This is a genomic window from Cetobacterium sp., from assembly GCF_051658645.1.
Classification (GTDB): domain Bacteria; phylum Fusobacteriota; class Fusobacteriia; order Fusobacteriales; family Fusobacteriaceae; genus Cetobacterium_A.
In genome coordinates, this window is sequence record NZ_JBOFMZ010000066.1 from 1 (window position 1) to 48,771 (window position 48,771).

49 protein-coding genes are annotated in these 48,771 nt (G+C 27.6%); 35 read left to right on the forward strand and 14 right to left on the reverse strand.

Going from position 1 to position 48,771, the window contains the following annotated elements; translation table 11 throughout:
* Positions 1-223: 223 nt before the first annotated feature.
* From ACRCZX_RS08255 to ACRCZX_RS08305, 11 genes are all read left to right on the forward strand, one after another.
* A complete protein-coding gene (locus ACRCZX_RS08255) occupies positions 224-460 on the forward strand; it encodes a hypothetical protein (RefSeq protein ID WP_438582452.1) in 237 nt (78 codons plus the stop codon).
* 68 nt (positions 461-528) lie between these two features.
* On the forward strand, positions 529-1,056 hold the full coding sequence (locus ACRCZX_RS08260; RefSeq protein ID WP_438582453.1) for a pyridoxamine 5'-phosphate oxidase family protein: 528 nt from the start codon (positions 529-531) through the stop codon (positions 1,054-1,056).
* Between the two features lie 123 nt (positions 1,057-1,179).
* On the forward strand, positions 1,180-1,758 hold the full coding sequence (gene rbr, locus ACRCZX_RS08265) for a rubrerythrin (RefSeq protein ID WP_438582454.1): 579 nt from the start codon (positions 1,180-1,182) through the stop codon (positions 1,756-1,758).
* A gap of 70 nt (positions 1,759-1,828) precedes the next feature.
* A complete protein-coding gene (locus ACRCZX_RS08270) occupies positions 1,829-2,548 on the forward strand; it encodes a DMT family transporter (RefSeq protein WP_438582455.1) in 720 nt (239 codons plus the stop codon).
* A gap of 12 nt (positions 2,549-2,560) precedes the next feature.
* The gene (locus tag ACRCZX_RS08275; protein WP_438582456.1) at positions 2,561-2,698 is read left to right on the forward strand and encodes a hypothetical protein; all 138 of its coding nucleotides are present in this window, start codon (positions 2,561-2,563) and stop codon (positions 2,696-2,698) included.
* 138 nt (positions 2,699-2,836) lie between these two features.
* Complete coding sequence (locus tag ACRCZX_RS08280; protein WP_438582457.1) at positions 2,837-3,091, forward strand: MBL fold metallo-hydrolase; 255 nt, start codon at positions 2,837-2,839, stop codon at positions 3,089-3,091.
* A gap of 668 nt (positions 3,092-3,759) precedes the next feature.
* Positions 3,760-4,329 (forward strand): hypothetical protein, encoded by a 570-nt coding sequence (locus ACRCZX_RS08285; RefSeq protein WP_438582458.1) that lies wholly within the window; start codon positions 3,760-3,762, stop codon positions 4,327-4,329.
* A gap of 151 nt (positions 4,330-4,480) precedes the next feature.
* On the forward strand, positions 4,481-5,815 hold the full coding sequence (gene nox, locus ACRCZX_RS08290; protein WP_438582459.1) for a H2O-forming NADH oxidase: 1,335 nt from the start codon (positions 4,481-4,483) through the stop codon (positions 5,813-5,815).
* 92 nt (positions 5,816-5,907) lie between these two features.
* Positions 5,908-6,531: an OmpA family protein gene (locus ACRCZX_RS08295; protein ID WP_438582460.1), complete on the forward strand. Its 624-nt coding sequence runs from the start codon at positions 5,908-5,910 to the stop codon at positions 6,529-6,531.
* 40 nt (positions 6,532-6,571) lie between these two features.
* On the forward strand, positions 6,572-7,306 hold the full coding sequence (locus ACRCZX_RS08300; RefSeq protein ID WP_438582461.1) for an EI24 domain-containing protein: 735 nt from the start codon (positions 6,572-6,574) through the stop codon (positions 7,304-7,306).
* A gap of 126 nt (positions 7,307-7,432) precedes the next feature.
* Positions 7,433-8,809, forward strand: coding sequence for a carbon starvation CstA family protein (locus ACRCZX_RS08305; protein ID WP_438582462.1), 1,377 nt, complete (start codon positions 7,433-7,435; stop codon positions 8,807-8,809).
* Positions 8,810-8,833: 24 nt separating this feature from the next.
* Here the strand turns inward: ACRCZX_RS08305 and ACRCZX_RS08310 are convergent, their stop codons facing one another.
* On the reverse strand, positions 8,834-9,559 hold the full coding sequence (locus ACRCZX_RS08310; RefSeq protein WP_438582463.1) for a LytR/AlgR family response regulator transcription factor: 726 nt from the start codon (positions 9,557-9,559) through the stop codon (positions 8,834-8,836).
* Between the two features lie 9 nt (positions 9,560-9,568).
* Positions 9,569-11,224 carry a LytS/YhcK type 5TM receptor domain-containing protein gene (locus ACRCZX_RS08315; protein WP_438582464.1) on the reverse strand — a complete coding sequence of 552 codons (1,656 nt, stop codon included), beginning with the start codon at positions 11,222-11,224 and terminating at the stop codon, positions 9,569-9,571.
* A 125-nt stretch (positions 11,225-11,349) separates the two neighbouring features.
* Here ACRCZX_RS08315 and ACRCZX_RS08320 point away from each other — a divergent pair, with 125 nt between their 5' ends.
* The 3 genes from ACRCZX_RS08320 (at position 11,350) to ACRCZX_RS08330 (ending at position 13,429) form a co-directional block, all read left to right on the forward strand.
* Positions 11,350-12,675, forward strand: a complete 1,326-nt coding sequence (locus tag ACRCZX_RS08320) for a deoxyribodipyrimidine photo-lyase (protein WP_438582465.1) — start codon at positions 11,350-11,352, stop codon at positions 12,673-12,675.
* Between the two features lie 71 nt (positions 12,676-12,746).
* Positions 12,747-13,046: a hypothetical protein gene (locus tag ACRCZX_RS08325; RefSeq protein ID WP_438582466.1), complete on the forward strand. Its 300-nt coding sequence runs from the start codon at positions 12,747-12,749 to the stop codon at positions 13,044-13,046.
* 137 nt (positions 13,047-13,183) lie between these two features.
* Entirely contained in the window at positions 13,184-13,429 is a 246-nt protein-coding gene (locus ACRCZX_RS08330) for a hypothetical protein (protein ID WP_438582467.1), read from the forward strand.
* A 47-nt stretch (positions 13,430-13,476) separates the two neighbouring features.
* Here ACRCZX_RS08330 and ACRCZX_RS08335 read toward each other — a convergent pair whose 3' ends face one another.
* Complete coding sequence (locus ACRCZX_RS08335) at positions 13,477-13,815, reverse strand: hypothetical protein (RefSeq protein ID WP_438582468.1); 339 nt, start codon at positions 13,813-13,815, stop codon at positions 13,477-13,479.
* 120 nt (positions 13,816-13,935) lie between these two features.
* Here ACRCZX_RS08335 and ACRCZX_RS08340 point away from each other — a divergent pair, with 120 nt between their 5' ends.
* The 6 genes from ACRCZX_RS08340 to ACRCZX_RS08365 all read left to right on the forward strand — a co-directional run bounded on the left by ACRCZX_RS08340 (position 13,936) and on the right by ACRCZX_RS08365 (position 18,705).
* Entirely contained in the window at positions 13,936-14,748 is an 813-nt protein-coding gene (locus ACRCZX_RS08340; protein WP_438582469.1) for a tRNA lysidine(34) synthetase, read from the forward strand.
* Positions 14,748-15,692 (forward strand): tRNA 2-thiocytidine biosynthesis TtcA family protein, encoded by a 945-nt coding sequence (locus ACRCZX_RS08345; RefSeq protein ID WP_438582470.1) that lies wholly within the window; start codon positions 14,748-14,750, stop codon positions 15,690-15,692. The genes ACRCZX_RS08340 and ACRCZX_RS08345 overlap by 1 nt, the downstream gene beginning before the upstream one ends.
* A gap of 98 nt (positions 15,693-15,790) precedes the next feature.
* Positions 15,791-16,012 (forward strand): FeoA family protein, encoded by a 222-nt coding sequence (locus tag ACRCZX_RS08350; RefSeq protein WP_438582471.1) that lies wholly within the window; start codon positions 15,791-15,793, stop codon positions 16,010-16,012.
* 92 nt (positions 16,013-16,104) lie between these two features.
* Entirely contained in the window at positions 16,105-16,332 is a 228-nt protein-coding gene (locus tag ACRCZX_RS08355; RefSeq protein WP_438582472.1) for a FeoA family protein, read from the forward strand.
* 9 nt (positions 16,333-16,341) lie between these two features.
* Positions 16,342-18,534 (forward strand): ferrous iron transport protein B, encoded by a 2,193-nt coding sequence (gene feoB / locus ACRCZX_RS08360; protein WP_438582473.1) that lies wholly within the window; start codon positions 16,342-16,344, stop codon positions 18,532-18,534.
* A 21-nt stretch (positions 18,535-18,555) separates the two neighbouring features.
* Entirely contained in the window at positions 18,556-18,705 is a 150-nt protein-coding gene (locus tag ACRCZX_RS08365) for a FeoB-associated Cys-rich membrane protein (protein WP_438582474.1), read from the forward strand.
* 47 nt (positions 18,706-18,752) lie between these two features.
* Here the strand turns inward: ACRCZX_RS08365 and ACRCZX_RS08370 are convergent, their stop codons facing one another.
* Positions 18,753-19,136, reverse strand: a complete 384-nt coding sequence (locus tag ACRCZX_RS08370) for a PG0541 family transporter-associated protein (RefSeq protein ID WP_438582475.1) — start codon at positions 19,134-19,136, stop codon at positions 18,753-18,755.
* 207 nt (positions 19,137-19,343) lie between these two features.
* Between ACRCZX_RS08370 and ACRCZX_RS08375 the strand changes: the two genes are divergently transcribed.
* The 7 genes from ACRCZX_RS08375 to ACRCZX_RS08405 all read left to right on the forward strand — a co-directional run bounded on the left by ACRCZX_RS08375 (position 19,344) and on the right by ACRCZX_RS08405 (position 28,725).
* On the forward strand, positions 19,344-20,930 hold the full coding sequence (locus tag ACRCZX_RS08375; protein ID WP_438582476.1) for a DEAD/DEAH box helicase: 1,587 nt from the start codon (positions 19,344-19,346) through the stop codon (positions 20,928-20,930).
* Positions 20,931-21,004: 74 nt separating this feature from the next.
* Positions 21,005-21,958, forward strand: a complete 954-nt coding sequence (mltG, locus tag ACRCZX_RS08380; RefSeq protein WP_438582477.1) for an endolytic transglycosylase MltG — start codon at positions 21,005-21,007, stop codon at positions 21,956-21,958.
* Between the two features lie 15 nt (positions 21,959-21,973).
* Positions 21,974-23,629: a B12-binding domain-containing radical SAM protein gene (locus ACRCZX_RS08385; RefSeq protein WP_438582478.1), complete on the forward strand. Its 1,656-nt coding sequence runs from the start codon at positions 21,974-21,976 to the stop codon at positions 23,627-23,629.
* 80 nt (positions 23,630-23,709) lie between these two features.
* Positions 23,710-25,050, forward strand: a complete 1,341-nt coding sequence (gene tilS, locus ACRCZX_RS08390) for a tRNA lysidine(34) synthetase TilS (RefSeq protein ID WP_438582479.1) — start codon at positions 23,710-23,712, stop codon at positions 25,048-25,050.
* Entirely contained in the window at positions 25,040-27,169 is a 2,130-nt protein-coding gene (gene ftsH, locus ACRCZX_RS08395; RefSeq protein ID WP_438582480.1) for an ATP-dependent zinc metalloprotease FtsH, read from the forward strand. Before tilS ends, ftsH begins: the two co-directional genes overlap by 11 nt.
* A 122-nt stretch (positions 27,170-27,291) precedes the next feature.
* Positions 27,292-27,552 carry a 30S ribosomal protein S15 gene (rpsO, locus tag ACRCZX_RS08400; protein WP_438582481.1) on the forward strand — a complete coding sequence of 87 codons (261 nt, stop codon included), beginning with the start codon at positions 27,292-27,294 and terminating at the stop codon, positions 27,550-27,552.
* A gap of 63 nt (positions 27,553-27,615) precedes the next feature.
* Positions 27,616-28,725 (forward strand): YibE/F family protein, encoded by a 1,110-nt coding sequence (locus ACRCZX_RS08405; protein ID WP_438582482.1) that lies wholly within the window; start codon positions 27,616-27,618, stop codon positions 28,723-28,725.
* A 15-nt stretch (positions 28,726-28,740) separates the two neighbouring features.
* Here ACRCZX_RS08405 and ACRCZX_RS08410 read toward each other — a convergent pair whose 3' ends face one another.
* Both ACRCZX_RS08410 and rpsT read right to left on the reverse strand, forming a co-directional pair.
* The gene (locus ACRCZX_RS08410; protein ID WP_438582483.1) at positions 28,741-29,247 is read right to left on the reverse strand and encodes a KdsC family phosphatase; all 507 of its coding nucleotides are present in this window, start codon (positions 29,245-29,247) and stop codon (positions 28,741-28,743) included.
* A 66-nt stretch (positions 29,248-29,313) separates the two neighbouring features.
* Positions 29,314-29,574: a 30S ribosomal protein S20 gene (gene rpsT / locus ACRCZX_RS08415; protein WP_438582484.1), complete on the reverse strand. Its 261-nt coding sequence runs from the start codon at positions 29,572-29,574 to the stop codon at positions 29,314-29,316.
* 266 nt (positions 29,575-29,840) lie between these two features.
* On the opposite strand from rpsT, the gene ACRCZX_RS08420 reads away from it, so the two are divergent.
* Genes ACRCZX_RS08420 through ACRCZX_RS08440 form a run of 5 tightly spaced genes read left to right on the forward strand, consistent with a single transcriptional unit; the run spans position 29,841 to position 37,129 of the window.
* Entirely contained in the window at positions 29,841-32,303 is a 2,463-nt protein-coding gene (locus ACRCZX_RS08420) for an ATP-dependent DNA helicase (protein ID WP_438582485.1), read from the forward strand.
* Between the two features lie 14 nt (positions 32,304-32,317).
* Positions 32,318-34,387, forward strand: coding sequence for an HD family phosphohydrolase (locus ACRCZX_RS08425; protein ID WP_438582486.1), 2,070 nt, complete (start codon positions 32,318-32,320; stop codon positions 34,385-34,387).
* Between the two features lie 17 nt (positions 34,388-34,404).
* The gene (gene ybeY, locus ACRCZX_RS08430) at positions 34,405-34,869 is read left to right on the forward strand and encodes an rRNA maturation RNase YbeY (protein ID WP_438582487.1); all 465 of its coding nucleotides are present in this window, start codon (positions 34,405-34,407) and stop codon (positions 34,867-34,869) included.
* A 9-nt stretch (positions 34,870-34,878) separates the two neighbouring features.
* Positions 34,879-35,589: a diacylglycerol kinase gene (locus tag ACRCZX_RS08435; RefSeq protein WP_438582488.1), complete on the forward strand. Its 711-nt coding sequence runs from the start codon at positions 34,879-34,881 to the stop codon at positions 35,587-35,589.
* 19 nt (positions 35,590-35,608) lie between these two features.
* A complete protein-coding gene (locus ACRCZX_RS08440; RefSeq protein ID WP_438582489.1) occupies positions 35,609-37,129 on the forward strand; it encodes a hypothetical protein in 1,521 nt (506 codons plus the stop codon).
* Positions 37,130-37,161: 32 nt separating this feature from the next.
* On the opposite strand, the gene ACRCZX_RS08445 is transcribed toward ACRCZX_RS08440, so the two are convergent.
* Complete coding sequence (locus ACRCZX_RS08445; protein ID WP_438582490.1) at positions 37,162-37,761, reverse strand: lysine exporter LysO family protein; 600 nt, start codon at positions 37,759-37,761, stop codon at positions 37,162-37,164.
* Positions 37,761-38,039 (reverse strand): LysO family transporter, encoded by a 279-nt coding sequence (locus ACRCZX_RS08450; RefSeq protein ID WP_438582491.1) that lies wholly within the window; start codon positions 38,037-38,039, stop codon positions 37,761-37,763. Before ACRCZX_RS08450 ends, ACRCZX_RS08445 begins: the two co-directional genes overlap by 1 nt.
* A 238-nt stretch (positions 38,040-38,277) precedes the next feature.
* Here ACRCZX_RS08450 and ACRCZX_RS08455 point away from each other — a divergent pair, with 238 nt between their 5' ends.
* From ACRCZX_RS08455 to ACRCZX_RS08465, 3 genes are all read left to right on the forward strand, one after another.
* A complete protein-coding gene (locus ACRCZX_RS08455) occupies positions 38,278-39,123 on the forward strand; it encodes a CvfB family protein (protein WP_438582492.1) in 846 nt (281 codons plus the stop codon).
* 10 nt (positions 39,124-39,133) lie between these two features.
* Positions 39,134-39,901: an IclR family transcriptional regulator gene (locus ACRCZX_RS08460; protein WP_438582493.1), complete on the forward strand. Its 768-nt coding sequence runs from the start codon at positions 39,134-39,136 to the stop codon at positions 39,899-39,901.
* A gap of 115 nt (positions 39,902-40,016) precedes the next feature.
* Entirely contained in the window at positions 40,017-42,128 is a 2,112-nt protein-coding gene (locus tag ACRCZX_RS08465; RefSeq protein ID WP_438582494.1) for a glutamine synthetase III family protein, read from the forward strand.
* Between the two features lie 52 nt (positions 42,129-42,180).
* Here the strand turns inward: ACRCZX_RS08465 and ACRCZX_RS08470 are convergent, their stop codons facing one another.
* From ACRCZX_RS08470 to ACRCZX_RS08495, 6 genes are all read right to left on the reverse strand, one after another.
* Positions 42,181-43,125, reverse strand: coding sequence for an NAD(P)/FAD-dependent oxidoreductase (locus ACRCZX_RS08470; RefSeq protein ID WP_438582495.1), 945 nt, complete (start codon positions 43,123-43,125; stop codon positions 42,181-42,183).
* 9 nt (positions 43,126-43,134) lie between these two features.
* The gene (locus ACRCZX_RS08475) at positions 43,135-43,761 is read right to left on the reverse strand and encodes an MBL fold metallo-hydrolase (protein WP_438582496.1); all 627 of its coding nucleotides are present in this window, start codon (positions 43,759-43,761) and stop codon (positions 43,135-43,137) included.
* Positions 43,762-43,785: 24 nt separating this feature from the next.
* On the reverse strand, positions 43,786-44,418 hold the full coding sequence (locus tag ACRCZX_RS08480; protein ID WP_438582497.1) for an O-methyltransferase: 633 nt from the start codon (positions 44,416-44,418) through the stop codon (positions 43,786-43,788).
* Positions 44,418-45,719 (reverse strand): 16S rRNA (cytosine(967)-C(5))-methyltransferase RsmB, encoded by a 1,302-nt coding sequence (gene rsmB / locus ACRCZX_RS08485; protein WP_438582498.1) that lies wholly within the window; start codon positions 45,717-45,719, stop codon positions 44,418-44,420. The genes ACRCZX_RS08480 and rsmB overlap by 1 nt, the downstream gene beginning before the upstream one ends.
* Before the next feature lie 11 nt (positions 45,720-45,730).
* Positions 45,731-46,717, reverse strand: a complete 987-nt coding sequence (locus tag ACRCZX_RS08490) for an AIR synthase family protein (protein ID WP_438582499.1) — start codon at positions 46,715-46,717, stop codon at positions 45,731-45,733.
* A gap of 102 nt (positions 46,718-46,819) precedes the next feature.
* Positions 46,820-48,484: a formate--tetrahydrofolate ligase gene (locus ACRCZX_RS08495; protein WP_438582500.1), complete on the reverse strand. Its 1,665-nt coding sequence runs from the start codon at positions 48,482-48,484 to the stop codon at positions 46,820-46,822.
* Positions 48,485-48,771: the final 287 nt, after the last annotated feature.

A 48,771-nucleotide genomic window follows, 5' to 3' on the forward strand; every position in this document is an offset into this window, starting at 1 on the left:
TAGAAACAGAATAGGGAAACCTTCTGACAAAAAGTATAAAAAGTATAAGCTCCGCTATAAAGGGTACAACTTTAAAGTATGGAACGTAGCAAGCACTACAGTTTTCACGCTACAAGCTATAAAGTTTAAAATACCTAAACTATTTTAGGCGAAAAAGAAAGTTATGGATGTAGAAAAATAAATTGAGATAAACGAAATTGAAGACCCTCAAATAAGAGCAATCTTGAGAGTCAAAAGAAACTCAACTTGTGAAGTAACAGGCGAATATATAAAGGGAAATGACAACTTCTATGTTCGTAGGCTAGTCCCAAAAGAACATGGAGGAAGTGATGACCTTGAAAATTTAATGTTACTAGATTCGTCATTCAAGACCTTACTGAAAAGTAGCAATAGAGAGGATTGCTATAAAGACAATGAGAATTATGCAAAAATATTAAAAACACTTTCTAAATATAAATAAAATTTAAAATTATGATGGAACGCCGTGTGCGGTGAAAGTTGCATGCACGGTGTGGAGCAGGGGAAAAGGTGGAGATAACTTCAAATCCTTACCTATTGCTATATAAAGAAGAAATAAAGAAAGAGATAGATAAGTTTGAAAGTGAATTTAAATCAGTTATATTAGGAACAATTTCAAAGGATGGAGAAGTAGATGTTACTTATGCACCGTACTTAAAGTATGAAGGAGAAGGATATATTTATATTAGTGAAATAGGAGACCATTTCAATAATTTAACAGAAAATACTCAAAAATTTGAAATTATGTTTTTAGAAGATGAAAAAGAAGCATCTTCTATATTAGCAAGAAAAAGATTGAGATACAATGTAACTGCGAATTTTCAAAAAAGAGATGAAAGATTTCAAAGTATTTTAGATGTCTTCGAAGAGAAAATAGGAAATGCAATAAAAATTGTTCGTAAAATGGAAGATTTCCATTTGATAAAATTAAATGTAATTGATGGAAGGTTTGTAAAAGGTTTTGGTCAAGCATTTAATATAAAGGGCAATGAAATTATTCAAATGACAGGAGATAAAAAAACTCATAGAATAAGTTAATTTAAAATGGAAGGTTTATATATCTTAAAAAGATAATATAAATCTTCCATTTTTTTATGAAAAAAAAAGGAAAAAAATAAAAAATATGAATAAACAAACAGAGTTAAATTTAGGAGGGATAAAATGACAAAATCGATTAAAGGAACTAAAACTGAGCAAAACTTATTAAAAGCTTTTGCAGGAGAATCTCAAGCGAGACAAAGATATACAATGTTTGCATCGAAAGCTAAAAAAGAAGGTTATGAGCAGATAGCAAGTTTGTTTGAAGAAACTGCTTTAAATGAACAATATCATGCTAGAAGATTCTTTTCGTTTTTAGAAGGAGGTCCTGTAGAAATAACAGCAACTTATCCAGCAGGAATAGTAGGTGCAACGATGGAAAATTTACAAGAAGCAGCAGAAGGTGAATATGAAGAGTGGGCAGAGTTGTATCCAGGGTTTGCTGAAGTAGCTTTGGAAGAAGGATTCCCACAAGTAGCGGCAGCATTCAAAGCAATTGTAGAAGTTGAAAAGTTACATGAAAAAAGATATCGTAAATTATTGGAGAATTTAAATACAGAGCATGTATTTAAAAAAGATGTAGATGTAAGATGGAAATGTAGAAAATGTGGATATGTTCACGAATCAAAAGAAGCCCCAAAAGTTTGTCCTTCTTGCTTAGAAAAGCAAAAAGATTTTGAAATGGAATGTATAAATTATTAAAGAATATTTTAGAGAGAGTAAAATGCTCTCTTTTTTTGTTTTTTTTGATATTGTTGAAAGGGGAGAAATAATGTTAGGAGAAATTTTATCGTTGGTTGCAGCATTTGGATGGGTTGGAAGCTCTATTTTTTTAGAAAAAGCAAGTAAAGAAGTTGGGACATTAGCAGTAAATCTTATAAGGTTGCTTTTAGCAATGGTATTTTTAGGGATAATAACAAATATGAGACGAGGAATGATATTGCCGTTCGATGCAAATAGAGAATCTTTAAAATTTTTATCAATATCAGGTTTATTTGGACTATTTTTAGGAGATTTTTTTCTTTTTAAAGCCTATATAAATATAGGCTCAAGAATAACATTATTGGTAATGACATTTAGTCCAATAGCTGTTTCTATTTTGAGCTTTTTTCTTTTAGGAGAAAAAATAGAATTAGTAAAAATTTTAGGTATGCTATTAACTATACTTGGAATAATAATTGTAATCTTAAAAAAGAAAAGTGATAAAAAATTTTCTAAGATAGGTTTACTATATTCAGGATTAGCTATGTTTGGAGAAAGTTTAGGAGTTGTTTTTACTAGAATAGGTTCAGTTCACTATGATTCCTTTGCGACAATACAAGTAAGAACCATTCCAGCTATATTAGCTTTTATACTTTATATTTCTTTTAAAAGTGAATGGAGAAATATAAAAGTTGGAATAAGTAATAAAAAAGGTATGTTATATATTACTTTAGGAACCATTATAGCTACTATAGGAGTCACATCGATAGTAGAAGCTATGAAATACTAGCCAATAGGAATTGTGAGCACTTTGGCAGCAACAAGCCCGATTTTAATAATACCAATATCAATATTCTTTTTAAAAGAGAAAGTTTCTAATTTTGAAGGTTTAGGAGCATTAATATCTTTTTTTGGAATATTAATATTTTTTATATTATAAACTTGATTTTTATTATTAAAAACAATATAATTATTTTTAACAAATACGAATTAAGGAAGGGATGTTAAGATAGAAATACAGGTCTTAGTTGAAAATAGAAGTTTAGATAAAGAGTTGTCAAAGGAACATGGTCTCTCATTGTACATTGAAACGAATGGGTTAAAAATATTGTTTGATGTTGGGGAAAGTAATAAGTTTTGGAAAAATGCAGAAAAATTAGGAATCGATTTAAAAGATGTAGATTATCTTGTGTTATCTCACGGTCATAAAGATCATGGAGGTGGACTTCCATATTTTTTAAATAAAAATAAAAAAGCTAAAATATTTTGTAGTGAATACTATTTTGAAAAACATTATAAGAAAATATTTGGGTGCGACACGTTCTATAGTTAAAAGCTATAGCGTATTGAAGGTTGCGTAAGTGCAAATTTGATAGAGAACTGTATTTTCGAGAAGTAGAATGAAGGAGTAACGTCCTGAAATGCTTCCTCTGATACTCCGATATGCGATTAGGTTCTAACTAAATCTAACGATGTAAAGCTCGGTGAAGTCGATTGAGAGTTATCCCTAACAGGTAAGCTGAGGAAATGCGAACCAGAGGTGGTCGAGATAATGATAGATCGGGAGTCAAATCTATATGGTAAGAATGCACGCATGTGCTGACAAAGTTTCGAATGTACGGCTCTAAATTTTTATATAGCAGAAATGTTGTAACCACAAAATTGTGGGGTAAGTGGCGATTAGTAAAAATCTAAATTATGAAACTCGCTATACTGTTAAAGGCGGTATTCAGCTTACAGGGCTAAAGAAACTGCCTAAGTAGATTTAATGATAGAAAATATGGAACGTGGAAAGCAAGACACAATAAGAACCTAGTTAGAGGGTTGGTGAATATAAGTTGAAGTTGGACGAAATTTCTTCAGTCTTGTGAGAGTAGGGGCACAGTACGAATGAAGCCATGATAATAAGTGGTGGACGGATAGCCCCAAGTCAATAATTTTAAGATTGTTTTAATTTAAAATTATGATGGAACGCCGTGTGCGGTGAAAGTCGCATGCACGGTGTGGAGCAGGGGAAAAGGTGGAGATAACTTCAAAGCTTTACCTATTGCTATTACTTATATAGATATTGGAATATCTTATGAATATTTAGATGTAGAAAGATTCAACTTTATAGATGGTAGCTTAGAGTTTGAAAATTTAATACTGTTTCATTGTTTAAAAGATAAAAATATTAATCCTTTAAACGATACTCTTTATACAAGAAATAAAGATGGAGAATATGAAAAAGATACATTTAAACACGAGCTACATATGATTGTAAAAGAAAAAAATCAAAATTCACTTATAGTAGGATGTGCTCATATTGGAGTTGAAAATATTTTAGAAGAATCAAAATTCAAAGTGAAAAATATTGATTTATTGATAGGTGGCTTACATCTTTCGAGTAGAACAAGTTTGAATAAAAATGATGAATATGTAAGTAATACAATTGAGAGTTTAAATAGATTTAAAATAAAAAGTGTGTATGCATGTCATTGTACAGGAGAATATGCATTAAAAAAATTAGATGAAAAAGGTAAATTTTTAGTTGAAGAAATACAAACAGGTAGCAGAATTTTTATAGACTAGATTTGAAGTAATACAAATCATTCATAGAATGTGTTTTTTGAGTGAAAAATTATGAATAACGGGTCATAAATTGATCTTAAAATTCGTTGACTTTAAAATACTAAAAGAGTATACTTTTCTTAATGAATAAAATGAATTTTAGGAGGCAATTATGAGTAAAATAGTAGTAGTAGGAGCAAATCACGCTGGAACAGCGGCAGTTAATACAATTTTATCAAATTATTCAAATGAAGAGGTAGTAGTATTCGATAAAAACTCAAATATTAGCTTTTTAGGTTGTGGAATGGCTTTATGGATAGGAAAACAAATTTCAGGTCCTGAAGGATTATTTTATTCTTCAAAAGAAAAGTTAGAGTGTAATGGTGCTAAAGTTCATATGGAAACAGAAGTAAAAAGAATAGATTATGATAATAAATTAGTTTATGGAATGAATAAAAACGGTGAAGAAATAGTTGAATCTTATGATAAATTAATTATATCAGCAGGATCATTACCAATAGATTTGCCTATACCAGGGAATGATTTAAAAAATGTTCAATTTGTGAAATTATATCAGCATGCTAAGGATGTAATAGAAAAACTAGAAAATAGGGATTTAAAAAACATAGTAGTTGTAGGAGCAGGTTATATCGGTGTTGAATTAGCTGAAGCTTTCCAGAGATGTGGAAAAAATGTGGAGTTAGTTGATTTTAGTGATAGCTGTTTATCTGGATATTATGATGCAGAATTTAGAGAAATGATGAAGCAGAGATTAATGAAAAATGGTGTAAATATAAACTTTGGAGAAAAAGTATTAGAAATCAAAGGAACAGATAAAGTAGAAGAAGTTGTAACAGATAAGAAAAGTTATAAAGCTGACATGGTTATATTAGCTGTTGGTTTTGTACCAAATAATATATTAGGAAAAGACAATCTAGAGTTATTTAGAAATGGAGCTTATAAAGTTGATTTAACTCAAAAAACTAGCCTAGATGATGTATATGCAATAGGAGATTGTGCAACAGTTTATGATAATTCAATAGAAGATACGAATTATATTGCATTAGCAACAAATGCAGTACGTTCTGGAATTATAGCAGCTCATAATGTTTGTGGAACTAAATTAGATAGCATTGGAGTTCAAGGTTCAAATGGAATTTCAATATATGGATTAAATATGGTTTCAACAGGTTTAACTTTAGAAAAAGCAACAGCTTTAGGATTCGAAGCTTTAGCTACAGAGTTTACTGATTTACAAAAACCAGGTTTTATTGAAGACGATAATGATCAAGTATCTTTAAAGATTGTTTATGACAAAAATACAAGAAGAGTTTTAGGAGCTCAGATAGCTTCAACACAAGATATATCAATGGGAATTCATATGTTTTCATTGGCGATTCAAGAAAAAGTAACAATAGATAAATTGAAATTATTAGATATTTTCTTTTTGCCACACTTTAATCAGCCATATAATTACATCACAATGGCAGCTTTAGGAGCAAAGTAATAAAACAAAGTGAGAAAAATATCATACTTTCTTGACATGTTCCTTTATATATTAGATAATATAATAAAGTATCGAAATAGGAGGAATAAAATATGAAAAATAAAAAGATAGTTGCAATGTTATTAATGACTGCATCATTATTGGGAGCATGTAGTTCTGCAAATAAAAAAACTAGTGGAACAGTAAAAGGAGCAGCAGCAGGAGCTTTAATAGGTCAACTAGTAGGAAAAGATACAAAAGGAACATTGATTGGTGCAGGAATAGGTGCTTTAGCTGGTCTTGGATGGGGAGCTTATAAAGATGCTCAATATAAAGAGTTCATGAATGCTTTAAATAGTACAAATATAACAGTAACTAATAATAAAGATAATATAAATTTAAGATTGCCAGGAGAATCTTCATTTAAAAGTGGAAGCTCTATTTTAAATGGAGGATTCTATACACCTTTAAATTCGATTGCTTATATTATGAATAAGTATCCAGAAACAAAAATCCAGGTTTCAGGATACACAGATAATACAGGTAATCCAAATTCAAATTTAAATTTATCTTTACAAAGAGCTCAGAGTGTAGCTAATTATTTATCAGCTCAAGGAGTTTCACCAAATAGAATTTCAAGTGTAGGATATGGAGATAGAAATCCAGTAGGCTCTAATTCTACAAAAGAAGGAAAAGCATTGAATAGAAGAGTAGAAATAAATATATATCAACAATAAAGAAAGACCTTTCGGTCTTTTTTTGTTTAAAAGGAGAGGGATGGAAAAAGTAAGGATAATGTTAGAAAGCTATTTATCTGCACCTAAATTAATAAGAGAAACAAAATTAAGGTGGGGATATTTAGTAGGAGCGGTTATTGGTGTTTTAATAGTAGTATTATTTTTTTTATTTTCAAATTATATAGGGAAATTAATTTTTGATAAAATTAATATAATTTTTAGTTTTAAAAATAATATAAGTTTATTAAAAATAGGAATAGTTATTGTAATTAGATTTTTTATGATATCAATACAATATTTTTTCTTTAAAACAATTTTATTGATATTGTTGGCTCCATTTTTTAGTTATGTTTCAGAAAAAATAGAAAGTCTTGAAAATAAAGTTAAATATAATTTTACTTTGAAAGAGAATATAATTTTTTTAGTAAGAGGTATAAACATAGCAAGTAAAAGTTTTTTTAAAGAGATATTCTATACTATATTTATAATTTTGTTAGGATTTATTCCAGTAATAAATATATTTGTGCCAATATTAATTTTTATAGTTCAAAGTTATTTTATATCATATAATTTTGTTGACTATACTTTAGAAAGACATAAGTTTTCATCGAAAGAAAGTTCAGATTTTATGTGGGATAATAAAATAGCATTTTCAGTAGGTGGAGCAATCTTCACACTGCTGTACTTTATTCCAATAATAGGAATATTTATAGCTCCACTTATAAGTATAGTTGCTTTTACTAATACAACTTTAAAATTTTTAAAAGACAAATAATTTAATTTCAAGTCGTAAAAACGACGTTTAGAGCGATTATAAGATCAATTCAGTCTAAAATAGTTATCTTTATCTAGTTAAAGTAGTATAATAAATTATAAAATAACTGAATTAATGGAGGTTTTTATGATTAGTTTTATAGTGTCGTTGATAGCTTTGATTTTGGGGTATATATTTTATGGAAAATATGTAGAAAAAGTATTTGGTGTAAGTGATAAAAAAACACCAGCAGTACGTTTAGCAGATGGTGTTGATTATGTTGAATTAGATTGGAAAAAAGCATTTTTAATTCAATTTTTAAACATAGCTGGATTAGGACCAATATTTGGAGCAGTAGCAGGAGCGCTTTGGGGACCAGCAGCATTTTTATGGATTGTATTTGGATGTATTTTTGCAGGAGCAACACATGATTATTTATCAGGAATGCTTTCTGTAAGACATGATGGAGCAACAATCGCAGAAATTGTAGGACATTATTTAGGAGATAACGCAAAAAAAATAATGAGAGTATTTTCAGTTTTATTATTACTTCTTGTAGGAGTAGTTTTTGTTAATGGACCAGCAGGAATATTAGCAAGTATGACAAGCATAAATACTATGACTTGGGTAGGGATAATAATAGCTTATTATATATTAGCAACAATTTTACCAGTAGATAAATTAATTGGAAAAATATATCCAATATTTGGAGCATCTCTAATTGTTATGGCTATAGGAATAGGTGGAGGTTTAATTTTTCAAGGATATGATATTCCTGAGATTACACTAACAAATTTACATCCTAAAGGAACATCAATATATCCATATTTATTTATAACAATAGCTTGTGGAGCTATTTCAGGTTTTCATGCTACACAATCGCCATTAATGGCAAGATGTATGAAAGATGAAAAAGAAGGAAGAAAAATATTTTATGGTTCAATGATTGCAGAAGGAGTAATAGCTTTAGTTTGGGCAGCCGCTGCAATGACATTCTTTGGTGGAACTGAAGGACTTATGAATGCTGGATCAGCAGGAGTAGTAGTAAATACTATATCAAATAGTATTTTGGGAAAGGTTGGAGGAGCATTAGCTTTACTAGGAGTAGTAGCTTGTCCAATAACTTCAGGAGATACAGCATTTAGAAGCGCTAGACTAGCAATAGCAGATGCAATTAGCTATAAGCAAGGGCCTATAAAAAATAGATTTGTAATAGCTATTCCATTATTTGCAGCAGGAATTGCATTATGTTTTGTAGACTTTGCAATAATTTGGAGATATTTTGCTTGGTCAAATCAAACGTTAGCAACGATAGCTTTATGGGCAGGAGCTGTTTATTTAGCGAAAGAGAATAAAAATCACTGGATAGCAACAATTCCAGGAACTTTTATGACGGCTGTTGTAATAACTTATATATTAATTGCACCAGAAGGATTTAGATTATCTGAAACAATAGGATACATTGTAGGTGTTTCAGGAGCGGTAGTAACTTTAGCTTTGTTTTTGAAGAAGATAAAAAAATAAAAATACCCCTTAAATGGGGTATTTTTATTTTATAGTCAAAATTTCTTTTAATTCTTTAACTTTATTTCTACTCACAGCAACTTTAAAATTAGAATTTGAAACTTTTAAAATATATGTACTATTAAACCAAGGCTCAACTTCAATAATTTTATCTATATTTATAATATATGATCGATGACATCTAAAAAATGTATTTTCAGAAAGTATTTGTTCTAGTTGAGAAATTTTTAATTTAGATGAGTACATAGCATCTTTTGTAAATATATGAGATTCTTTTTCATCGGCTTCAATATATATAATATCATTTGTTGAGAGCACAACCATTTTAGAATCAAGATTTACAGTTATTTTCTTGATATTTAAATCTTTTGAAAAGGTTTCATTTTTTGAAAACTCTTCAACAAGATTATCTAATACATTAATAATTCTGTACTCAGAATAAGGTTTTAATATATAATCAAAAGCTTTGATTTCAAACGCATCAACAGCAAAATCTTTATATGCTGAAATGAAAACTAATTTTATTTTGTTATTAACTTTTTGAATAATTTTCCCCAAAGTCATACCATCTAATTCAGGCATATCAATATCTAAAAAGACAACGTTAATATTGTTTGCTTCAACAAATTTTAAAGCATCTATGGGATTTTCAAATTCTTTTTCAATGTGAAAATTTTTATTATTTTTAATAAAAAATTTTAATTCTTCTCTAGCGGGAAATTCATCCTCAATAATAATGCACTTAACCATAAAGCCCTCCTAGTTTATGTAAAATGAAATTTTCGTTCCATTTTCTAAACGTTTAATTATTAATCCGTTTCCATAAATCAATTTTAAACGATTGTGAACATTTTTCAATCCAATATTTTTTTCTATTTTTGTATTTATATTTTTTATAATTTCTAAATCAATACCAGTTCCATTATCCTCAATACTAATAAGATATCCTTTTAAGTTTATTTTTTTTATACTTATTTTAATAATTCCCAAATCTCGTTGTTTCAATATGCCGTGTTTTATACTATTCTCAACAAGAGGTTGGATTGTTAAGCTAGGAATTTTAACATCATTTATATTTTCGTCGAAGTCATAAAAAACTTTAAATTTATTATGAAATCTAGCTTTTTCAATATTTATATAAGCTTTAACTTGTTCGAGTTCTTTTTCTAATGGGACAAGATTAGCAGAATTTTCAAGATTATACCTCAAATATACTGAGAGGTCTATTATAATTTCTCTAGCTTTAGCAGGATCAAATCTTACAAATGAGGCGGTTGTGTTTAATGCATTAAATAAAAAATGTGGATTTATTTGAGCTTGCAAAGCTTTCAATTCAGCATCTCTAGCCATAGCCTTAAAATTATCCATCCTACTTATTTCCAATTGAGTTGAAATAAGTTGAGATAAACCGATGGCAAGATATTTTTTTCGTGCTGTTATACTTTCTTCATTTTTAAAATATATTTTTAATGTTCCAGAAACTTTTTCATCTTGAAAAAGAGGTGTTATTATACAAGATTTTACGTTATCTTCAAAGTAAGAAAAATCATTGAATTCACTATTTCTATCAAAAATTAAAACATCCCCAGATGACAGAACATTTTTTGTAGCTTTACTTTGTATTTCTTGGTTTTTTAAATTAATTCCTTTATTTTTGAAAGAATTTGCAATAATATATTTTTTATTTGTAATAGCAACAGTTTCTGCGTTTAATGATTCTAAAAGGATTTGACAAACATTGTCAAGAGACTCTCCTTTTTTAAAAAAAGGAAGAGTTTTGTTTGCAATTTCAAGAGCCAATTTAGCTTGATTAGCAGCTTCACGTTCTTTTTCTTCTAAAATTTCTTCTGTAATGATTATAATTCCAGCAGCACCAATTCCATTAATAAAAAGCATTGGGAGGTAAAGATTTTTAACGATATCTAAAGCTAGATTCTTGTCGGTTGTCATAAGCAGAATAAGTAACATACTTAAATTTTCTATCATTATGCCAGCACAAAATCCTAAGAAAGATCTATTTGTAGAGTTAGATTTTTTATATAAATAACTAGTAATAAAGCCGCCAAAAAGAGTTGCTATTGAGCAAGGTATTGCTGTAAGAGTGTTTATTCCACTTGTGATTCTATGTAGGCTCGCAATAAAAGCTGAAATAAGCGCAACTTCAGGACCAGCAAGAATACCTCCAACAATAATTCCAACATTTCTAGTATTTGCAATAGCACCGTTGTATTCAACACCAATATGTGTTCCAAAAATAGCTAAACTAGAAAAAACAATTGATAGAATCAAGATATCTTTTTTAGTATGTTTTTCTCGAGTAAAAATATTTTTAGCAATTTTAAAACGAGAAAAAAAGAAGGCCATAGCTATAATATATCCAAGGGTATTAAAAAGTTTACTTGTTAATTCGAACATAAGACACCTCAATAATTATAATGTTAATTATAACATAGAAAAAAGAAAATTAACAAATTGAAAGAAAGATTACTATTTTTTTGAAAAAAATTAGAAGCAGAATTTTAGATTTAAAGGAGGAAAAAATGAATGGAGATAGAGTTAGATATTTAAAAATTAACGAAAATAAAAATGGTGAGTATATATTATATTGGATGCAAGAATCTCAACGAACGAAATATAATTTTTCATTAAATAAAGCTATTGAAATTGCTAATTCTTCACAGCTTCCTTTATACGTTGTATTTAATTATATTGAATATCCAGAAGTTCAAAAAAGACATTATGATTTTATGTTTCAAGGTTTGAGAGATGTAAAGAATAATTTAAAGGAAAAAGGAATCAGTTTTATTTTTTTAACGGGTAATTTAGAAGAAAATATAATTAAAGTTTCAAAAAATGCAAAGATTGTAGTGTGGGATAAAGCTTATCTTAAATTTCAAAGAGAAGCGAAAAAAAGAATATCAAATAAAATTTCATCAACAATAATTGAAGTTGAAGGAAATGTAACAGTTCCAGTAGAAGTCATAAGTTCAAAAGAAGAGTATAGTGCTAGAACTCTAAGAATTAAGTATAAAAAGGTAAAAGATAGATTTTTAATAGAATTTAAAGATATAGAATATCTAAAATTTGAAATAAAAAATAAAAAAATAGAAAAATTAGATGTTTCAAAAATGTATATTCTTGAGGAGAAAGAAGTCGTAAACAATGATTTCTTAGGTGGGGAAATAGAAGCACGAAAAAAATTAGACTATTTTATAAAAGAAAATCTGAAATTTTATTTAGATAAGGGGCCAGATAATGAAAGAGCTTCAAAGTTATCACCGTATTTAAATTTTGGACAAATATCACCTTTAGAAATTTGGATAGAGATAGAAAAAATAGAAGATATGATTGAACAGAAAGAAAGTTTTTTGGAAGAGTTAACAGTTAGAAGAGAATTAGCAATAAACTTTGTATATTATAATAAAAATTATGATAATTGGTACGGAGTTACTTATAACTGGGCTTATGAAACTTTGGAAAATCATTTGCAGGATGCAAGAAAATATATATATTCATCTAAAGAGTTAGAAAATGCAGAAACTCATGATATTTATTGGAACACTTGTCAAAATGAAATGGTAAAAATTGGTTATATGGATAGTTATATGAGAATGTATTGGTGTAAAAAAATATTAGAATGGAGTCAAACCCCAAAAGAAGCTTATCAAATAGCACTCTTTTTAAATAATAAATATTTTTATGATGGAAGAGATCCTAGTTCTTATGCAGGAGTAGCTTGGTGTTTTGGAAAGCATGATAGAGCTTGGAAAGAGAGAGAAATTTTCGGAAAAGTAAGATATATGAATTCAGATGGTTTAAAAAGAAAATTTAAAATGCAAAAATATATAGAAAAATATACTAAATAAAAAGGAAAATAGTGTTTTAATCAAAATAATAGGTTATCAATAATATTAATTCGTTTTAAGGAGGAATTATAATGAAAAAAATAACGATGCTATCTTTATTAGCGCTAAGTGCATTTATGATTGGGTGCTCAGGTGAAAAACAAGAAGCTCAACCAGTTCCAGAGTCTCCAGTAGTTCAAATGCCGGTAGCTCCAACTGCTGAGGAAGCACCAGCAACTATGGAAGAAGCACAAACGATTCAAGAAGTTGTAGAAGAAAATATAGAAAAAACAACTGATAAAATAGGAACCGAAGTTGAAAAAGTTGGAGATGCAGCAAAAGAGAAGGTAGATGAAGGTGTGAATTTACTGAAGGAAAAAATAGCAAACTAAATACAAATGTAAAATAGGAGTACTAAATACTCCTATTTTACATTTGTAATATACTTGTGAATAGAATGGATTTGAAAAATTCAAATAAAAAAATTCAAATTAGAAAGAAGGTAGAATCTAAAAAAGGAGTGAATGTGATGTTAAAAAAAATCAAAATAGGAATAATTAATTTTTTGAAAATGATATCTGAAATTTTTTATGAAATAATAAAAAAGTTTTTAATGTTATATTATATTATATTTATTTTTGGTTTATTGATATCCATAAAAAATGAAACTATAAAGTTAGAAGTAATAGTAGTTTCGTTACTGTTTTTAGTATTTACTCAAATATATTATAAAAATTATAAAAAAATCACAGGAATTCTAGATAAAATGTATTAATAAAAAAAGCAGGAGTAAAGTTGTTTGAATCTTTACTCCTACTTTTTTTAAAAATTATAAATAAAAGCTTTTTCTGTTAAAACTTTGATTTTAGAATAATCCATATCTTCATCTTTTGAAGAACATCCCCCAGAAGAACACCCTCCAGAAGAACATCCCCCAGAAGAACAACTATCCCCACAAGATTTTTCTTCTTCACTTTTTTTATAATCTGGATTTTTCTTTAAAAAGTTTTCATAACTTTCTAAATATCCCTGTGAAGTAAGGGAATTATAGATGTTTTCTAATTCAAATTCATCAATTCCTAAATTTTTCATAATAGCACCATCACTGTAAACCATACCACTTTTTAAAAATTCTAGAACTTTTATCTCTATATTATTCATAAAATATTATCACCTCATTTAATTAGATAAGTCATTCTAACACAAAAAAAAAGAATTGTTAAATTTTTTACAGCCATGATATAATATAGTTAAAAACTATAGAATAGGGTTGGAGGAAAAATGGCGGAAAAAGTTTTTAAAACAAAGGAAGAAATAGTTGTACATTCTATAAGAAATAGATATAGAAAAAAAATATGGTCTAAATTTACCAAAGCAATAAAAGATTTTGATTTGATAGAAGATGGAGATAAAATAGCAGTTGGAGTATCAGGAGGAAAAGATAGTTTATTACTTTCAAAACTATTCCAAGAGTTAAAAAGAGATAAAAGTAAAAATATTGAAGTTGCATTTATATCTATGAATCCAGGATTTGGTGCAATTGATTTAGAACAATTTAAGTTTAATTTAGAAGAGCTGGAAATACCTTGTGAAATTTTTGAAGCAAATGTTTGGGAAATAGCTTTTGAATCTTCACCTGAAAGTCCTTGTTTTTTATGTGCAAAAATGAGAAGAGGGGTTTTATATAAGAAGGTAGAAGAGTTAGGATATAATAAACTAGCTTTAGGGCATCATTTTGATGATGTAATAGAGACAACACTAATAAATATGTTTTATGCAGGAACAACAAAAACAATGATACCGAAAGTGAAATCAACAAGTGGAAGATTAGAGTTGATAAGACCATTGATATATATAAAAGAAAATGATGTAATAGATTTTACTGAAAGTAATGAAATTAAAGCAATGGCTTGCGGGTGTCCTATAGAATCAGGAAAAGTTGATTCTAAAAGAAAAGAGATTAAAAATCTTTTAACAAAATTAGAAAAAAACAATCCACAGATTAAACAAAGTATATTTAATTCAATGAAAAATATAAATTTAGATTATGTATTAGGGTATGTATCTGAAGATAAAAAAGGAGCAAAAGAGTAGTGCTGAAGATAGAAAATATAAAAGAATTAGATGGATATTTTTTTCAAACATACAAATTTGAAGTATTAAAAGAAAAAATAATAATAACAAATTTAAAAGAAGAGATTAAAATAGAGATTTTATATTCAGAAAACAAAAGAATGAAATTAATAGATAAAATATATAAGCAAACAGGATTGAAAATATCTTTAGATAAAATGAATGAAAAAGAAACTTTAGCATTTATTCAAGACAAAGGATTTGAAAAGACTTTGTGGAGCCCGATAGGAAGAGCAATGCATGATTATGAGATGATTGAAGACGGAGACAGAGTTGCAGTTGGAATCTCGGGAGGAAAAGATAGTCTAACAGTTTTAAATGCATTAATAAGGATACAGAAAATATCGAGTATTAAATTTGAAATATTTCCAATACATATACATCCAATAGAAGAGGGTGGAAATTATGGCGAAATTAAAGATTATTGTAAAAAATTAGGAATAGAATTACAAGTAATAGAAACTTCAATAGGTGAAAGTATTTTAACGAATAGTGATTTGAAAAATCCTTGTTTTATGTGTGCAAGAGTAAGAAGAGGAATTTTATATAAAGAGATGCAAAATCAAAATATTAATAAATTAGTTTTAGGACATCATAAGGACGATATTATTGAAACATTTTTATTAAATGTGTTTTATCAAGGTAATATGGGAGTTATGAAACCAGCTTATATTTCAGAAGAATATGGTTTGAAAGTAATTAGACCATTAGCTTATGTAGAAGAAAAAGAAACTATAAGATATGCAAAAAAACTAAATTTGCCTATATTACATAATGATTGTCCTTATGAAGTTAGTGATAACTCAAAACGTCTAAAGGTGAAAAAAATAATAGAAGAATTATCAAAAGATAGTCCCAATGTTAGAAGTGTAATGCTTCATAGTATAAAAAATCTATTTGCCTAATCAAAGCTTTGATTATTAAAGTTTTCTTCTTGACAAATGTTCTCTTCTAGAATATACTCTTAATAAGAACAAGAATGATTTATTAGGAGGTTTATTCTATGATGAAATTAATTTTTGCTGAACAAAATAAAGAATTTGTTATAAAACAGATAAAAGGAAGAGATGAAGATAAGAATAGGCTTACAGAAAAAGGGTTTTATATAGGAAACAAAATATCTTTAGTAAGAGATGATAAAAGTAACTATATTGTAAAAATAAATGAAACAAAATATGTCTTGAATTTTGGACTAGCAAATAAAATAATAATTGGAAATGAATAAAAATAAATCACAGCAATAAACTGTGGTTTATATTTTATAAATATACTTTGTTTAACAAAATGTATTTATAACGAACAAAAAAGGAGGAAGTTATGAAATTAACAGAATTAAAAAAAGGTGAATCAGCAAAAATAATAAAAATAGGAAAACTAGGAGAACTAAAAAAAAGGTTAGTTGATATGGGTGTAACTAACGGTGAAATAATAAAACTTGAAAGAAATGCACCATTAGGAGATCCACAAGAATTTATAGTGAAATCGACAAATATAGCAATAAGAAAAAAAGATGCACAAAATATAGAGATAGAGATAGAAGGATAGGAGAACAAAATGATAAAAATAGCATTTACAGGAAATCCAAATGTAGGGAAGTCAGCATTAATTAATGCGTTAGCAGGATCAAAATTAAAAGTAGGTAATTGGGCTGGAGTTACAGTAGAAAAAAAAGAAGCTGAATTTGAATATAAGGGTAATAGAATACAATGTATCGATTTGCCAGGGGTTTATAGTTTGAGTCCATATACACTTGAAGAGAAAATAACAAGAGATTTTATAATTAATGAAAAGCCAGATGTAATAGTAAATATAGTAGATTCAACAAATTTAGAAAGAAATTTATATCTAACGATGTTATTAAAAGAATTAGGTCGACCGATGTTGATTGCGCTAAATCTTTTTGATGAATTTGAAAAATTAAATTATAAACTAGAGATGAAGAAATTTACAGAGATGATTGAAATTGACGTAGTTACTACATCTGCAATAAAAAGAACAGGTCTTCAAGACTTATTAGATAAAGCTTTAGAAATATCAGCTTCTAAAATAGAAAATCCAAAGTATACACTTTTATTTGATAAATGCTTAGAAACAGCAATAGAAGATATAAAGTGTAGGATTAATTGTGATGAAAAATTATTAAAAGCTTCACAAAAATTTGGGGAAGATTTTTTAGCAATAAAATTATTAGAGCAAGACTCACATCTTTTAGAAATATTGAAAAATGATTATCATTATGAAATAGATAAAGACATAGTTGACTATACAAAACAATTAGAAGAAGATCATGATGAAGATATTGAAACAATATTTGCGGAAGGAAGGTATGGAACAGTAAAAGGAATTTTAGCTAAAACTTTTACAACTTCAATAAAATCTAGATTGGATTTTACCGATAAAGTAGATAAAATATTATTAAATAAATATTTAGGACTTCCAATATTTTTTATTATCATTGTAGGTTTAATGGGGACTGTATTTAATGGTTCAGCTCCATTAATTGATTGGGTAGACGGATTTGTAAATAACTTTATTGGTAAATACTTAGGAATGTTAATAGATGAAAATACACCAGATTGGTTGGCTTCATTAGTTATGGATGGTATTTTAGGAGGAGTAGGAGGAGTAGTAGTTTTTGTTCCTTTAATGCTTTACTTATATTTCTTCTTAGCAATACTTGAAGAGAGTGGATATATGTCTAGAGTTGCATTTTTGATGGATAAAATAATGACAAAACTGGGACTAAATGGAAAAGCTTTTGTTCCAATGGTTTTAGGATTTGGATGTACAGTTCCAGCTATATATGCAACAAGAACTCTTGAAGATGAATCTTCAAGAAGATTAACAGCAGCAATGGCACCTTTTATGTCATGTGGAGCTAGATTACCAGTTTATGGTTTATTTACAGCTGCGTTTTTCGGATCTAAAGCAGGTTTAGTTGTAATGTCATTATATGTTTTAGGAATAGTTGTAGCAATCTTAACAGGATTAATTTTAAAGAATTTTAAGATGTTTAAAACAGATGGTAGAGCACTTCTAATAGAGTTACCTCCATATAGAGTTCCAAGTATGAGAGTTATATTTAAATCAACATTAAATAGAACAGGATCATATATAGGAAAAGCAATGACAACAATAATGGGTATGCTCATGATACTTTGGGCATTGACATATTTTCCAAACCATGGAAACACAGCAGAATCATATATGGCTAAGTTTGGAAAAACTTTTCAAACAGTTTTAAAACCAACTGGATTTGCAAATAGATGGGAAACAGTAGCAGCTATTCCTCCAAGTTTAGCAGCAAAAGAGATTGTTGTAGGATTTATGGCACAAGTTTTAGTTACTGATAATGCATCAGAAAACAGTGAAGAAGAAGAAACTACATTTGTTCAAGATGTTGTTGGACAAATAGCAGGATTAGGAATAGCAATAAAAGATTCAATAGTTCAAATTGTGAGTTTCAATGTTGAAGGGTTATTTAGTGTTCCAGAAGCTGAAGAAATAGAGGAACAAGGGAAAGGTGTAGTTGCAGCTACAAAAGCACTTTGGACTGATGAGTTAGCACCTTTGAGAGCTTATTCGTTTATGGCGTACATATTATTAGTGGTACCTTGTGTTGTGACGTTGGCGGCTATAAAGCAAGAATTTGGATATAAATTTACATGTTTTGTAGTTACAATGTTATTAGTGGTACCTTATATAGTATCAACATTAATATTTCAAATTGGAAAGCTATTTTTTTAACTCTTTAAATTAGGAGGAAAGATGAAAACATTAATTTTAATTGGAATAGTTATTATAATTGGAGCAATTGCCTTAAAAAGTATATATAAAATGCTTAAAGGAGAAAGTTCTTGTAGTTGTTCAAAATCAAAAAATGGAAGCTGTAGTATAAAAGATAAATGTAAGCATTAAAATAAAAATGAGGGGCATAGCTTTAAAGCTATGCCCCTCATTTTTATTTAATCTTTTTTTAACCAATTGATTTCTTCAGTTTTATTATCAGGTTCAATATCAACAGTCATCATATTATAAATGAAATCATCAAGAGGGCATACAAGAACAGCCATTACAACATTGTCAGGAAGATTCATTCTAAAACTTTTTAATTTTTGTAATAACAAATCTACTTTAGAGCTACAAACAATAAGATGAAAAACAGCTTCTGATCCTGGCCAAACATGATTGTTTAAGTGTCTAATACCATGTTCCCAACTTCCTTCAAGTTTCGATTGGACAGTATAATAATGAAAGCCGATTGAATGTAAAAAGTTTTGTAGATTATTTTTTTGAGAGTCATTAATATACACAACTGTTCTTTTCGCATTTTTTCGATCAATAATCATAAAAACCTCCTAAAAATATTATTAATACTTTATTTACTATATTTTATTTGAAAAATCAATATCTGAATATAGTAATAGTTATTACAGAATAAGAACATGTAAAAAAATGACTCATAACTTTCAAATAAAAATATAAAAAAAGTACACATTTTTATAAATCTATGCTATAATCTTATGAATGAATATAAATAGTTTAAGGAAGTGAATATGGAAAAAATATTAACATTTAAAGATTTAGGTTTAACTGAAAAAACGTTAAAACCATTACTAGAAAAAGGATTCGAACAGCCAAGTCCAATACAGGCGTTAACTATACCAGCATTACTGAATGGAGATAAGGATATTATTGGTCAAGCACAAACAGGAACTGGAAAAACAGCTGCTTTCTCTTTACCAATATTAGAAAGAATTGAAACAAGTACAGGTCACATACAAGCAATAATACTTGCACCAACTAGAGAGTTAGCAGTTCAAGTAGCAGAAGAGATTAACTCGCTTGCACACGGAAGAAGATTAAAGATAATTCCAGTTTATGGAGGACAATCTTTAGAGCAACAAAAAAGACAGCTTCAAAGAGGCGTGGATATAGTTGTTGGAACACCAGGAAGAGTAATGGATTTAATGAACAGAAGAATCTTAATGCTTGATAAAATCGATTACTTCATACTTGATGAAGCGGATGAAATGTTAAATATGGGATTCGTAGAAGATATTGAGAAAATTTTAACTGAAACAAATAAAGAGAAAAGAATGCTATTCTTCTCTGCAACTATGCCAGCTGAAATTTTAAAAATAGCAAAATCACATATGAGAGAACATCAAGTTTTAGCTGTTGAAAAGAAAGCATTAACTACAAGCTTAACAGAACAAATTTACTTTGAAGTAAAAGAGAGAGATAAATTTGAAGCATTATGTAGAATAGTTGACATCGAACATGATTTCTATGGAATTGTATTCTGTAGAACTAAAAACGATGTAAATGAACTTGTTGGAAAACTTCAAGATAGAGGATATGATGTAGAAGGTCTTCATGGAGATATCAGTCAAAATCATAGAGAAGTAACTTTAAGAAGATTTAAAAACAAAAACTTAAACATTCTTATTGCAACTGACGTAGCAGCTAGAGGAATTGACGTAAATGATCTTACTCATGTAATTAACTATGCAATTCCACAAGAAGCAGAAAGTTATGTACATAGAATCGGAAGAACAGGAAGAGCTGGAAAGCAAGGAACTGCAATAACATTCATAACTCCTTCAGAGTATAGAAAGTTACTTCAGATTCAAAGAATAACAAAAACAGAAATAAAGAAAGAGCAAGTTCCAGGAGTTAAAGATGTAATCTTAGCTAAGAAAACTAGATTATTTGATAGCGTAAATAGCTTAATAACAAATGGAGATGCTGAAGCATACCAAGATATGGCAAAAGAGTTATTAGATCAAGAAGCTACTCCAATTGAAATAATAGCAGCTATATTAAAGAACTGTTATGCTGAAGAATTAGCAGAAACTAGTTATTCAGATATCGATAGTGTTTCTATTGATAAAACAGGAAAGACAAGATTATTTATAGCTTTAGGTAAAAAAGATAAAATGACTCCTAAGAAATTAGTAGATTTAATAGCTGAAAAAACTAAAGTACATGAATCAAAATTAAAAGGTGTTGAAGTATATGAGAACTTCTCATTCGTTTCAGTTCCATTTGTAGAAGCAGAAACAATTGTTGAAATATTCCAAAAAGATAGAAAAGGAAAAAAACCATTAATTGAAAAAGCAAAACAATCAAGAAAATAATTAAAAAATAGAGAAAAGCTGTAACTAGGGAAACCAAAGTACAGCTTTTTTCAGCATAAAGTAGGGAGAGTATTATGAAAAAGAAAGTTCTAATTTTTTTATTGTTTATATTAGTGCTGTTTTTATCAATTTTTAAAGTATATTCTTATAAAACAGATGTTAAAAAGAATTATAAAGTTACAGTTAATTTAAAAGTAGGAACAAATTTAAATAATATTTTTAAACAAATAGGAATAGGAGATTCAATTTTCTTTAAAGTTTTTTTAAAATATGAAAAAAATTCAGGTAAAAATATAAAAGCTGGGTTTTATGAATTAGATGGAGAATACTCATATAAAAATATATTACAAATGATGGAAGAGGGAAGAGTTAAATATACAATATTGACTATTCCAGAAGGGTATTCTATAAAAGAGATTGGAAAACTTCTTCAAGAAAGAAAAATAGGATCAGAAGAAGGATTGAAAAAGTCTTTAGGTAAAATAAAAGATTTTCCATATTTTACACCAAATGGTAATTTTGAAGGGTATCTATATCCCGAAACATATTACTTATCTGTAGATACAAATGAAGATGAAATTGTAAAAGCAATGCTAGGACAATTTTTAAAAAAATTTCCATCAGAAAAATATTTAAATAAGAAAATATTTTATGAAAAATTAATAATGGCCTCTATAATAGAAAGAGAAGCTCAGCTAAAAGAGGAAAAAGCACTTATGTCATCAGTTTTTAATAATCGATTAAAAAAAGATATGAAACTTGGATCTGATGCAACAGTAAATTATATATATGATTATACTAAAAGAAGAATGTACTATAAAGATTTAAAAATAGATTCGCCTTATAATACATATATGTATAAAGGACTACCACCAGCTCCAATATCAAATCCAGACTATGACTCTGTTATAGCTGCAATAAATCCAGCTGTAACAGATTATCTATTTTTTGTAGTAACAAGTAATGGGAAACACACTTTTACAAAAACATATAAAGAACACTTAGAAGTTCAAAAGAAAAGTAAATAATTAGGAGAAAGAATAATGGAAAAAATAGTTTTAGTAGGTATAAATAGTCAATTTATACATACAAATTTAGCAATCAGATATTTAAAAAGTTATGTTGAAAAATATTCAGAATTAAAATTAGAAATTTATGAAAGTAATATAAATAATCAGTTGCAAAGTATAATCACAGATTTATTTAACTTGAAAGCAGATCATTATATATTTTCAACATATATTTGGAATAAAGAATATGTTTTTAGAATCATAAAAGAATTGAAAAAAATAAGACCAAATATAACAATAAGCTTAGGCGGTCCAGAGGTAAGTTATAATACAGAAGAATCTTTAATTGAAAATGATTCAATTGATTATATTTTAGTTGGAGAGGGAGAAAAAGTATTATTAAATTTTTTAACTAAGGATAAAACTTTACAAAAAGGTGTAGGGACATTAGAGAATAAAAAATTAAAATATTTAGGAGATGAATTTCCAATAGAGAACTTGGATACAATTCCATTTCCATATAGTGAACAAGAGTTAAAAGAAAATATAAAAATTCTTTACTATGAATCAAGTAGAGGTTGCCCATTTAGTTGTTCTTACTGTTTGTCTTCAATAGATAAAGGCGTTAGATATGTTTCTTTAGAAAGAGTAAAAAGTGATTTGAAAAAATTTATAGATTCAGGAGTGGAATTGGTAAAATTTGTTGATAGAACATATAATTTAAGAAAAGACAGATATTTAGGAATATGGGAATATCTAGTGGAGAATTACAAAGAAGGCATGACATTTCATTTTGAAATAAACGCTAATATATTTGATGAAGAGGTTATTGAATTTTTAAAAAAAGTTCCAGAACATTATTTCCAATTTGAGATAGGGGTTCAAAGTATCAATAAAGAAACAATGAATAGTATAAATAGAAGAAACTTGCTAGAAAGATTAAGAAACAACATAAAAGCTATATCTAAAAATATTCATTTGCATGTAGATTTAATAGCAGGATTACCTCACGATACTTATGAAACATTTAAAGATTCATTTGATTATGTTTATGAGTTAGATTCGGAAATGATTCAACTTGGGTTTTTAAAAATATTAAATGGAACAAGAATTTCAAAAGAAATAGAAAAATATAATTATAAATATATAGAATTTCCACCTTATGAAATATTGTCAAATTGCTTTATAAGCTATGAAGAGTTAGTAAAATTAAAAAACTTTGAAAAAATGTTGGATTATTATTATAATTCAGAGAAATTCAAAAATTCAATTAAATATATAATTGAGAAAAATTATAAAAGACCATTTGATTTCTTTGAAGAAATTGCAGAGTATTATGAAAAAAATAACTTGTTAGGAGTAGGGCATAAAATTGTGTCAATATTTAATCATTTAATTAAGTTCTATGAAGAAAAGAACTTTAGAGGAAAAGATATTTTTGTGGAGTATTTAAAATTAGATTATTTACTTTTAGGGAAACCAGGTTCTTATCCAGAATGGTTTATATCGAAAAAAGATAAAGAAAAGTATAATGCAATAGTGATAGAAAAGAACTTTAAATCAACAAGGGAAGCTTATAAAAAAACAGAGTTTGAAAAATTCCAGTATGACGTTTTAAATAATAGAGCTGAAGTTATAGAGATATTCTTTAATTACTCTAATAGAAAAACAACTTTCGAAATTTTCTAATCAAAATAAGAGGGAAAATAGTTTGAAAAATATTATCTGTATGGTATAATTTTATAAAATACTGTTGTGAAGGATATAGGATGTTAAAGAAAATTATCGAAAAAATAAAAGATGAAAAATTAATAAAAACTGGAGATAAAATAGTTTTAGGTTTCTCTGGAGGACCAGATTCAGTGTTTTTGTTAGAAGTTTTAAAACTTTTAAAAAAAGAATTAAATTTTGAAATAGTTTTAGTGCATATAAATCATTTGTTAAGAGGAGAAAATTCGAATGGTGATGAAAAATTTAGCATAGAATATGGGGCTCGTTTAGAAATACCTGTATTTACTAAAAGAGCTTCTATTGAAGAAGTTGCTAAAGAAAAGGGAATTGGGTTAGAAGAAGCAGGAAGAATTATTAGATACGATTTTTTTGAAGAAATTTTAGAAAAAACACAGAGCAATAAAATTGCAATAGCACACAATCTAGATGATCAAATTGAAAACTTTTTATTTAGACTTGTTAGAGGTTCTTCTCTAGAAGGTTTGGAAGGAATTCAGAATAGAGATAATATTATTCGTCCTATCAATGAGATTTATAAAAGTGAAATTTTAGAATTTTTAAATAGCAAATCAATCAAATATAGAATAGATGAAACAAATTTTGAAAATGATTTTACAAGAAATAGTATAAGATTAGATTTAATCCCTTCAATAGAAAAAAGATATAACAGTTCTTTTAAAGAAAAAATCCACAATCTGATTAAAGAAATAAGAGATGTTAATCAGATGTTAAAAGTTGATTTATCTCAATACAAAATTCTTGAAAATAATAATTGGGTTTTAAATACTGAGTTAATAAAATTAGAGACACCTTATATCCAAGGTAAAATTATAAATGAATATTTTAAAGAAAATAATTTAGAGTCTTCAAGAGAAAAGATAAAAAATGCAATAAAATTACTTTATACCTCTGGAAGTAAAGTAGTACATATGGAAAAAAACTATCTTTTAAAAAAACAATATAAAAGTCTTTGGCTAGAAAAGGAAAAAATGGATATTATTGAAAATAAAAGTATAAAGTTAGAAGAAAAAATACCTTTTAGTATAAAACTAGATGAATATATTATAGAAGCGACAGAAGATGATAAAAGTTTTGGTAAAAATGAATTTTTAACGAATTTAGAAATTGGTGACATTATAGAGATTAGAACAAGAAAGGATGGAGATATAATAAGACCATTAGGAATGGAATCTTATAAAAAAGTAAAAGATATATTTATTAATGAAAAAATACCTAAAAATCTTAGAAGTAAAATACCATTATTTTTAAAAAAAGATGAAATTATTTGGATTTCAGGAATTAAAAAAAGTGAAAATTTTAAATGTGAAAAAAATAAAAAAGGAATTAAGCTAATCATAAGGAGGCAAGATGAAGAATAGAAAAGATAGTGAAAAGATGGCATTGTATAACTTCATTGAAGAAGAGCCAAAAAAACACAATAACAGCGATAAGGATGATGAAGCTAACAAAGAGGTTGAGGATGAGAAGCTAGAAGAGAAAAAAAGAAAAATTAAAGAAAAACTAAAAGAAGGTATGGGTAAAGGTTCAGATGAAGGAAGAGAGCCTGGAGGTAAATTTAATTTAAAAGGTTTTATAATGCTATTATTCATCGTGACTATAATTTTATCACTTCCAACAATGTTTTCAAAATCAGAGACATCAAATGTAAAAACAATAAGTTATACTGATTTTATAAAGAATATGAAAGAAGATAAACTTGTAAGAGTTGATGAAAAAGAAGGATACATTTATGGATATACTTCTGAAAAAGATGCAATGACTTTGAAAGCTAGAATGATAACAGATAGATTAGGTGGAGATTTACAATTAACTAATTTAATAGAAGCAAAAACTATTCAAATAGAATCATTACCACCACAGGAATTACCATTCTTATTGAATATGTTAGCATCTTGGTTCCCTATGCTATTATTAGTAGGTGTTTGGATATTTATGCTTAATAAAATGAATAAAGGTGGAGGTGGAGGAGGACCTCAAATTTTCAATATGGGGAAATCTAAAGCAAAAGAAAATGGTGAAAATATATCTAAAGTAACATTTGGTGATGTAGCAGGAATAGATGAAGCCAAAATTGAATTAGAAGAAGTAGTACAATTTTTAAAAGAACCTGATAAATTTAAAAATTTAGGAGCTAAAATTCCAAAAGGAGTTTTATTATTAGGTGCTCCAGGAACAGGAAAAACATTATTGGCAAAGGCAGTAGCAGGAGAAGCAGGTGTTCCATTCTTTAGTATGTCTGGATCTGAATTTGTGGAAATGTTTGTTGGAGTTGGAGCATCAAGAGTAAGAGATTTATTCTCGAAAGCTAGAAAAAATTCACCATGTATAATTTTTATAGATGAAATAGATGCTGTTGGTAGAAAAAGAGGAAGTGGGCAAGGTGGAGGAAACGATGAAAGAGAGCAAACACTAAACCAACTTTTAGTAGAAATGGATGGATTTGGAACTGAAGAAACAATTATAGTTTTAGCAGCAACAAACAGACCAGAAATTTTAGATAAAGCTTTAATGAGACCTGGAAGATTTGATAGACAAGTAGTTGTGGATAGACCAGATATAAAAGGTAGAGAAGCAATATTAAAAGTACATTCAAAGAATAAAAAGTTTGCACAAGATGTAGATTTAGAGATTATTGCAAGAAAAACACCTGGATTTGTAGGAGCAGATATAGCTAATATGTTGAATGAAGCGGCTATATTGGCTGCAAGAGCAGGAAGACAAGAGATAGATATGTCTGATTTAGAAGAAGCTTCTGAAAAGGTAACAATAGGTCCAGAAAGAAAATCAAGAATGGCAGTACAAAAAGAAAGAATTATTGTAGCTTACCATGAAGTTGGACATGCGATGACTCAAAGGTTATCACCACACACTGAGCCAGTTCATAAAGTAACTATAATTCCAAGAGGAATGGCGGCATTAGGATACACTATGACACTTCCTACAGAGGATAGATATTTAAAATCAAAAAACGAATTTTTGTCTGAACTTGTAACTTTATTAGGTGGAAGAGCAGCAGAAGAGATTGTATTTGGAGATATAACTACAGGTGCAAGTAATGACATAGAAAGAGCAACAGCAATAGCGCACGGGATGGTAACAAAATATGGAATGAGTGATAAGTTTGGACCAATAATGTTAGATGCAACTCGTGAGGGTGATATGTTCCCACAGAAACTTTATGGTGAAACAACTTCAAAAGAAATAGATGATGAAATTAGAAGTTTAGTTTCAAATGCTTACTTAAAAGCAAAAGAAATTTTAACAGAAAATAGAGACATATTAGAAACAATAACTCAAGCTTTATTAAGATTAGAAACTATAAATGGTATAGAACTTGATCAAATGTTAGCAGGAGAAACTGTTGAAAGGTTAGAAAAAGAGAATGCTATTAAAGATAAAATAGTTGATTTAAAAGAAGAAGAAGAAAAAATTAAAGAAGACCTTAAGTTAAAAGCTGCTCAATCAATTTTAGACTAAATATAAAATATCTTTACTAAAAATAATAGATGTGATATAATAATTGTAATCTATGCTAGGATTTATACGATTAAGCCCCGAAAATCTTGGCATAGATATTAAATATTCAGGAGGCACTAAAAATGGCTATAAACAAAGCAGAAATTATAACAGCATACGGAAAAGATGGTAAAGATACTGGATCTACTGAGGTTCAAATTGCAATATTAACTGCACAAATAAACCACTTAACAAACCACTTAAGAACTCACAAGAAAGATTTCCATTCAAGATTAGGATTATTAAAAATGGTTGGAAAGAGAAAGAGATTATTAAGTTACTTAACTAGCAAAGATATCGAAGGATACAGAGCTCTTATCGCTAAATTAGGAATCAGAAAGTAATAGATAAAACGAGGAAGTATTCCTCGTTTTTTTTTTAGATTTTATAAAAGTTGAGGTGACAAAATGAAAAAGATATTACTTTTAATATTCGCTATATTTTCATTAACTTTATTTTGTGAAGAATATAGTGCTTATGAAGAAAATATACCTGAAGAATATATAAGAGGTAAAATTTTATATTTAGAGAACACATTAAAAAGTGAATATAATGAAGAAGATGGAATAAAAGAGATTGAAGAATACAGAGTGAAAATTTTAGAAGGTGAAGATAAAAATAAAGAAATCATAATTCAATCACCAATATATTTAGAAAAAGCTTATAATATTTTTATAAAAGAAAATCAAAAAGTAGTTTTATATAAAGAAACGAATGAAGAAAATGAAAATAAATATTATATAGTTGATGTAGATAAAAGAAATTCAATATTAATAATAGTCGGATTTTTTATAGCTTTAACTATTTTGATTGCTCGATTAAAAGGAGTTAAAGCTATTTTATCTTTAGTTATAGTCGTAGCAATTATTTATAACATATTTTTACCAATGATAGCAAGAGGGTATTCTCCAATTTTAATATCAACTTTCTGTGCACTTTTATCTTCAATAATTACAATATTTCTAACAGCTGGATTTTCTAAAAAAGGAGTTGTAGCAATTTTAGGAGCAGTAGCAGGAGTTATAGTAGCAGGAATAATTTCAATGTATTTTTCATATAAAATGGCAATGACAGGATTTGTATCTGTAGAAGCCTTAAATTACTCTGCATTACTCCAAGGTGTAAGAGTTAGGGAAATTATATCAGCTGGCGTTATATTGGGTAGTATGGGTGCTGTAATGGATGTTTCAATGTCAATCTCTTCAGCATTAACAGAATTGAAAAATAGAGATGAAGAAATAACTAAAAAAGATATTTTTGAATCAGGAATTAGAATAGGAGAGGATATAATAGGAACAATGGTAAATACTCTTATTTTAGCTTATATAGGAAGTGGAATTTTATCTACATTATTTATATATTTACAAAAAGAACAGTTTCCTTTAATCAGAATTTTAAATTTTGAATCCGTTGCAGCTGATATATTAAGAGCTTTTGCAGGAAGTATAGGTATATTAGTCGCTGTTCCAATAACTTCATATTTATGTTGTTTGATGTTTACAAAAAAAAATAGCTGAAACTCAGCTATTTTTTTATTGTTCAATTGTAGAAAATTTATTAAAAACAGTATCCCATAAATCTTCTTTTTTTAAGATATATTCAATAAATTCTCTTACCGCTCCATCTCCACCATTTTTAGTAGAAATGAAATTAGAGATTTTTAAAATTTCATCTACAGAATCTTTAGGTGCAGCAGCTAGTTTACATTTTTTCATTACATTTAAATCGATTAAGTCATCTCCCATATATGCTACATTTTCATAAGAAGCATTATATTTTTCTAAAATAGAATCTAAAATTGCAACTTTATTTTTAATTCCTTGATGAACTTCTTTTATTCCTAAATCTTCACAACGTTTTCTTACTATTTCTGAAGTTTTTCCAGTGATTATAACAACTATTTTACCTTGAGAAATTGCGTGGGTAATTCCAAGACCATCCTTAACATTGAAAGCTTTCATTTCGTCGCCAGAATTTGAAATGTAAAGCTTACCATCAGTAAGAGTTCCATCAACATCTAAAACAATAAATTTAATCATAAATTCCTCCTTCAAAAATAAAATAAAACTGGAGGAAGTCCCCCAGTTTTATTTTAATAGCATCAATTATAAAGAGTTAACTCTTGCAGCTAATCTTGCTTTTCTTCTAGATACAGTATTCTTCTTCATGATTCCTTTGCTAACAGCTTTGTCTAACTCTTTGTAAGCGATAGATAAAGCAGCTTTAGCAGCTTCAACCTCTTTAGTTTCTACTGATACTAATACCTTTTTAAGCATAGTTTTTACTCTAGATTTTACAGCTTGATTTCTCTCTCTGTTTCTCTCTGCTACTAATATTCTCTTTTTTGCTGATTTTGAATGTGCCAAATCAAAAACCTCCCTTTTAATTTTAAATAAATTTTTTCATATTATGATAACATAAATAACAGTTAATGTCAATATGATTATCCTAGTTAGTATAAGTATTTCAATTTGACAGGCAAGCATAAAAAGAGACACAAATATGTACAATGGACTGAGTATATTTTATCATATTTTATATAAAAAAAGAAGATAATAAAAAAAATAATTTATATTTTTTGAAAAAAAGAGTATTATATGAGAGATAGAATATAATAAAGAAAGGATAAAAAATGAATATAGAAGAAAAAGTATCTTTAAAAGCTAGAGATAAAATAAAATTAGAAATAGAAAATGTAGATGGAAAAGAAGTTTTTTTTAGAGGAATTCCAAATAAAGAAGGAATAGTTGTAGAAATAGAAGTCTTAGCAAGGGGAAACAAGTATTCTTTATCAACAATGCTAAAGGCTATGAAAAAAGGTGAGGTTATAATACACAATAATCCTTCAGGGCATTTATACCCGTCAGATTCAGATATAGAAATATCTTCTATTTGCTCTCTTAAATTAGAAGGTGGTTTTTATATAATTAATAATCATGTTACAGAGTTGTATATAGTAGTTGAGTTATTACAGAAAGAAAATATAAAAATAGATGTAAAACCATATTTTGAAAAAAAAGGTCTTTTAGAGGGAGTTTTTAGTGAATTTGAATACAGAAATGAACAGCTAGAAATGGCAACACTCATAGAAAAAGGTTTAAATACTGAGACAAAAGTCATAGTAGAAGCAGGAACAGGAACAGGAAAAACGTTAGCATATCTTATTCCTGCAATTGAATGGAGTATTAAGAATAAAAAAAGAGTTGTAATAAGTACAAACACAATAAATTTGCAAGAGCAGTTATTAAATAAAGATATTCCAATTGCTAAAAAAGTTATTCAAGAAGAATTTAATTATATATTAGTTAAAGGAAGAGGAAATTATTTATGTAATAGAAAATTACATAATATATCAATGGGAGAGACAGTTGATTTTGAAGATTATAGTCAAAGTCAAAAAACTCAATTTAAAGAAGTTTTAAAATGGGGAGGAAAAACAGAGAGTGGAGATAAAGCAGAGCTTCCTTTTGAGGTAGATTATATTATTTGGGAAAATTTCCAAAGTGAAAGTGATATGTGTATAGGAAATAAATGTCAATTTAAAGCAGAATGTTATTTTCTAAAGGCAAGAGATGAAAAGAAAAAAGCAGATATATTAATAACAAATCATCATATGTATTTTTCAGATCTAGCAATAAGAAAAGAAATAGGATTTAATACAGAGTATTCTATTCTTCCAGAATACGAATTAGTCGTTTTTGATGAAGCACATAATGTTGAGAAAGTAGCAAGAGATTATTTTTCATATGAAGTTTCAAAATATGGATTTACAAAAACAATGAATCAAATATATTCTATTGAGAAATCTAAAAAAAGAGGAATAGGAAGTTTAGATATTTTAATACAATATTTAGAACGATGTGATTATGATGGAAAAACAACAACAATATCTCATTTACAAAATGATATAAGAATAAGGCATAATAATTTATTTGCATCTGGAAGAAACTATTTTAACTTTTTAATTGATATTTTTTCAAAAGGACAAACAAATAGCATAACTTATAGATTAAAGAAAAAAGAATTTGAAAAAGAAGTATTCTATAATCAATTAGATAATTTTAAGGATGAATTTATAGCAGATTTATCTACATATTTAAAAAAAGTTAAGACGATTTTAGGGAGATTGAAAGATTTAGATGATAAAGAAGGATATATAAGTGATTTTTCTAGGTATGTCGATAGATTAGATTTATTTTTTGAAAATTTTAAGTTTGTTAATTTGTTGAATGATGAAAAATTTATTTATTGGATAGATGTAAATGGGAAAAAAAACAATTCTAAATTAGTTGCAACACCATTAAAAATAGACAAAGAATTAGATAAAAGTTTATATTCTAACTTAAAGCAGATGATATTTACCTCGGCAACAATAGCAATAGGAAATGATTTTTCGTATTTTAAAGAAAGTATAGGATTAAAAGAAAAAACATTAGAAAAAGTTATACATTCACCATTTGATTATAATAAACAAATGAAAGTATATTTACCAAAAGATCTTTTAAATCCAAGTGATCCTAAATTTAATGATAGCATTATAGATTTTTTGAGAAATTTGATATTGAAAACTTCTGGAAAATGTTTTATACTATTTACCTCGTATAGAACATTAAATTATATATATTATTTAATAAAAGATGATTTGGAAAGTGCAGGATTAAATTTATTAATTCAAGGTCAAGCTCCTAGAACTCAACTTGTAAATATATACAAAGATATAAAAAATCCAGTTTTATTTGGAACAGATTCTTTTTGGGAAGGAGTTGATATAAAAGGAGAGCAATTAAGTTCTGTAATAATAGTAAAATTGCCTTTTAAAGTACCTAGTGACCCTATAACTGAAGCAATAATAGAAAATATTGCACAGCAAAATAAAAATGCTTTTGTAGAATACCAAATTCCAGAATCTGTTATTAAATTTAAGCAAGGTATAGGTAGATTAATAAGAAGTAAAAGTGATAAAGGAATTATTACAATATTAGATAATAGAGTAACAACAAAAAGCTATGGAAAATATTTTAAAGAAGCAATACCAACTAAAAATATAAAGATACTTAATAAAGAGGATATATTAAAAGATATTTCTAAAACTTAAAAGGAGTAACTAATATGAAAAAAATTGAGCTTTTTGGTTTGAGTTTAACTTTTAAAATTAATAAAAAAAACTTAGATGATGCTGAATTATATACTAAAGATAATCACCTTAAAGAAAAAATATTTTATCTTATTTTAATAATTGTTTTAATAGTTCTTAGTTCAAAGAGTGGATACATAGTAAATACGCAAAAATATGATGTAGGTGACGTTGCAATAAGTGACATATATTCTCCTAAAAGCATACTCTTTAATGATAGAGACAAGAAACAAGATATTATAAAAAGTTTAATGGAGAATTCAAAAAAAGAATATATATATGTAGCACAAGCAGGAACAGTATATATATCTGCTGCTGAGAATCTTTTTGATGAAATATTAAAAAAAGGTTTTAAAAAAAACAGATTATATTTGGATAAAGTTGAAGATGTTATAGGAAAGCAGCTACCTCCTAAATTGATAACAGATTTAACTCAAATGAACAAAAAAGATCTGTTAGAAACAAAGGAAAGAGTAACAAGTTTTTTAACAAAAGCTTATGCAACAGGAATTATTAGAGAGAAAGGTGTTTTAACAATCTCACCTCCAAATGATGAACTCTTTTCAGAATTATCAGAGCTTGATAAAATAATTGTAGATAATTTTTTAACAGCGAATTATATTTATGATGAAACAAAAACAAAAAATTCTATAGCTGAAACAATCATACAGATAGAAGATCAAATTTTGGATATTAAAGCTGGTTCGCTGCTCGTAAAAAAAGGTGACATAATAACAGATAGTAAATCAAAGCTTTTAGAAGCTGTAGGGATATATTCATATAAAAAAAGTTTAGGATTTTCAATTTGTAATCTGCTATATGCAATTATCTTAACGGTGATTTTTTATCATTTGTTGGCAAATAAATTTAAAAAGAACATTTTAAATAAAAATATATATAGAAGCTTATTTTTAATATATACAATAGGATTTTTAGCATATAGATTTACACAACCAGATCATATATACTTTATTCCTTTTGAAACGATGTTTTTTTTAATGTCAATACTTTTTGCGAGAGATTTTGCATTTATAATGACCTTAATGTCGATAACATTCTTATTTCCAATAGTAGGATACGATCCAATATTTATAATTATAACATTGTTAGTTTGTTTAATGGGATCCTATCTAATTGAAAAAGTTACAACAAGGCAAGAATTAATTGCTTTAGGAATGAAACTAGCAGTTACTAAATTCTTTTTATATTTATTGTTAACATATTTTATAGGAAGAGAAAAGAGTTTAATAGCTCTACAAAGTACTGAAATTGTTGTATCTGGATTATTATCAGGAATGTTAGCAATAGCTGTACTACCATATTTTGAAAAAACATTTAATATTTTAACAACATTTAGATTGTTGGAATTAGGAGATTTATCTCATCCACTATTAAAGCTTTTGTCTATGAAAGCTCCAGGAACTTTTCATCATTCAATGATGGTTGCAACTTTATCTGAAGCAGCAGCAGAGGCTATTGGTGCTAATGCTATCTTTGCAAGAGTAGCATCTTATTATCATGACATTGGAAAGATGAAAAGACCAAAGTTTTATGTAGAAAATCAAGAGGGTGGAGAAAATCCTCACTCAAAAATATCACCATTTTTGAGTACATTGATAATAACATCTCATACTAAAGATGGAAATGAACTGGGTAGAGAATATAAAATTCCGAAAGAGATTAGAGATGTCATGTTTGAGCATCAAGGAACAACAATGTTAGCATATTTTTATAATAAAGCTAAACAATTAGATTCTACAGTAATAGAAGATGATTTTAAATATGGTGGCCCAATTCCAAGAAGTAAGGAATCTGCAATAATAATGTTAGCTGATTCAATAGAAGCAGCAGTAAGGTCTTTAGATGAAAAAACACCAATAAAAATTGAAAATATGTTAAGAAGAATAATAAATTCTAAAATAGAAGATAATCAATTGTCACAAGCAGCACTTACATTTAAAGAGATTGAAATAATAATAAAAACATTTACAAAAGTTTTGATGAGTATTCATCATGTTAGAATAAAATATCCAGGACAAAAATAGAGAAGGGGTAACGAAAAATGGAAGTAGTATTAGATTTTTCTTTAGAAATAGAAGGATACGGAGAATATTTAAAAGAAGATGAAGTGAAAGATTATATATGTGAGGTTTTAAATGATGAATTTGAATCTGAAAAACCAGTTTATATATCGGTAGCTTTAGTTGGAAATGATGATATTCAGAGGATAAATAGAGATTTTAGAGATAAGGATCAACCTACAGACGTAATATCTTTTGCATATCATGAAACAGAAGATTATATGATAGGTCCTTATGATACTCTTGGAGATATAATAATATCATTAGAAAGAGTAAAAGAGCAATGTGAAGAATACAATCATTCGTTTAGAAGAGAATTTTTTTATGTCTTAACTCATGGAATGTTACATCTTTTAGGATATGATCATATAGAAGAAGAGGATAAGAAAGAGATGAGAGAAAGAGAAGAAGAAATATTAGGAAAATTTGGACATACTAGAGGCTAGGAGGATACAATGAAAAAGCAAACTAAACAGGATATAACACAAAGTTTTAATGTTGCAATTGAAGGAATCATAGAAACTATTAGAACAGAAAGAAATATGAAATTTCATTCTTTTTGTACAATTTTAGTTTTAATGCTTTCAGTATTTTTAGGTGTTAGTAGAATGGAATTGATTGTTTTATCAATAAGTATGTCTTTAGTCTTAGCAGCTGAATTACTAAATACAGGAATAGAAAGTTTTGTAGATTTAGTTTCACCAGATTATAATTTATTTGCCAAACGAGCAAAAGATGTTGGAGCAGGAGCGGTATTTATAGCAGCAACAAATGCGATAATAGTTGGTTATTTAGTATTTCATAAAAGAATTTCAGGAGAGTTTGCAAGTTTTTTTGATTTATTAAAAGAGTCTTATGCTAATGTAATTATTTTTATAATGATATTTTTAGTTATATTAGTAATATCAATCAAAAGTTTCTTTAAAAAAGGAACTCCCTTAAGAGGAGGAATTCCTAGTGGACACAGCGCTCTTGGTGGTGCTTTATTTACAGGAATTTTCTTTTTAACAAACGATGTAAGAATTTTTTACCTTTCATTGTTTTTACTAATTTTAGTATTACAATCTAGAGTAGAGGGAAAAATTCACACTGTTTTAGAAACAATTATAGGTGCCGCTTTAGGAATGGGGGTTACTTATTTATTTTTATCATTATTAAAAATTTGAATTATTTGGAAGTGATATAATGCAAAGAGCTAAAGATTATCTTTTATTGAGTGTTCTTTCTTACTGCAATTTTTCTGAAGAGGATTATAACAAAAATTTAGAACAAATTTATAGAGAAAATGATTCGTTAAAATTAGATAGTGATGGATTTAATTTTTCAAATTCAAAAACTAGATATTTATTTTATGATTTTTTTAAAGACATTTTACAAAATTGGGAAATATTTTATGTGGATAATAAAAGAGCTTCTAATTCAGATAAAGATTCTACAGGATTTTACAGTGTTGTTTTTAAAAATATAAAACATGACAAATATGTAATTTCTTATAGAGGAAGTGAAAAGTATCCTCTAGAAGATGCTTATAAAGATTTTATAGAAAATGATTTAAAAATAGGACTAGGCATAAAGCCACTACAGTTTTATAATGGATTAGATGTTTTTAATAGAATATATGATGAATTTAAAATTCCACAAGAAAAAATATCTATTACAGGACATTCTTTAGGTGGGGGTATAGCTCAATTTGTTAGTATAATGGTTGATAAAGAAAGAGGGTTTATTCCTTATACATGTACTTGGAATGCAGTTGGAATAAATAGAGATGGAATAATAAATTTATTAGATTTCTTTAATTATGATAAAATTCTAAAAAAACTAGATTTAGATGACATAGAAAAACAATATTTCATAGAATTTAAAAACGAATATTTATCATTCTTTTTAAAAGAATTGAAAAAAGGAAAAGTTATAAAAGATAACAATACATTATTAATTAGAAGTAATACAGAAATTTCACCACAAATAGATGAAGGTTTTGTAAAAAGTTTTATAAAAAATACAAAATTTGAAAACTTATTAGGAAAATTATCTATGGATAGTAAAAATAAATTATTAGATAATAATAAAGTTTTTAATGCTTTGTTTAAAATTGATAATTTAACAGAAGAGCTTTATGAAGCGGATTATTTTATTAGAAGAGTAAAAACAAATAAAGTATATGAAGAAAACATAGTTAATTTTTGTCATTCTGAAGATTTAACTGTTTCACTGTTTCCTCATATAGGAGCAGTTTACCAAGTAGATAAATCATTTATAAGAAAAGAAGTGAAAAAGAAAACGATATTTTCTAATTTTTTATTTTTTACTAAATCAGTTCAAGATTATCATCATCAAGATATATTTTTACCTTTTATTGAAGTTGAAGGTGAAAGGGTTGGAATGTTTAGTAAAAATTTGTGTGTTGGTTATTTAGGAAGTATAATTAGAAAAATATTAACTCTTGAGCATTGTGTAGAAAATGAATTACTTGCAGATTATTATAGTCTAATTTTAATAGATAATCAGAATTTTATGAGAGTAAAAACAGCAGTTTTAAACGCTATAAAAAAATGTGGAGATAATATTCTTTATAAAAATCAAGCTTATAATCAATTGAAAGATATGAATCAAGAGATGTTTACGAAAGTTTGGGAAAATATAAAGATAAAATTACCAAGTCCATATAGAATACAAGACATATATGATTTAATATTATTTTAAAAAAATGCACCTGAAAGAGTGCATTTTTTATATTAAAGATTAAAAATACTAATGATAAGTGGAACTAAAATAGGAACAGATGCTGTAAGAATTACACCAGAAAAAAATGATACAATAGATATATCTGAGCTATTACTTTTGTTTATTATAGGTAAAAGAGTATCCATAGCAGTAGCACCAGCAACCGATATAGATTCAAAGCTTCCAATATGTTTTGCAACTATAGGAATAATCAAAATGGCAATAACTTCCCTAAAAACATTACTTAAAAAAGCAACACTTCCTAATTCAATACTAATTTTAGAAAGTTCAATTGCGGAAAGAGAATACCAACCAAGACCAGAAGATATAGCAAGGCATTCTCCTATAGAAATAGGAAGAATAAACGACCCTAAAAAACCACCAAATAATGAACCTAAAATAGTAGAAAAAGGAAGAAACCATATTCGATGCCCATATTTTTTTAATTTAAAAAAAACATTTGAATTTTTGCCAATATCTATTCCAACAAAGAAAAGTAATAGACATAATCCTAAATCAATAAAGTAATCAGAGTATAAAGATAAAAATGAAGTGTTAAAAAATAATCCTATAAGAGTACCAATTACAATAGAAGAACAAATTCCAAACATCACTTATCACCAACTTTTTTAAAAAATACTGCTGTAACAATAACACTTCCTACAATTGATAAAATAGCTATAATAAGAGCTCTTAGTCCAAGTTGTGGAAATTCCCTTATAATTTGTTCGTTACTACCGATTTTATATCCCATAACCCCTAACAAGAAAAAAAGGCATGTAGTCTGGAAAATATTTGTTTTACTTTTGATACAAAAAGGTATAAGATCATGTTTACTTAAAAAAATACCACAAGAAATAATAAAAATATAAAGCAAAATTCTTAGCATAATTTCCTCCTGAATTTTAAGTATAATATAAAGTTTATCATAAAGATATATTACTAATCAAATAGAATAAAAAAAATCCAATTTTCTTTATTCTATTTAGAAAGTATGGTATAATAATATATTAAATTTTGTAAAAAATATAAATTGTAAATTTTGGTATAAATATAAAATAAATGAAAAGTTTAATTTAAATTTATTTAGAAACTATTTGGAGTAAAATAGTAAGGAGAGACATAAAATGGTAAAAGTAGGAAAAAGACAAGCAATGAAGATTAATAATTTCAGTAGTAAAGGTGCACACTTAGATGCTGGAACGGGAGATTCAACAGATAATATTCTTCTACCAAATAATGAATTAGAGGGAAAAAATTTAGAAATTGGCGATGAATTAGATGTAATGATATATAGAGATTCAGAAGATAGATTAACAGCAACATTCAGAAAAACAGCTTTAACGGTTGGAACAATTGGAAAACTTCATGTAACAGATATAAATGAGCAATTAGGAGCGTTTTTAGACTGGGGATTAAAGAAAGAGTTATTACTACCTCATGCTCAAATGGATGGAGTTGTTAAAAATGGAGATGAGGTTTTAGTAGGAATATATGAAGATAGTAAAGGTAGACTATCAGCAACAATGAAAATATATAGTTTCTTAATGCCAAATAAAGATTACAAAAAGAATGATTTTGTAGAAGGAACAGTATATAGAATAAATCCTGAAATTGGAATATTTGTTGCAGTAGATAATAGATACTATGGATTAATTCCAACAAGTGAATGTTATAAGAAATTCACTATAGGAGAAGAGATTCAAGCAAGAGTTATGAGAGTAAGAGAAGATGGAAAAATAGATTTAGCAATGAGAGAGTTAGCTTTTGTTCAAATGGATAAAGATGGGGAAAAATTAATGGCTAAAATGAAAATTTTAAAAACTCACTTTAGATTTAATGATGATAGTTCTCCAGAATCAATAAAAGAATACTTTGGTATGAGTAAGAAAGCATTTAAAAGAGCTATGGGAAGACTTCTGAAAGAAGGGAAAGTAGAGAAGACTGAAGAAGGATACTTTATACTTAAGTAGAGGGGATTTTATGGAAGGAAAAACTATACAATCTATTCAAAGAGCAATAGATATAATGAATTGTTTTAATGAAGAGATTCATGAATTATCTTTAAAAGAAATTAGTGAAAAACTAAAATTAAGTAAAAGTACAGTTCATGGGATAGTTTCAACGCTTTTAAAAAATTCTTATCTAGAACAGAATGAGAAAAATAGTAATTATTCTTTAGGACCAGCTTTTATAGAGAAGAGCTTTATTGTAAATGAAGATGTTTTGATAAAAAATATAGGCCATAAATATTTGGTTCAAATTTCAGAGGAGTTTTCTGTTACAGTAAATATGTTTTTATTTAAAAGAGAACATTTGAAGTTAGTTGATAGAGTTCAATCAGATACAATGTATTACACAATAAGCACATCAGTGACAAAAATACCTTTAAATGCATCGGCATCTGGGAAATTAGCACTAGCATACTCTAAAGATATAAATATGGATGCTATATTTGCTAATGATTTATTATATCAATATACTAATAGTACTATAGTAGATCGTGAAACTTTAATGAATGAAATACATAAGATTCGAAAAGATGGATATTCTTTAGAGCGTTCTGAAGTTGAGTTAGGAATATATTGTATATCTGTACCAATATTTAAAATTAACAATGAGTTTGTTGGAACAGCATCAATAATGGCAACAAGAGAAAAACTAATGCATATTTTACCAAATCTAGCACCTAGAATGGTAGCTATGAGCAAAAAAATATCGTTCGAATTAGGAGCAAGAGAGGAGTTTTAACTCCTCTCTTTTATTTTTTGGTTGACAAAAGTATAAAAATAGTATATTGTAAGTATAACATTTTTTAATTGATGAACAACGTTCGACAATGTAGAACGAAAAAAGAGGAGGATTTATGAACAACATGCTAGAAATTTTCGGAAAATTCTGCTTCACTGAGGATAAGTTAAAAAGTAGAATACCAGAATCATATTTTAAAGAGTTTAAAAAAGTTCAAAATGGAGAAAAAGAATTATCAATAGAACTTGCAGACTCAATAGCTAATGCTGTAAAAAATTGGGCTACAGAAAATGGAGCTACTCATTTTACTCATTGGTTTCAACCGTTAACAGAGTTAACAGCTGAAAAGCATGATTCGTTTATTTCAATGTCTTCAGATGGAAGTTTTGTTTCTCAATTTTCAGGAAAAGAGCTTATAAAAGGAGAAGCAGATACATCTTCATTTCCAAATGGAGGAGTGAGATCAACTTTTGAAGCGAGAGGATATACAGCATGGGATTGTAAATCACCAATGTTCTTAAGAGGAGAGGGATTATCTAAATCTTTATATATACCAACAGCATTTATTGGATATAATCAAATGGCACTAGATAAAAAAGTACCTTTATTAAGATCAATAGATTTTATATCAGAGCAATCTTTAAGATTAAAGAAAATTTTGGATCCTAAATCAGCAGTGACATCAATTACAAATACCCTAGGATTAGAGCAAGAGTATTTTTTAATAGAAAAAAAATATTGGGAAAAACGTCAAGATTTGATGTTATCAGGTAGAACAATTTTTGGTTCATTACCTCCAAAAGGCCAAGAGTTAAATGATCACTACTATGGAAGTATTAAAGAAAAAGTTGAAAAAGTAATGAACGAAATAGATGCAGAGTTATGGAAAGTTGGGATTATGGCTAAAACAAAGCATAATGAAGTAGCTCCAAATCAGTTTGAAATAGCACTTATGTTTACTACAGCAAATGTCGCTGTTGATCAGAATCAATTGACAATGGATATAATTAAAAAAGTTGCTGATAGACATAAATTAAGTGCTTTATTACATGAAAAACCATTTAAAGGTGTAAATGGTTCAGGAAAACATTGTAACTGGTCGTTAGCTACAAATTTAGGTGAAAATTTATTAGATCCATCTTCTTTATCGAAAAATAATCTTCAATTTTTGGTGTTTCTAACTGCAATATTAGAGGGTGTAGATAGATATTCAGATGTATTGAGAGCATCTTGTGCAACTCCAGGAAATGATCATAGGTTAGGTGGTCATGAAGCACCACCAGCAATAATATCTGTATTTATAGGTGATGAATTAGAAGAAATTCTAAAAAATATTGGAGAAATAGTTCCTGTAAATGAAGCTCAAGAAAATATGGAATTCGGTGTTAAGAACTTTACAAGAATACCAAAAGATATATCAGATAGAAATAGAACATCTCCATTTGCATTTACAGGAAATAAATTTGAATTTAGAATGCCAGGTTCAAGTGCATCAGCATCAACACCTACATTTATTATAAACACAATAATAGGAACTGTAATAAAAGAGTATGCTGATAAATTAGAAAAAATCACACCAAAAGATTTAAAGAAAGAAATTATTGAACTTATAAAAAATAGATATGAAAAACATAAAAGAATAGTTTTTAATGGAAATGGATACACAGAAAGTTGGAAAATCGAAGCTGAAAAAAGAGGGTTGAAAAATTTAAGAAATACTCTTGAAGGATTAAAAGTATATAAACAAGAGAACATAGTTAATTTATTTAAAAATTCGAAGGTATTATCTCCAGAAGAGCTAGAAGCGAGATATTCAGTATATTGTGAGCGTTATATAAAGCAAATTAACATTGAGGGTAGCTCAATGGTTAGAATTGCTAGAAACGAGATATATCCAGCTTTAATGGAATATGCTGGGAAAATATCAAATAGTATTTTATCTTTGAGAGAAGTTCTCGGAGATGATGACTTTTTAACAGCGGATAAAGCACATTTGATAAAATTATTGGCAGGAAAAAATCGTTTAAAAGATTATTTAGCTCAATTAGAATCTCAACTTGTAATAGCTAATGAAATAGAAGGTTTATATGAGAAGGTTCAATATTTAAATAAAGAAATTATTCCACTATTAAGTTGTTTAAAAGATATTATAGACCTTTTAGAACATCAAGTTGAAAAGAAAGTATGGCCAGTACCAACATATGAGGATATGTTATTTAGATTATAGATATAAAAAACAAAAGTCAGAGTTTTAAACTCTGACTTTTTTGTTACTAAATTTAATTATATTGAGCTTTTAAATTCTCTTTTTTTAAAACAAATTTTATAACTTCAAGCGCAGCAATTGTACCGTCTGAAGTTGCAGTTGTAACTTGTCTAATATTTTTAGATCGAACGTCTCCCGCTGCAAAAATACCTTCAATAGAAGTGTGCATCGAATCATTCGTAATAATATAACCATTCTCATCCGACGGAGCAACTTCACCATATAGTTCTTTTAACGACTTAGTTCCTAAATATAAAAATGCAAACTGAGATTTATAAATATTTATAAATCCACTTTCTTCAACAACAACTTCCTCAACAAACTCTTCACCTTTAATCTCAAGAAGTTTGCTTGAAAGATGAATTTTAACCTTATCATTAGCTTTCAGAGTTGCTGTAAGACTTTCATCTCCAAAATCTTCTAGTTCATCACTAACAAACATATGAATTTCTTTAGAATATTTTGTTAAGAATAGAGCTTCTTCAGCAATTTCTTTACCTTTACCAAAAAGAGAAACACTCATATTTCTAGTAAAAGCACCATCACATGTAGCACAGTAAGAAACTCCTTTACCTAAAAATTCTCCTTCACCTGGAAGTTTTTTAGAACTATTTTTAGCCCATCCACTTGCAATTATAATAGTTTTAGTCATAAAATTTTCTTTATCTGTTTTAACTATTTTATTTTCTCCAGATAAGTCAAAACCTAAAAATGTAGCATTAATAAATTCAGCGTGAAATTTTAAAGCTTGTTCTTTCATTAAAGTATAAATTTCTTTTCCAGTTGGAGAATTATTTATTCCTGGATAGTTTTCAATTTTGTGAGCCATCAAAAGACTACCAACATTAGGTTTTTCAATTACTAAAACTGATAAATTAGATCTACCAGCATAAAGCGCAGAAGTTAAACCAGCAGGTCCAGCTCCAATAATAACAACATCGTAAATTTTCTTATTCATATGATCCTCCTAAAACATTCCTTGGGATTTCAATACTCTTCTTTCTTCACCTAAAAGTGTAGGTTCAGTGTGGGCACTATATACAATGGTATCTTCTGGATAAATTTCACAAATCTTTTTTAAACTTTTTTGTAGTTGTGATAAATTTCCAGTAGGCAGATCATATCTACCATAACTTCTTCTAAATAGTGTATCCCCAGAAATCATAAAATTAGATTCTTTGTTATAAAAACATTTAGAACCAATTGTGTGACCAGGAGTATCGATAACGTCAAATCCAAAAATAGAATCTCCTTCTTTTAAAAGAGTAAACTCACCAGTATACTTAAAATCAAATCCTTGTATAGCGTGAGATAAATTTAGAGAAGCATCTGTAAGAAATTTTTCTTCTTCTTTTCCAATGAATAATTGAATTTCAGGAAAAATATTTTTAATTTCATTTGTACCACCAATATGATCTCCATGACCGTGAGTTAAAATAACATTTTTTAAAACCAAATTATGTTCTTTTATAAAAGATACAATATTTTGTAAAGTTGAGTCACTACAGTCAAAAAGAGAAGCTTCATTAGTGTTGTTCCAAACTAAGTAACAATTTGTTTTATAGCTTCCCAAAGGAAAGACTTTAATTTTCATTAAGATAACCTCCAAGATATTATTTTAGTTCTTTTTTACAAGACCAATTCCATCTCCAAAAGGAAGTAGAACAAAGTTGTGATTTTCATAGAGATAAGTTATAAACTCATCTAATCTTCTAACTATAGTTTTAAATCTTTTAGGGTATTCTTTATATAAATAACCTCTAAACATGATATTATCAATAAAAATCATTCCATCATCAGTAAGTCTTTCGAAAGAATCGTTAAAGAATTCCATATAATGACCTTTAGAAGCATCAATAAATACAAAATCAAATTTTGCATCTATTTTTTTTACCTCCTCTATACCATCACCTAAAATCAGATTAACAGAATCCAGAAGATTAGCTTTTTTAAAATTCTCTAAGGCTTCATTATATCTAGTTTCATCTATTTCTATAGTGGTAAGTTTACCATTGTTTTTTTTAGCAATTCGTCCCATGATAGTTCCAGAATACCCAATAGCAGTTCCAATTTCAAGTATATTTTTAAAGTTATAACTTGATACTAAGAACTCTAAATATTTAGCGACTTCTTTTGTGACAATGGGAACATTATGTTCTAGAGCAAAAGCCTCCATTTCTAAAATTAAAGAGTCTTTCTCCTCTATTTTACCAACAATATAATTGTTGGCTTCTTTTAATTCTTCTAACATTATTCAAAATCCTTTCTTAATTTAATTATATAGAAATTATCTAAAATATCTTCAGTGTAATCAATTAAAAATCCTCCTAGAGAGTCAAAATGACCATTTACATTTTCAGGAAGTTCAATTTTAACAACAGAGAAATTTTTGTTGTTATTTAAAAACTTTATAGCATTATCTGTATTTTCTTCAGAGAATATAGTACAAGTACTGTAAACCATTTCTCCACCAACTTTTAATACAGCAGCAGCAGACTCTAAAAGTTGAGATTGAAGTAAAGCTAATTCATTAACATTAGTCATATTTTTATTGTAAAGAGCTTCTGGCTTCTTTCTAAGAACACCATATCCACTACAAGGAGCATCAACAAGTATTTTATCAAATTTTTGACCTTGTTCTTTAAGATTTCTAGCATCTAATTTAATAGATTTAACATTTGTAATACCTAATTTTTTTAAGTTCTCTTCAATTAATTTTATTTTATGCTGGTGTATATCAAGTGCATAAATTTCACCAGTATTATTCATAAGTTGAGCTAAAACAGCAGTTTTACTTCCAGGAGCGCTACAAGTATCAACTACCTTATCCCCTAAAGCAGGATTTAAAATCTTAGCTGCTAAATATGAAGAAGCATCTTGAGCAATAATTTTACCATCTTTAAATTCTTCAGTATATAATACAGCACCTGAATCAACGTAATAAACAGTATCTACTTTTTTTATAATATCAATTTTCATAGTATCTAAAAGAGTTTCAAACTCTTTTTCAGAATATTTTAAAGTATTAACTCTGATACTCATATATGGAATCTTTTTTAAAGATGTTAAAACATCTTCTGTTTTTTCTTTGTATTCTGCTTCTATTTTATCATAGAACCATTTAGGATAAGAGTATAAAATATTTAATTTGTTTTCTTCTTTTAATTTTTTAATTTCATCATCTTTTTCTCTAAGATAACTTCTGATAACGCCATTTACAAACTTACTAACAGGAATTCCATATTTATTTTTAGTTAACTCAGTAGCTTCCCAAGCAACACCTTTGTCATCACTCTCCATGAAAGTAGCTTGATAAATAGAAATTTTTAATAAATTTTTAATCCAAGTTTTTTTTATTGATGTAGTTCTTTTTTCTAATTGGTAATTTAAGTAGATATCATTTCTGATAACACCATAGAAAACTTCAGTAATAAATCCACGCTCATTTTTATTTAAATTATTCTTTGAAAAATATTCGTTTAAAAGTATGTTTGAATATTTTCCTTTTTCAAGCTCACTTAATAATCCTATAACTCTCTGTTTTATGTTCAATATTATCTCTCCTAGTGTATAATTTTATATAACTCATCGCTTTCTGGTGAAGCAATTTTTAAATTTTTACCATCTTTAATTAACAAACGCTCTTTTGATTCTGTAAATCTACCAATATCAAAAGCATCAATTCCGTTCATTTTTAATTCTCTTAACAATAAATTTGAATTTTCTTTACTAACAACAATAAGCATCGTACCACTTGAAATTAGTTTGAGAGGATCTATTTTAAAATATTTACAGATTTCTTTTGTAGATTGATGAATAAATATTTTTTCATAAAAAATCTCTAAACCAAGATTATAAAAACAGCTAGATTCCCATAAAGCTCCAAGAAGTCCACCTTCAGTTACATCATGCATTCCTTTTGAAAATTTATTTGCAATAATACCATCTTTAACAACACTTGTAAAATTCAAAAGATTTTTAGCATCTTTAACTGTTGATTTTGAAAGAACTTGAAGTAATTCTTTTTCTTTTTCAAATGCTATAATACCAGTACCTTCTATACCTATTCCTTTTGTAATTATCAATCTATCATCAGCTATAATATTTTTTCTTTTTTTCAAATCTTTTTTTAGACCAATACCAATAGAAGTAGCTGATATAATAGTTTTGTTAACCGCTGCAGTTATTTCTGTATGACCACCAATTATAGAAACTCCGATTTTATCAGCTTCATCTTGAGCTTCTTTCATAATTAATGCAATCTCCTCTTTTTTAGTGTGAGGAGGAGCTAATATAGTAAGCATGATTCCAGTTGGTGAAATACCTTCTGTAGCAATATCATTGCAGTTAATATTTATAGCCAGTTTTCCTAAACCATTATTGGCACCTGTAATAGGATCTGTAGATAAATATATAATGTTATCTCCAACTTGAATAGCTGCACAATCACTTCCAATTTCACCAGTAGAAAGTATATTTTCATTACTATTTTTAATGTTATTAAAAATTAAATCGTTTAGATCTGAAATAGTAAGTTTACCAATCTTCATATTTACCCCTCGCATACAGTAGAATTTTATAATATATTATACTATATTTTCTGAAAATAAAAAACCCTTACTTATATTTAAAGTAAGGGTTTTGGTTTTTTTTTAAAATAAGCCCGTAATAGTACCGTTTTCGTCTATATCGATAAGTTCAGCTGCAGGAATTTTAGGTAAGCCAGGCATATCAATTATACCACCAGCCATAGCAATTATGAATCCAGCTCCAGCAGCCAGTTTAATAGTATCTATTTCAACTATAAAGTCAGTTGGTCTTCCAAGAAGGTTAGCTTTATCAGAAATTGATTTCTGAGTTTTTGATATACATATAGGAAGAGAACCATATCCTAAATCTTCAAGTTGTTTTATAGTTTTATTTGCAGCTCCAGAGAAAGAAACATTTTTAGCACCATAAATTTCAGTACATATTTTTGAAATTTTATCTTTAATAGGTAAATCTAATTCATAAAGGGGTTTATACTCATTTTTATTTTCATCTAATTTTTCTAAAACTAATTTAGCAAGTTCTTCTCCACCTTCTCCACCTTTAGCCCAAACTTCGCATAATGCAACAGGAGCATTTAAAGAATTACAATGATCTTTAATAAGATTTATTTCATTATCGGTATCAGTAACAAATTTATTGATTGCTACAACTACAGGGAGATTAAATTTCTTCATATTTTCAATATGTTTATCCAAATTTGCTAATCCTAACTTTAAAGCTTCTAAATTTTCTTCATTTAAAGTCTTTGTTCCACCGTGATGTTTAAGAGCTCTAACAGTAGCAACAATAACAACACAATTTGGGTTTAAATTTCCTTTTCTACATTTTATATCTAAGAACTTTTCAGCACCTAAATCAGCAGCAAATCCAGCTTCTGTAATAGCAACATCAGAAAGTTTCAAAGCTAGTTTTGTAGCTAGAAGAGAATTACAACCATGAGCGATATTAGCAAAAGGACCACCATGAATTATAACAGGAGTATTTTCTAAAGTTTGTACTAAATTTGGCTTTATAGCTTCTTTTAAAAGAGCTGTAACAGCACCAGATATTTTAATATCATTTATTGTAAGAGGTTTATCATTGTAGTTATAACCAAATACAATTTTACCAATATTTTCTTTTAATTCTTTTAGTGAGTTTGAAAGACAAAGAGTTGCCATTATTTCAGATGCAACAGTTATTTGAAAGGAATCTTGTCTTGGATAACCATTTAATTTTCCACCAAGTCCTACAACAATATTTCTTAAATTTCTATCATTCATATCAACCACTCTTTTCCAAGTGATTTTTGTATTATCAATATTTAACGTATTTCCCTGAGTTATGTGGTTGTCAATACATGCAGATACAAGATTATGAGCAGCACCGATTGCATGAAAATCTCCAGTAAAGTGTAAGTTAATATCTTCCATTGGAATAACTTGTGAATAACCACCACCAGTAGCACCACCTTTCATTCCAAAAACTGGTCCTAAAGAAGGTTCTCTAAGAGCAGCAACAGACGATACTCCTATTCTATTTAAAGCTTGAGTTAAACCTACAGTAACAGTAGATTTGCCTTCACCAGCTGGTGTAGGTGTAATAGCTGTAACAAGAACAAGTTTACCATCTTTTTTGGCAGATAAATCATCTAATAGAGAAAGATGAAGCTTAGCTTTATATTTCCCGTAAGTATCATAATAATCTTCGCTAATATTAAGTTTAGAAGCAATATCAGAAATTTTTAAAATCTTAGCTTCTTGTGCAATCTGTATATCTGTTTTCATAGACCCCTCCCTAAGTAAAATAAATATTTTGAATAATACAATTGTACATTAAAAAAAAGAAAAAAGAAAGAGTTTATAACATAAAAAATAAAAATTGATTTTTTTAAAAGAAAAAGGTATATAAATGAGTATATATTAAATTTTTTAGGAATCTGTTAACTAAAGATGAAAAATAGGTCCAATTCCTAAAAAAGGGATAAAGATTTTCGACTTGAAATATTTTTGTAAAAAAATGATATCACAAAAAGACATAGCTTGTCTATGCCTTAAAAAGAATATTCTTTTTC

Coding starts and splice junctions, on each gene's coding strand:
- rbr (WP_438582454.1), top strand. CDS start 1,180: ATGACAAAATCGATTAAAGGAACTAAAACTGAGCAAAACTTATTAAAA.
- ACRCZX_RS08270 (WP_438582455.1), top strand. CDS start 1,829: ATGTTAGGAGAAATTTTATCGTTGGTTGCAGCATTTGGATGGGTTGGA.
- nox (WP_438582459.1), top strand. CDS start 4,481: ATGAGTAAAATAGTAGTAGTAGGAGCAAATCACGCTGGAACAGCGGCA.
- ACRCZX_RS08295 (WP_438582460.1), top strand. CDS start 5,908: ATGAAAAATAAAAAGATAGTTGCAATGTTATTAATGACTGCATCATTA.
- ACRCZX_RS08300 (WP_438582461.1), top strand. CDS start 6,572: ATGGAAAAAGTAAGGATAATGTTAGAAAGCTATTTATCTGCACCTAAA.
- ACRCZX_RS08305 (WP_438582462.1), top strand. CDS start 7,433: ATGATTAGTTTTATAGTGTCGTTGATAGCTTTGATTTTGGGGTATATA.
- ACRCZX_RS08310 (WP_438582463.1), bottom strand. CDS start 9,559: ATGGTTAAGTGCATTATTATTGAGGATGAATTTCCCGCTAGAGAAGAA.
- ACRCZX_RS08315 (WP_438582464.1), bottom strand. CDS start 11,224: ATGTTCGAATTAACAAGTAAACTTTTTAATACCCTTGGATATATTATA.
- ACRCZX_RS08320 (WP_438582465.1), top strand. CDS start 11,350: ATGAATGGAGATAGAGTTAGATATTTAAAAATTAACGAAAATAAAAAT.
- ACRCZX_RS08325 (WP_438582466.1), top strand. CDS start 12,747: ATGAAAAAAATAACGATGCTATCTTTATTAGCGCTAAGTGCATTTATG.
- ACRCZX_RS08330 (WP_438582467.1), top strand. CDS start 13,184: ATGTTAAAAAAAATCAAAATAGGAATAATTAATTTTTTGAAAATGATA.
- ACRCZX_RS08335 (WP_438582468.1), bottom strand. CDS start 13,815: ATGAATAATATAGAGATAAAAGTTCTAGAATTTTTAAAAAGTGGTATG.
- ACRCZX_RS08340 (WP_438582469.1), top strand. CDS start 13,936: ATGGCGGAAAAAGTTTTTAAAACAAAGGAAGAAATAGTTGTACATTCT.
- ACRCZX_RS08350 (WP_438582471.1), top strand. CDS start 15,791: ATGATGAAATTAATTTTTGCTGAACAAAATAAAGAATTTGTTATAAAA.
- ACRCZX_RS08355 (WP_438582472.1), top strand. CDS start 16,105: ATGAAATTAACAGAATTAAAAAAAGGTGAATCAGCAAAAATAATAAAA.
- feoB (WP_438582473.1), top strand. CDS start 16,342: ATGATAAAAATAGCATTTACAGGAAATCCAAATGTAGGGAAGTCAGCA.
- ACRCZX_RS08365 (WP_438582474.1), top strand. CDS start 18,556: ATGAAAACATTAATTTTAATTGGAATAGTTATTATAATTGGAGCAATT.
- ACRCZX_RS08370 (WP_438582475.1), bottom strand. CDS start 19,136: ATGATTATTGATCGAAAAAATGCGAAAAGAACAGTTGTGTATATTAAT.
- ACRCZX_RS08375 (WP_438582476.1), top strand. CDS start 19,344: ATGGAAAAAATATTAACATTTAAAGATTTAGGTTTAACTGAAAAAACG.
- mltG (WP_438582477.1), top strand. CDS start 21,005: ATGAAAAAGAAAGTTCTAATTTTTTTATTGTTTATATTAGTGCTGTTT.
- ACRCZX_RS08385 (WP_438582478.1), top strand. CDS start 21,974: ATGGAAAAAATAGTTTTAGTAGGTATAAATAGTCAATTTATACATACA.
- tilS (WP_438582479.1), top strand. CDS start 23,710: ATGTTAAAGAAAATTATCGAAAAAATAAAAGATGAAAAATTAATAAAA.
- ftsH (WP_438582480.1), top strand. CDS start 25,040: ATGAAGAATAGAAAAGATAGTGAAAAGATGGCATTGTATAACTTCATT.
- rpsO (WP_438582481.1), top strand. CDS start 27,292: ATGGCTATAAACAAAGCAGAAATTATAACAGCATACGGAAAAGATGGT.
- ACRCZX_RS08405 (WP_438582482.1), top strand. CDS start 27,616: ATGAAAAAGATATTACTTTTAATATTCGCTATATTTTCATTAACTTTA.
- ACRCZX_RS08410 (WP_438582483.1), bottom strand. CDS start 29,247: ATGATTAAATTTATTGTTTTAGATGTTGATGGAACTCTTACTGATGGT.
- ACRCZX_RS08420 (WP_438582485.1), top strand. CDS start 29,841: ATGAATATAGAAGAAAAAGTATCTTTAAAAGCTAGAGATAAAATAAAA.
- ACRCZX_RS08425 (WP_438582486.1), top strand. CDS start 32,318: ATGAAAAAAATTGAGCTTTTTGGTTTGAGTTTAACTTTTAAAATTAAT.
- ybeY (WP_438582487.1), top strand. CDS start 34,405: ATGGAAGTAGTATTAGATTTTTCTTTAGAAATAGAAGGATACGGAGAA.
- ACRCZX_RS08435 (WP_438582488.1), top strand. CDS start 34,879: ATGAAAAAGCAAACTAAACAGGATATAACACAAAGTTTTAATGTTGCA.
- ACRCZX_RS08440 (WP_438582489.1), top strand. CDS start 35,609: ATGCAAAGAGCTAAAGATTATCTTTTATTGAGTGTTCTTTCTTACTGC.
- ACRCZX_RS08445 (WP_438582490.1), bottom strand. CDS start 37,761: ATGTTTGGAATTTGTTCTTCTATTGTAATTGGTACTCTTATAGGATTA.
- ACRCZX_RS08450 (WP_438582491.1), bottom strand. CDS start 38,039: ATGCTAAGAATTTTGCTTTATATTTTTATTATTTCTTGTGGTATTTTT.
- ACRCZX_RS08455 (WP_438582492.1), top strand. CDS start 38,278: ATGGTAAAAGTAGGAAAAAGACAAGCAATGAAGATTAATAATTTCAGT.
- ACRCZX_RS08460 (WP_438582493.1), top strand. CDS start 39,134: ATGGAAGGAAAAACTATACAATCTATTCAAAGAGCAATAGATATAATG.
- ACRCZX_RS08465 (WP_438582494.1), top strand. CDS start 40,017: ATGAACAACATGCTAGAAATTTTCGGAAAATTCTGCTTCACTGAGGAT.
- ACRCZX_RS08470 (WP_438582495.1), bottom strand. CDS start 43,125: ATGAATAAGAAAATTTACGATGTTGTTATTATTGGAGCTGGACCTGCT.
- ACRCZX_RS08475 (WP_438582496.1), bottom strand. CDS start 43,761: ATGAAAATTAAAGTCTTTCCTTTGGGAAGCTATAAAACAAATTGTTAC.
- ACRCZX_RS08480 (WP_438582497.1), bottom strand. CDS start 44,418: ATGTTAGAAGAATTAAAAGAAGCCAACAATTATATTGTTGGTAAAATA.
- ACRCZX_RS08490 (WP_438582499.1), bottom strand. CDS start 46,717: ATGAAGATTGGTAAACTTACTATTTCAGATCTAAACGATTTAATTTTT.
- ACRCZX_RS08495 (WP_438582500.1), bottom strand. CDS start 48,484: ATGAAAACAGATATACAGATTGCACAAGAAGCTAAGATTTTAAAAATT.